Genomic DNA, 57281 nt, shown 5'->3' with positions numbered 1-57281 from the left:
TTATTGATGCCTACTTCAAACTTAAAAAGCAAGGAAATACAGAAGTAGAACAAAAAGAAGAAGATGCAAAAACAGGAAATACAGAATTAAACGGCGTAAAAAAAGATGATAATGAACAATAAAAAAGGTCTCGTCATGAGACCTTTTTTGTTTTTTCTATGAAAAAAGCCTATCTCACTGAGACAGACCGCGTAAAAAGTATAGTTCAATTAATTCAGCAATTTTTTCTTCTGAAAGCGGCTCATGCCGTTTTTCCCAATCATAGACGAGTGCAATGTACATTTTAAATAGTAAAAAAGCTGTGAGCTCCGGGTTGCACGGTTTGATTTCTTTTTTAGAAATCGCAATTTCGATTTTGTTTTTTATATAAGTCAAAATCTCTTCTTCTACTCGCACAAGCACTTCTTGCACTGCTGTAGTGCCTAACTGCTGTTCCTGTACCAGCTTCAGCATGAGCTGATGCTCAGTGCGGAATTCTAAGATTCGAAAAATGGCTGCTTGGGCATTTTCAAAAAAAGGACGGCTGCTGTCAATGACAGTTTCAGCTGCATCTGTCATTTCTCGAATCATTCGTGTCACAATTTCATCGAATAACTCTTCTTTGTTTTTAAAAAAAGTATAAATCGTTCCTTTTCCGACATTTGCAAGCTTCGCCACTTGCTCCATAGTCGTTGCTTTATATCCAAACAGCGCAAATGATTTTGACGCTGCATCAACAACTGATTGCTTTCGGTCTATCGCCACGTTATCCCCTTCTTTCTGACCAAATGAATATTTCAGTCAACAAGTACGGTTTTACTATAGCACAAGTTTCTTTTGCTTTTCAACCACAATCTCTTCTCTTAGTATAACCTTTCTCTACGGGTAGTAGACAAAAAAGCGGAGCATTGATTCACCGCTCCACTTCTACAGTTGCTGCACATATTTAACCGCTTTTTTAGCCACATCTTCTCCTTGCTCTACACATTCTGGTATACCTAGACCCTCGTACGAGCTTCCCGCTACATAAAGACCGGCAAGCTCTTTTTCAAGCTGTTCATTCATTGTATCTAGCATATCGTGATGTCCGACCGTATACTGAGGCATTGACTGCTTCCATCTCGTTACCGCGTAAAATTCAGGCTCCGCAGAAATCGTAATGAGCTTCTTCAAATCCTCCAGGACAATTTTAAAAATTTCATCGTCAGGCTGATCCACCACAGCTTCATCCCCGGTTCGTCCAACTAAACATCTTAGCAGCACTTTTCCTTCCGGAACCGCATGCGGCCACTTTTTATTTAGCCACGTGCATGCCGTAATCGTGTAATCGCTATTTCTGGAAACGGCGATGTTCATTGCATCTAGATTGTCTTGCAGCGCTTCTTGTGCAAAGGCTATCACAACAGTAGCTACTGAAGTGGAAGGCATATGCTTTAACGGTTCGAATATTTTATATTCCGAGAGCATAGACTGAGCAGCTGCATGAGGAGAAGTTACAATAACGCTGTCTGCTTTTATTACTTTCCCGCTATTTAAGGATAATTCATATGTGGTATCTTCTTTATAAATTTTCTCTACCTTTATTCCTTTTGTAATAATATCAGGATCTATTGCTTTTTCTACCCCATCTACTAGCGATTGAAGACCTTCTTTTAATGTTAAAAAGACGCTATTTTTTTTAAACTCCGAATCATCACCGTGCTGTGGGTGAATTTCTTTTAGCTTTTTCATTCCAACAATTAAGCTTCTGTACTTATGTTCAGCATGCAAAAACTGTGGAAATGTTGATCTTAAACTCAAACGATCAACGTCTCCTGCGTAAATTCCTGATAATAGAGGCTCAATTAAATTTTCAACAACTTCATCACCAAACCGTCTTCTAAAAAATACGCCTAGCGAACGGTCATCCTGATTTTTTGTCTTCGGTATAAAAAAATCAGCTGCTGCGCGCAGCTTGCCAACAGGCGAAAATAGCCCTGTTGTGATAAAAGGAGATAACTTGGTTGGTATCCCCATTACAGCACCATCAGGCAGCGCATGCGGTGTATCTTTTACCAGAATATAGGATTTTCCCTTTTCATTTCCGACTAGCTCCCGACCTAGCCCCACTTCTTTTGCCAGTTTTGTAGCAGCTAGCTTACGCGCTAAAAATGAATCAGGACCTTTTTCAAATAAATAACCGTCTCGTTTGACCGTTTGAATTTTCCCGCCAAGCCGATGCGTCGCTTCTATTAGTTGAAGATCAATAGGCAGCTGATGATCCTTTATTTTTTTTTGCAAATAATAGGCAGCTGAAAGACCTGTTATTCCTCCACCGATGATGACAACCTTTTTTCGTCTATCCGTCATGTTATCATCGCCTTTTCTGTAAAATTCAATATAAAGAGAAGCGATTATGGAAACCCATAGCTCGCTTCTTACTTTTCTTTATATTGATTATAAGTTACTTTTCGTCCCTGTTCAACGTACAAAGAATCTATATTGACTTAACGCGCAATTCGTTTTAACACAACTGTAGCTAACCCATCGATAAATTCAGGCTGTGCATTCGGCATTTCAGGACGGTAATAATCAGCCCCAATTTCATCTGTCACCACTTTGCATTCGTAGTCGTTATCATAAAGTACTTCTAAGTGGTCCGCGATAAATCCAACCGGGGTATAGACGAACGACGTATAGCCTTTTTCTTCATGCAGTTCTCTTGTTAAATCTTGGACATCAGGACCTATCCATGGCTCAGGCGTATTTCCAGCACTTTGCCAGCCAATTTCGTAATGTTCAATACCAGCTGCTTGTGCAATTAAATCCGCTGTTTCTTGAAGCTGATTTGGATATGGATCTCCTGCTGCAATAATTTTTTCTGGCAAGCTATGCGCAGAAACAATCAATACGGCTTTTTGGCGTTTCTCTTCGTCTATTAAATCAAACGTTTGTTTAACACGTGTAGCCCAGTACTGAATGAACTTTGGCTCACTGTACCAGCTTTCTACGGAATGAATGATTGGTCCTCCTAATTTTTCAGCTGTTTCTTTGGCGCGTCCATTATAAGATTTTACGCTAAACGTTGAAAAGTGAGGTGCAAGAACAATGCTGACCGCTTCTTTAATTCCGTCTTTATGCATGGCTTCTACTGCATCTTCAACAAACGGTTCAATATGCTTTAAGCCAAGATACGCTTTAAATTCAATTTCATCCTGTACTTCATTCAAGCGCTTTTCTAGACTTTCCATTTGCTGCTGCGTAATTTTTGCAAGAGGTGAAATGCCCCCAATTGCTTCGTAGCGGTTTTGTAAATCTTCCAAGGCTTCCGGTGAAGGTTTACGTCCGCGGCGGATATGTGTATAGTAACGTTCAATATCTTCTTCTTTATATGGTGTTCCATATGCCATTACAAGTAATCCCATTACTTTTTTACTCATGTGTTCGACACCTCTTTGTTAGATTCAATACTTGTCTTCATTTTGCCATGAATAAAAAGAAAAATTCAAAGTTTAGCGCTCCAAATTATTTGACAATTTATTGTCTATTTGCAGAATATTCATGAATAAAGGTTGTTAAACGCTTCAACGTTTCCGGCTGAACCTGTGGAAAGACGCCGTGCCCCAAGTTGAAGATGTAACCAGGACTGGCCATCCCTTTATCTAATATTTCTGTTACACGTTCTTCAATAACTTCCCATGGAGCTAACAAAATAGCAGGATCTAAGTTTCCTTGCAGTGTTTTTGTTAAGCCTAGTGCGCGTGCTTCATCCAGCTGTGTTCGCCAATCTAATCCCACTACATCCAGCGGCAGATCATGCCATTCTTTTGCCAAATGACTTGCTCCTACTCCAAACATAATGAGAGGTACATTTTTTTCGCGCAAAGAGGTAAAAATCCGCTCCATAACAGGCTTTATAAAATAACGATAATCCGCTACATTTAAAGCCCCCACCCATGAATCAAAGATTTGAATGGCTTTTGCTCCAGCGTCAATTTGCGCTTTTACATATGTAATCGTCATATCTGCTAACTTATCCATTAGCGCAAACCATGCTTTAGGTTCCGTGTACATAAATGCTTTTGTTTTATTATAGTTTTTTGAAGGTCCTCCTTCAATCATATAGCTTGCTACTGTGAAAGGAGCACCGGCAAAACCAATTAGAGGTACGTTTAACTGTTCTGTTGTTAACAGCTTAATCGTATCTAATACATACGGAACATCTTCTTCCGGGGTAATTTCTCCTAGCTTTTCTACATCGCTTAAAGATTGAATTGGATTAGAAATGACAGGACCAATTCCTGACTTGATTTCAACATCCACTCCAATTGAAGGAAGCGGTGACATTATATCTTTATATAAAATAGCTGCATCCACTCCGTACTGTTCAACGGGCAGGCGTGTTACGTATGCCCCAAGCTCCGGCTGATGAGTGATTTCAAATAGAGAGTACTTCTCTTTTAGCTTTCGGTATTCCGGCTGTGAACGCCCTGCTTGGCGCATATACCAAACCGGAACATGATCCGTTTTTTCCCCTCTACAGGCTTTTAAAAAAGTATCGTTAAACGTTCCTTGACTCATAATTTCCACCTTTCTCGATTGTCTTCCATCCGTATTTTCTTCGATTAGACAGACAATAATCAGCAAAGGAACATACCGGTTCCTCTACTGATTAAAGTTTCACGTTATATTCTCTACTTGTCACTATACCCATTTCTTTACGACTTGTATAGCCACCTGCTAAAAATGTCAAAAAATCGCCCTACTCTTCCTTTTTTATTGAAAAAGAGCAGGTGTTACTTCGTTGGATTTTTTTCCTTTTTGTTGTGTTTGGGAATTGTAAGGAACTACATAATAAGTAGGACTGTCGAGCAGATTCACACGCTCTTTTTCAAATGCTCCTTTTCCCTTCACTTTGCCAATCAATTCGGCTTTATCCCCTTTTTTCTCATAAACATAATAAACAGCTCTTTTATCAGGTGAAGGTGTCCACGATAAACTTACCGTTAGCAAACCAAATGGATGGAATGTTAATTCTTGTTTTAAATCTTTAACTTGCTCTAAACGTATTGGTTTTGGCAGATCTTTAACGCCTGCTGGCTTTTGAAATGCAGCTTCGTCGTAACCAGCTCTTGTTAGAATGTCTTTAAATAATAGAGTTGGATAAGAACTTCCTTTTGTTAAATAGTGCTGGTCATTTGTAGAATCATATCCCATCCACACGCTTCCTACAACATCTGGGGTATATCCAACAAACCAAGCATCTCTTGTGGCTCCTTTAACATTCGTATACGAAGTAGACCCTGTTTTTCCTGCTAACTCTCCTTTAAACTCTCCATTTTTTGCCGTTCCTTCTTTAACAACTCCTTGAAGCATTTTTGTCATATACCAAGCCGTCTGTTTTGAAAATGCTTTGTGAGTGTCGGGAACAGCTTTTGCAATCACTTTTCCATCTTGATCTTTTATCTCTTGAATAAAGTACGGTTGGATGTTTTCTCCATTTTCAGCAAATGCCCGGTACGCTCCTGCTAATTGAAGCGGTGTAATTCCTTCCTTTAATCCTCCAAGAGCAATCGCAAGCCCTTTATCTTCTAACGGAATTCCTAGCTTTGTGAGATACTGCTTGCTTGTTTCAACTCCTAGCTGATTCAATGTCCAGACGGCAGCTGCGTTTTTAGAATCTTTTAAGGCATCGTACATCGTTACCTTTTTAGCATATTGGCCGTCTACGTTTTTAGGTGTGTATCCCCCGTAGCTTCTAAGCTTGTCTTGCAGCAACGAATAAGGCTTGAATTGACCTTCTTCTAATGCAGGGCCATATACCGCAATAGGTTTCATCGTAGAACCTGGCTGTCTTTTGACATTTACGCGGTTGAGCGATTTTTGTACATAATCTCGTCCTCCCATAACAGATAAAACTCCTCCGCTTTTGTTATCGACTAATACAAAAGCACCTTGGGCACTGTTATCTGTACCTGGAAAATAACGATTTTCTTTCATCAGCTCGTAGGCGGCTTCTTGTACTTTTATATTCATCGGTACTTTGACCGTATAACCTCCGCGCAGAAGCTCATTGCCCGAAATGCTGTATTTCTTCTCTGCTTCTTGGATAACCATATCGATATAGGTTAAATACGCTGGATTTTTAGCCTGCTCCTTTATGTTCAGCCCCAGCGTTCTTCCTTGCGAACGGACATTTTTTTCAGCTGATAAATAACCTGCTTTTTGCATGGCATTTAACACAACATTTCTACGTTCTATACTTTTTTCTGGATGTAAAATAGGAGAATAGGAATTCGGTGCTTTTGGCAGTGCAGCGAGAAGTGCACCTTCTTCTACCGTTAATTCGGAGACATCTTTATTGAAGTAAAGCTTGGATGCAGCTTGGATTCCATAGGCTCCGTGTCCAAAGTATATTTGATTCAAATACATTTCAAGCAGTTTTTGCTTACTGTAACGCTGCTCCAGGTTAATAGCCACCACTACTTCTTTTGTTTTTCTAAGCAGCGTTTTATCATTCGATAAAAACACATTTTTAGCCAGCTGCTGTGTTAAAGTACTTCCTCCTTCAACACTTCCTCCAGCCAATATATCTCGGTATAATGCTCGGCCAATAGATTTAAAATCGATTCCGTGGTGTTCATAAAAACGAACATCTTCAATTGAAATAAATGCTTGTTGCACATGCTTTGGAATCTTGTCAATTGAAACCAAGTCCCGATTTTTCACATAGAGCTTTGTTAATTCGTCTCCATTTTCATCGACTAATCTCGTAGCCGAGTCCATGACGATTTTTTTCTCATCAATTACATAGTTTCCAAGAAACAAGATGATAATATATCCAATCAATCCTAATAGAAAAATTCCAACTAAGGCAGCAATTGCGTATAAGCCTTTTTTGTACATCGTGCCACCCCTTTTCTTCCGCTAAACTTTTGATAATATGGAAAACAACTTCATCAATGTTTTACTTTACCATCTTCATTAGAAGTTCACAATTTTTGAATTTTTGTGTGTAAAATTTTATAATTTTAGTATGATTTACAATTGTAAATTGTATGCAATTCCCAATTAGAAAGGAAGTATAATCCATGAAGATCTTTATTACTTACGGAACAGGCCCTTACCTTCAAAAGTTGATCGACGAACATCCGAGTGAACGTTTATTACTGCTTCACAAAGATGACGATCAATTTGCACTAGTCCACGAAACAGATGGAGATACAATTTTTAAAGAAGGACATGCTTATGAAGTATTAGATGCTTCTGGAGATCTTGCAGATAGCGGATTTGCTGTACTAAATAATATTTCAGTTACAGATGAAGGCCGTCCTTTGTTTGAACAGCGATTTAGCCAACGCGCTCGTTTAATTGAAAATGAAGCAGGCTTTTCAGCTATTCGTGTGCTTCGTCCACTGCAAAATGACACATACATTATCTTTACAGGATGGAAAGATGAAAGTTCATTTAGCGATTGGCAGTCTTCAAAAGCCTATAATGAAGCACACAAAAAACGCGGTACGTCAGAAGGCGTGGATCAGCAGCCATCGATTTTCTCTCGCCCTTCTTATGTGACCTCATACCACGTAGTTAAATAAGTAAACATCCTCCTAGTAGGCGAGTATCACAATAGGCACAAACGTCATATTGTATACTACATCACCTATTGGGAGGAATTTTTATGGGCATAGAGCTTGGAGCTCTTCATTGGATGTATGTCCTTTTTATCGCCTTCATTATCGGCTTTATGATTATGCGGCGAGATACGAGTATCCTTTGTATACTCGGGATTTTTTTACTTTCCTTAACGGCTACCTCTTCGTTAAGCCACTCCGTCAGCGCTGTTTTTTCCAGCTTCATTTATGCCATTACAGAACTGCTTCCTACCATTTTAATTATTTCAATTATTGTATCCATGAGCAAAGTCTTAATGGCTACAGGAATAAATGAATCGATGATTTCACCTTTTGCTCGCCTCATTAAAACACCTACTCTTGCCTATTGGGTTATTGGATTAGTTATGATGACCATCTCCTATTTTTTCTGGCCTTCTCCAGCCGTTGCTTTACTTGGAGCCGTGCTTTTACCAGTTGCCATCCGCGTAGGGCTTCCAGCTATAGGCGTAGCTGTAGCGATGAATTTATTCGGCCACGGCGTTGCGCTTTCAGGAGACTTTGTTATTCAAGCTGCCCCTAAGATAACCGCTGACGCAGCAGGTCTTCCGGTTCACGAGGTTGTTCAAGCAAGTGTCCCTCTTGTCATTGTGATGGGAGTCGTTACCACACTCTCTGCTTTTTACTTTCTAAAACAAGATATGAAGCACAATAAAATTCAGGCGCAACCGACAATTTTAACAAGCAGCTCTTCTAACCAATCCACACCTCTTTCTCCTTCATTACGCCGGGCTTTAGCCATTATAGTTCCTCTTTTCTTTGCTATAGACGTATGGGCAATGTTCGCCCTTCATTTACAGGGAGGAGATGCCACTGCTCTCGTTGGAGGTACAGCTCTATTTATTTTAGTAGTGGTGTCGCTTATTGCTCACAAAGGAAAAGGTCTCGAACAAACCACTTCCTACTTGATTGAAGGCTTGCAGTTTGGGTTTAAAGTATTCGGTCCCGTTATTCCGATTGCCGCTTTTTTCTATTTAGGAGATGCTGGATTCAAAACAATCATTGGTGACTTTCTTCCGAAAGGATCACATGGACTTGTCAATGACCTAGGTGTTGCGCTTGCTTCGACTGTACCGTTAACTGCACAGGTCGCTACTGTGACGATAACTGCGCTAGGAGCTATTACAGGGTTAGACGGTTCAGGCTTTTCAGGTATTTCACTCGTAGGCTCTGTCTCTCATTTATTTGCATCTGCTTTAGGATCGGGCGCTGCCACGCTAACTGCTTTGGGGCAAATTGCTGCGATTTGGGTTGGAGGGGGAACGTTGATTCCATGGGCGCTCATTCCAGCTGCTGCGATTTGTGGAGTCAGTCCGTTTGAACTCGCTAGACGCAATTTAAAACCTGTAGCGATTGGATTAGTTGTTACAACGATTGTCGCAATGTTCCTAGTTTAAACAAAAGCCCCCTTCTTTTGATGAAGGGGGTCATATGTATATATTTGTTACATACCTTTTGGAAACTCTTTTTCCGCTGACGGCCTTACATACGCATAAACAAGCGTATAGAAGAAAATGCCTACAATTAGCCACATAAGCCCTAAGCTGTAGCCAGCTAATACATCTGTTAAAAAGTGTTCTCTTAACAGAATACGGCTCACGCCGATTAACAAAACAATTAAAGTAATTGCCCGCTGATACCACTTGGCCACCTTTTGATTGTTTATATGCTTGATCAGAAAAAAGAAAATCAGACCGTAGATAAGAATTCCCATCATTGCATGGCCGCTTGGAAAACTGTAGCCTTCGATGCCTTCAAGAGGACGGGCTCGTTCTACCGCATCTTTAACTGCTTTATTAATAATATCGCCGCTTAAAATAAGTAAAAATGAGGATATCATGCCAATATAGTCTTTTTTAAAAAATAAAAAAACAATAAGTACAGCTAAAAGAACCATAATCATCACTTTTGAAGCTAAAAAAGACAGGCCGTGAAAAACAGATGACGCTGACTGAAGAATAGTGCTGTCATCTATAGCTGAAACAAGCCAGCGGTCTCCTTGAAAAGAATCTGTCGACACAGCAAACAACACTCCTAAAAAAACGAGACCCGCAATCCCAAACGCCCACATCAATTTTTTGTACAGAGATACAGTTTGTGAATCTACCATATCGTTACCTCCTATTATCTCACGAGAAAATTGGTAAAAAACTCATTCTTTGTCCCTATTTCTCATCTTATGTATCTATTATGTATATAAAATATTTCATGATTCAATTACTTTTTTCAATAACAACGCTTACATTCTTTTCTTTTTTATAGATAATGATATAATGATTAAAATGTCAAAAAATTCAAAACTTTATTCAACTTACACAGAAAGGATATGGTTATGTGAACTCCAAGCTACATACTTTACTTGAAGAAAAATTTGATGAAATGGTTCAAATTCGCCGATATCTGCATCAGTATCCAGAACCGTCTTTTAAAGAATTTCAAACTGCTGCCTACATTCGGTCTTTTTATGACAAGATCGGTATTTCTTACCGAGCAAATGTAGGAGGAAACGGCATTGTAGCAAGTATTCAAGGAGGAAAACCTGGTCCTACTGTAGCTTTGAGAGCCGACTTTGATGCCCTTCCTATTCAAGATGAAAAAGATGTACCCTATCAATCAACTGTTCCGGGCGTGATGCATGCATGTGGCCACGATGGTCATACGGCTACTCTTTTAGTCCTTGCTAAAGCGCTTTTTGAAATAAGAGATTCTCTCCCTGGTAAAATCGTCTTCATTCATCAGCACGCCGAAGAGTATGCTCCCGGAGGCGCCAAGTCCATGATTGAAGACGGATGCTTAGACGGTGTAGACGCGATATTCGGAACGCATTTATGGTCATTAACTCCCACTGGTGTGGTTCAATATCGAACGGGCCCTATTATGGCTGCTGCTGATCGCTTTGAAATTACGATCAAAGGAGCAGGCGGACACGGTGCACAGCCCCACAAAACAAAAGACTCAATCGTCATCGCCTCTCAGCTTGTTGTTAATTTACAGCAAATTGTAAGCAGACGTGTAAATCCAATTGATTCAGCGGTTGTAAGCATAGGTTCTTTTGTAGCGGAAAATGCATTTAATATTATCGCTGATTCTGCTCGACTAATTGGAACGGTAAGAACATTTAATGAAGATGTACGAAATGATGTCGAAAAAGAAATCGAACGAATTGTCCAAGGTACATGCTTAACAGCTGATGCTTCTTATGAGCTGAGTTATACGCGCGGCTATCCTTCCGTCGTAAACCACCCGGAAGAAACGGCCTTTCTTGCTTCTGCTGCTTCTCAAATCGATGAAGTTCATACAGTCGAAGAAACGGAGCCTCACATGACTGGAGAAGATTTCTCTTATTATTTGCAGCATATTAAAGGAACGTTCTTCTTTACAGGAGCTCAGCCAGAAGGTGTAGATGCTCCTTATCCTCATCATCATCCTAAATTTGATTTTAACGAAAAAGCAATGCTTATCGCAGCGAAAACGCTTGGTACGGCTGCTGTTGAGTATTTAAGAGAACAAGCTCATTCTAAAAACGCAATAAAAGCGAATTAATCATTCAGCAAGCATTCGTACAGATAAACAGACGATTGCTTGCTGTTTTATTTTAGGAAACTTTTTCTCACTTAAAACGTAGTATTTATATCGACTGAAAAGAGGTGACTTTTTTGAATACGTATGAAGAAAAAGTGTTACGAGAAGCTGAACATTGGAAATTTAGCATGTTGAAACGACCTTCTAAATTTCAGCGTACCGCAAAAGCCTTACAGCTTAAACTAAATGAAAAAATCCCTGCTAAAGTCCATAGAATTATAACTGAAAGTATAAAAAAAATGGTTGAAACCACGCTTGTTGGGTCCGATTTCACGACTAAAAAAAGAGATGTCAGCGGTCTTTCGTTTGAAGAAAAAGAGAAAAGAATTTTGGAGCTCATACCTAAGTACAAAAAAACAGCTGCTGTAGAAGGAGCTGGTACTGGTGCAGGTGGTCTCCTTTTAGGCGCAGCAGATTTCCCACTTCTTCTTTCCATAAAAATGAAGTGCTTATTTGACATTGCCGCGACGTATGGTTTTGATGTAAAAGAAAAAGAAGAACGCATTTATATGCTATATATTTTTCATCTTGCCTTTTGCAGCGACGACCATAGAACGAAGCTGCTCGAAGTAGTAGAAAGCTGGGAGGAAAAGAAAGAGGAACTTCTTGAGCTTGATTGGAAAGCTTTTCAACAAGAATATCGCGATTACATTGATGTTGTGAAAATGTTTCAGCTGATGCCGGGAATTGGAGCTGTTGTAGGTGCGTATGCGAATTATCAGCTTCTTGATCATCTCACAAAAGTAGCGATGAACGTCTATCGCTTTCGGATATTATCTTCGTCTCAAAAGTAGTCTAAAAACGTAAAAAAAGCTCCATTCGGAGCTTTTTTTACGTTAATTTTTTATTTACATATGCATTTACAAATAAGTGAATAAATATAGCACCTGCTGCCAAGGAAAGCAGTGCAGCAACTATATTAGAAAAAGCCACCACTATGGCGAGCACAAGAATTTGTACATACAGCGCTTTTTTCCATACGTCCAAAAATGCCCTTTTTCGTTCTTTAGCTTCGACTGGATAAAGAGAAAGCCATAAAATTTGCTTGTGCTGCTTCCAAAGCGGGAGTAATTGAAAACCCGTCATGTATACAACAAATAAAACAACCACTATATTGCCGTATTGAAACGGCGCAGCTACAATTAAAAATCCGCCAATGACAGTTAAGCGAACGAGCAAGCTTAAATAATCTCCTGATCGCAAAAATGTTCTGGTGTACAAGTAATGGTAAGTAGCATTTTGACGAAATGGAATACGTGTTACTAGCCAATCTAAATATCTACGGCGTTTGATTCGTTCTTTGACTTGTGGAACATCCGTAAATAAATTAGCTAATCGATAAAAATAGCCCATGCGCTTTTCTTCTAAGTCAATTAGCTTTTCCCATTTAATCGGCTTCCTTTTTGTAAGAGAGCGATAATAAACGGCTAGCGCAATCATAATTACCGCTACAATTCCTGTGAAAAATACGTATGCATGCGAAAATAAGAAATAAGTAAAAACTGCGTTTAAGAAAAACCTGACGATATAATCTGTCCACTTCGCCCACTTTTCTTCAAACCATACGGCCCACCAAGACATGCCTAAGTTTACAACTTTCAGAATGAGTAATAGCAGAAAAAACACAAAAATATTTGAGTAAGAATCATGCATTACTTTTACGTGAAGAGGCGCTGCTGCACCCGTTGCAAATAATAAAATATAAAGCTGAATCGTAAAGGTAAACCAAAAAGATTTTTTGAAATAAGGCTGCAGCTTCGTCTCCAAAGGAAGCAAAAAGACTAAATCAGGTCGTTTTAAAAACGTTTGAATTTGGCCCATTGTTAAAATCAATCCCATAAGGATCGCAATCACTACAGCCGAAGGAAACGCAGGTGTTAATGTACTCAACCACTGTTGATAATAGTAGGCCAAGCCGCCAATCGCAAAAATTAACACTAATTTAATGTGGTCATTTAAGATATATTTTGTATATCTTCTTACATCCACTAAATACTGCTGAAATCGTTGCTTCCATAATGCGTCAATCTTACTCATAGCCTTCTTCCTTCGTTAATTCAATATAAATTTCATCAAGAGTAGCATTGCGCATCTGAAATTCTTCTTGAAGATCTTTAAGCGTTCCTTGCGCTCTTACTTCTCCGTTATGTAAAATAACAAATTTATCACAGTAGCGCTCCGCGGTCGCCAAAATGTGTGTGGACATTAAAATGCCTGCACCTTGCTTTTTCATATCCGTCATCAAATCAAGTAAAGATTGAATACCAAGCGGGTCTAAACCTAAAAAAGGTTCATCAATAATATAAAGAGACGGCTGAACCAAAAAAGCGCACATAATCATAACCTTCTGCTTCATCCCTTTTGAAAAATGCGCGGGAAACCATTTTAACTTCCGGTCTAAACGAAATTCTTTTAAAAGCGGCTGCAGACGTGCTTCATATGCTTGAGGCTCAAGTCCATAAGCCATAGCTGTCATATCCAAATGTTCTTTTAATGTTAATTCATCGTAGAGCACAGGAGTTTCTGGAATAAACGTAAACTGACTTCGATAGCCTGTTGGGTCTTGTTGAAAGGTTTTATTATTAATGGATACACTTCCTTTTTTTGCTTCCATTAATCCAATGATATGTTTAATCGTTGTACTTTTTCCGGCTCCGTTTAAGCCGATTAACCCAACTAATTCACCTGCATTTACATCAAACGATACATCTTTTAAGACGGGAGTTTTCGTATATCCCCCTGTAATATTGTTAATTTGCAATAAAGAACCCATCACGATCTCCTTTTATTTGTTCTTTTTTGTCTACAAGCGCAAGCGCTATTTGCTCTATTGTACCAAATCTTTTTCGTCCTCACATCGTTTTCAATTCTTTTCGGTTAATTTTTCCAGAATATAATCGAAATATCGGGACATTCTATATAGGGAAGAAGGAAAACAAGTTATTGATTACAACTAATCATTACAAAGCTTCTTACATTTGGGATGAGGTGTCTACAGCAGGCATATTTCAGAAAACCTTATTGTAAATCGATGTATGTTTGATTCATAAGGGGATGGTAGTCATGAACGTAGTAAGAATATATATAATGGGTAGACAATAATGTTCATTTATTACTGTGTAAATGAGGTGTTTGTCAAAGACCAAGAACGATTTCGTTCACATTGTATATTTTTTTAGCTCAATGCTTAAATGAGGTGTTTGTTAAAGAGAATATACTTTTTCAAGTTACTGTTTCATTAGGCAATGTAATTACGTAAATGAGGTGTTCCTTAAAGATCATATGCTGCATTAAAAGCTATTTTTTCCTTCTTCACATGACGGGATGCATAATCGTTTGCATCCCGTTTTTGTGTATAAAATATGAGTGGCTATTTCTTGCCTGCTGATTGCATTTCTACTTTGTGGTAAAATAAACGTACATGTATACCCATACATTTATATTAGTAACGGAAGGTGAACATAATGAGCACACATGATGAAAACTGTATTTTTTGCAAAATTATTCGCGGTGAAATTCCAGGTGCAAAAGTATTTGAAAACGAACATGTATTAGCTTTTTTAGACATTAGTCAAGTAACAAAAGGTCATACGCTGGTGATTCCAAAAGTACATAAAAAAGACATTCACGAACTAACACCGGAAATTGCGCGCAATTTATTTGAAGTGGTTCCTCAAATCGCAAATGCAATTAAAGAAACATACAGCCCAATCGGCTTAAACATCTTAAATAATAATGGTGAAAAAGCTGGTCAATCCGTGTTTCATTATCATATGCACATTATTCCACGCTACGGGGAAGGCGATGGATTCGGTGCTGTATGGAAAGAGCATACAAGCGAATACACGCCTGAAAAACTTCAAGAAATCGCTGGCAATATTTCTTCTCGCCTTTCTTGAAACAAAAAAGCTTACACATGTAAGCTTTTTTTGTTTTATCTATTAATCAGTTTATGATTTAAAACTCAATACGTCTCTCGCTCATCATGAACCATTTTTTCCCTTAACTTCTAAATTCATACGCTCTTCAATCAATTTTGTTAATGCTCTTGATCCTTCAGGTACCAAGTGGACACCATCTGATGTAAAGTATTCAGGGTGCTTAGAAGCCTCAGAGTACCAATCTACAAGCGTGACGTGATCAAACTTTTCAGAAGCAGCTTTCAAGTTCTTGTTCACGGTGCTTTCCCAGGAACGAGGAACGCGCGTATTCACTAAGTAAACGTCCGCTTGTGAAAAAGCTTTTAACAGTTGTTCAAGTTCTTCATTGGTAAAATAACCGTTCGTTCCTAACTCAATAATCACTGCGCTGTTCGGATTATTAAATGCTTGATAACTAGGAGTTAGCTGCAGTGCTTCATTGAGCTGCCTTCCTACTTTTCCGTCAATCGTAATACTAAGCGGCATCTCTTTAAGATTAGGAGCAATATCCAGCATGACCGAATCTCCAATCGCAAGAACATCTCTGTAAGAATTCGGCTGCTGTTCTTCTTTTGCATCAGATTTTTCTTCTGCGGAGTTCTTTTCCGCGTTCTTTGTTTTTTCATCCTCCGCTTTGTTCTTGTCTTTGACAGAAGTTGAAGCATTTTCTTTATGATTCGTTTGAATTTTAACCTCTGTTTGTTTTGCTTCGGTCTCATCCTTTTGCTGCGTACTAATAGCAAAGCTTGTCATATCCGCTGTAAACAACGCCAAAAAGAAAATGAGACTGCCCAAAACCGCTTGTCTCGAACGAGAGAGATTACGCCATTTAAAAAGCTCTCTCGGATGGTAATGCCGGAAATAATAGCGAAAACCGCGTGTGCGAATAGGCACCTCGATGTAACGGTACGAAAGTTCAGCAATGATAAATGTAATTCCTACTTGTAACAGCGCATGCCAATAGACCGGGCGGCCAATCTCGGCTACAGGTGTTGTAAGAACAATAACCGGATAATGCCACAAATAGATACCGTATGATCTAGTACCAAGCCAGCGAAGCGGTTTAAACGACAAAGCTTTTCCTAAAAAGCTACTAGGGTGACTAATCGTTGCAACCAGCACAGCAGCGTTTAAACAAATCAGCAGCATGCCACCTTGATAAAGAAAAGATGCATGCGTATACTCATCAACGCTCCATACGCAGAGAATAAATACAAAGAAGCTTACCATACTTACTGCGTTTAATACTTGCTTGCCCACAGCTGGAAGATTTTTTGATGATAAACGATACATCGGCCAGACAAATGCAAGTAAACAACCGATTAAAAGGGCAAACAGCCGAGTATCGGTTCCATAATAAATGCGGCTAGGATCTCCTCCTGGCTCATATAAAAAAGACATCAGAATGGCTGAGGCCATTACTCCAGCTAAAATAAATAGAGAAAGAATTCCTCTCTTTTTAATAAATTTCAAACCCAACAATAAAACAAGTGGCCATACAATATAAAACTGCTCTTCAATAGCAAGTGACCATAAGTTCTTTAATGGTGACGGTGATCCAAAACTATCAAAATATGAAACTTTATGAAAAATAAACCACCAGTTACTCATATAAAAAATAGACGATAATGCATCGCCTCGTAGCGTTGTTAACAATGGTCGGTTAAATAAAATAACCCACGCTGCAGTTAATACGACCATCACATACACAGCTGGAAGAAGTCTTCTCGTACGGCTAATCCAAAAATGCTTCAAATTCTTTAAAGGATTTTCCCAAGATTGCACCAGTAAAATTGAGGTAATTAAATACCCAGATAATACAAAGAAAACGTCAACTCCTAAAAATCCTCCAGACGCCCATCCAAAGCCTAAGTGATAAGCAATCACAGCCATGACAGCAAAGGCCCGAAGTCCGTCCAAACTATATATATACCTATTTTTCTTTTCTTTTGCACTCATAAAAATGCCTCCAAGCAATATGTACAACAAATTTCTTTCTCAATAAATATTAAGAATATTACGTAATTGTTACATTTTTGTTACAAAAATCATTATATACAATATTATTACTTTCTTCAATATATCACTTACTGAAAATCAAAGAATAAGTAAAAAGAAACAAATTCACTATCTATCTTATTCATAAATTACTAATTTAGTAGTAGTCATATCGATTCTATCTGCATGCCACTAAACCCTACACGTTTCTTTCACCTTACCCGTTTTAAAAATAGAAAAACTTCACACAAATGGTGAAGTTTCTAAGGTGTCTTTAGCATATCGACGTGTGGGAGTCCTTCATCTGAATAAATATCGGACATAGGTCTAAAACCAAACGATTCATAAAATGTTTGAAGTCTGCTTTGAGCTTGAATTTTAATTGTCTTCTCGTGCAATTCATTCTCTAGAAAAGCAATTCCTCTTGCTACTAGTTCTCTTCCGAGACCTGTACCGCGCTGTGCTTGTTTTACAATAATACGTCCAAGAGAAGCTTCTTTATAGCTAATTCCTTTTGGTAAAACTCTAAGGTATGCGATAATTTTCTCATCTTCTTTTTTGAACAAATGATAAGCAAATTTGTCTTTTCCATCTACTTCTAAGTAAGCACACTTCTGTTCCACAACAAAAATAGAGGTGCGAAGCTGTAGAATTTCATAAAGCTCATCATTTGTCAGCTCTTGAAATGATTTTATGCACCAACTCATGATCTGCTCACCTTTTCTTATTGTTCTTTTTCAATTAAATTCAGCGTACGTTCAAGCCAATTGATATAGCTTGTCTCCCGGTCTTGAGCGCGAGATAGCACCAAGTAATGACCAAATTGAGGAGAAGAAACGGTAATGTGGTGATTAACTTCTTCTAAAAGATCATCCATTCGTTTCTTTAAAAAAGTCAGCTTCATTTTCCTGCTTGATAATTGGTTATCTATTTGTTGCTTTAACTCTTCTATTGACATGGATGAAGCAAAATAAGCTTTTAACATAAATTCATCTTTAGTTGTTTCAGGAATAGGATCAATCGTAGTGAGCCACTTGCTTAGCTCCACTCTTCCTTCTTCCGTTATCGAATACATCTTTTTTTCTAATTTTTTGCCTTGAATCACCGTTTCATAGCGAATAAATCCCTCTTCTGTTAATCGCTTTAGCTCGGGATAAATCTGGCTGTGTTTAGCGCTCCAAAAATTACCAACCTCTTCTTTAAAAAGTCTGGTAATGTCATACCCGCTGAGCTCCTCCTGATTTAAGAGCCCTAATATTGCATATTTTAATACTCTCATTCTGTTCCTCCACATTATTTCTTCCATCAGTATAGCATATAAACATTTCATTTACATGTTTGCCAAAACATGTTTACGTATACTTTTTATTTATCTTTTTTCTATTATTTTCTCTTTACAGATTAATTTAAATTTTTGAAAAGTTACCTCCACAACTAAGAGTTTTCATGATAGTATAATGATATTCTTTCTGACATCAGTCATTAGCCATTTTGTATGATGAGTGTTCGAACTAATTTGAGGAGGAATTAATGTGATTACGTTAAACAGAGCTTATAATTTTAATGCAGGTCCATCTGCGCTTCCCCTACCTGTCTTACAACTTGCTCAAGAGGAGCTAGTTAACTTCAAAAATACAGGTATGTCTGTGATGGAATTATCACATCGCAGCAAAGAGTTTGAAGATGTATTAACACATGCTAAAGAAACACTAACGGAATTGCTTAATATTCCAGATACACATGAAATTTTATTCCTGCAGGGCGGAGCAAGCCTGCAATTCTCTATGATTCCAATGAACTTTTTAGCTCCTGATCAAGTCGGGGCATATGTGCTAACGGGATCATGGTCGGAAAAAGCGTTAAAAGAAGCAAAGAAACTTGGAAAAACAGCAGTTGTTGCTTCTACTAAAGAAGAGAACTACCGCTCTATTCCAGCTTTAGATGATATAAAGCTTCCAAAAGAAGAGATTGGGTACTTGCATATCACGTCCAATAATACCATTTTTGGTACACAATGGGCTGACTACCCTTCTATTGAAGGAGTAGACTTAATTGCTGACATGTCAAGCGACATTCTTTGCCGTCAAATTGATGTATCTAAGTTCTCACTCATTTATGCTGGTGCTCAGAAAAACCTCGGACCATCTGGTGTAACAGTTGTCATTTTGAAGAAAGAATTGCTTAAACGTATCCCTGAAGGTTTACCAACAATGCTGAACTATGAGACTCACGTAAAGAGCAATTCTCTTTACAACACTCCTCCAACGTTTGGTATTTATATGCTTTCACTTGTTTTAGATTGGATTAAAGAACAAGGGGGCGTTAAAGCCATTGAAGCTCAAAATCATAAAAAAGCTAAGTTACTCTACGCAAGCATGGAACGTTCAAACGGTTTCTATACTCCTCACGCTACAGAGGAAAGCCGTTCAATTATGAATGTCACGTTTACTTTACCAAACGATGAGCTAACGGCTGAGTTTTTACAGCAAGCAAAAGAAAAAGGCTTTGTAGGATTAGCTGGACACCGTTCAATCGGCGGATGCCGCGCTTCTATTTACAATGCTGTGCCGCTTGAAGCGTGTGAAGCTCTTGCCGTCTTTATGGATGAATTTGCGCAGGCAAACGCGTAATTGGCAGAATTAGCTGATTCTTTTTTCACATAAATATGTTATAATCAGTATGTAAATATATGCAATGGGCATAGACGCACTATTGGTATATTTCGAGCTTAGCTTAGAAGAGGAGAGATGAGAAATGAATACAAAAGTTTTAGTTTCTTTAGCGTTATTAGTCGGAATTGGAGCGGTTCTCCACACGGTGGTACCTCCTATTTTATTTGGAATGAAGCCAGATATGATGTTAACAATGATGTTTTTAGCAATCCTGTTGTTTCCTAGCGTAAAAAATGTAGTACTAGTAAGCTTCACAACAGCTTTTATTTCTGCTTTAACGTCTAGTTTCCCGGGAGGACATATTGCAAACATAATTGATAAACCAATTACAGCATTTGTTTTCTTTGCATTATTTATGCTTGTGAAAAAAGCAACAGGCATCAAAACACCAGTTGCCGCTGCTTTAACAGCTGTTGGCACGCTCGTATCAGGAACCGTATTCTTGTCTGCTGCCGCGCTAATCGTCGGCTTACCGGGCGGAAACAGCGTCATGGCGCTTGTTGCTGCGGTTGTATTACCTGCAACAGTAGTGAATACAATCGTTATGGTCGTTATTTATCCAATTGTTCAATCCGTTCTAAAACGCACAAGCATCAAAGCAAAATTATCGTAACGTCAAGAGCCTGATTTAGTTAAGAATCAGGCTCTTTTTTTACACCAAAAGCTAAGGCCCGCCAAAGCGTGGCGGACCTTTAGATAAAACGGTTCATTTATAGTATGTTGCTGATCTTTTAGAGACAATCTAAAGTCCGGCTCTTAACTTGTTGTTTAAAAAGAAATGATACAGGATGCTTTTCACTTAAATTTCATTTGCAGCTCATACAATAGGTATGAAGACTTACTATGTAATAAAGGTTTAAGTTCCCCATCCTAGGTTACATAATAAAGTATAAGCGCCAATAAAAAACTCGCAAAAGCCACTGTCGCACATGTAAGAGACTTTTGTTTAAGCACATGTTTAGGTGGATATGATGCCGTTCTAGTCGTAAGGCTAAACCATTTAAAAGCAGCGAGAAAAAAACTCAGGCTAATCATCAAAAGAATGAATAAAGCTATCCCATGTTGATAACCTCCTTCTTTTGTATAAATCTATGCTATTTTTTTATGATTATGTCAGAAGGAAGTGTTAGCAATTACTTTACTACATAGGAGGAAATAAATAATGAGTAGAATGAAAAAACTAGCAGCTGGAGCAGCAATCGGAAGCACCGTAGCCGCTATTACAACGCTTCTTATTACTCCATATTCAGGACGAGAACTTAAACAGCGTGTCAGTTCTCGAAAAGACCGAGTTAACGCTTCACAACAAGAGCTCTCAACAAAAATAAAAGCTGTTTCTCAACAAGTACAAATGACCGCCAGAGAAGGAAATACTATAGTGAAAAATATCGCAAGTGACCTTTCTACTACCCTTGGTCAGTTTAAAGAAGAAATTGTCCCTCATAAGGAATCCATTCAGCATCATTTGAAAGAAATCCAAAATTCTTTGTCAAACCTAGAGGAACATGTACAGACAACTAAAAATCCCAATGAAAAAATTGACAAAAAAGAAGGTTAAAGCGCCTTCTTTTTTAATTTTTTAAAATTTTGTAAATTTACATCTTTATAATTTTTTATTTTATTGGCATAATAGAAGATAAATAAAAAAAGAGACTAAGTAGGTGGGAGAAGATGAAAAAGACTAGTGATCAGGATTACAGTTTGAAAGAAGCACTTCTATTTAGCCAACGTATTGCCCAATTAAGTAAAGCCCTTTGGAAAACCGTAGAGAAGGATTGGCAGCAATGGATTAAGCCTTATGACCTTAATATTAACGAGCATCATATTTTGTGGATTTCATATCATTTAAACGGGGCTTCCATTTCCGAAATTGCCAAGTTTGGAGTTATGCATGTTTCTACTGCATTTAACTTCTCCAAAAAACTAGAAGAACGAGGTTTACTTGAGTTTTCTAAAAAAGAAAGCGACAAGCGAAATACGTACATTCAGCTGACAGATAAAGGCGAGGCCATTTTACTGGATTTAATGGAACATTACGAACCTTCTAATAATTCAGTATTCAGCGGCGCACTTCCGTTGCGCGACTTGTACGGCAAATTCCCTGAGTTTATGGAACTAATGACCGTCATCCGCAAAATTTACGGTGAAGATTTTATGGATATCTTCGAGCGATCTTTCCATCATATCGAAGAAGAATTCACTGAAGAAGATGGCAAGCTTGTCAAGAAAGATAAAGAGAACCACCAGGAGACTATTTCAAACTCTTAATGGTTAGTCCCTTATCCATTGAATAATTTCAAAAAATTCATTCATCACATCTTGATAAGAAGGTTGATAACGAAGCGATTCGACCGTCTCTCTGGGAGTTAATTTATAATTCAGCATACCAACAAATTGTGTAAGAAGCGGAACAAAGTCTGTTAGGCCTTCCGCTTTTTGCTCAATATATTCGTTTTTTGTATCTTCACACAGAATTAAAATTTCCTCTACTTCCCTCTTTGTAAGCTGATTTCTTACCACTAAATCAATAAATGGTTTAGCTTCTTGTTCAGATGTCCCAGATAACAGTTTTATGTAATATTCTAAACGTGATACTCGAGATTCTAAAGTTTCCATCCGCTTCCCCTACTCCTTCAACGTTCATATATCTCTACTCCATATTGTACATGATTCATTCATGTTCTTCCAAATAATTCTTTCTTCGTCAATCACATTTCCTGTTTGAGTAGCACCGTATAAAGATTTTCATATACTGATTATGTACTCACTGCATATATTAATATAAATCCCTCTGTCCTTTTTAACAATCCTTTTGCACAATGGCTGATTGTTACTCATTTCTTATCCATTCACTTTGCTATTTCGTTTAAAACCTATTTCTCAACTTCTTAACTACCCTTTATAAAATAAAAACCGCATTTCTGTGTAAATACCTTTTGAAATTCTTTGCTCAACTGTATATATAACTATCTATTTTACCGCTTTTTTGGTAATGTTAATATAGATATTTGTAAATTCATACAAAGCTGTACTATATAAATGACTATAAGACTTTTTGTCTTCGTCACACTGATTTTGTTAGGGGGATTTTTATGTACATATTCTTTATTGTATTTGCACTATTCATTTTATTCTACATCAATGCACTAACAAATACATTGTGTATTCAAAAAGAAATTCCAGCTGAAAAACAGCCTAAAGTTTTTCGTACGATTAATGTATTAATTACCATTTTATTAGTTTCATCTTATATTGAAGTATCATTTACATAAAAAACGGTGAGATGTCTCACCGCTTTTTTATAGGCTTAGCAAAAACAGCTAGCGCCGATGATAACTAATAAGATGAATAATACGACTAATAGAGCAAATCCACTGCCGTATCCGCATCCGTAAGAACCCATATCTATCGCCCCTTTCCTTTTATATTCATCTGTTTCCTAGTGGTAACATGCACAACCAACAATGACTAATAAGATAAACAGTACAACTAATAGTGCAAAACCGCCTCCATATCCGCATCCGCTCATTTGAGCACCCCCTTTGTTTACTAATACTGCATCTTATGCATCAGCTCAAAAAACGTCTAGGCTTTTAGCCCAAACTCCATAATTTATTTCTCTTGCTTCTCGTTTGGAGATTACTCTGTGAGTTTGTCCACCATTTTGAAAACGCTTTATAAAAAAGCCATCATAAGCGTATAATCACTCCATGCTTAGTGGAAAATAAATGTAAATTTACGTGGTTTTAACTTCATTTGCTAACATCAGGAAATGTGATATAGTAAATCTTGAGTCAAGCTACATAAGTAAAAATGATGAGTAGGAGTGTTTACGTATGAAAAAAAGCTTAGTTGCACTAACAACGGCAGCCAGCCTCGTTGCTTTATCAGCATGCAGTGGGGGAAATGATGCTTCAAATGCAAACGATTCTTCAAAAGTAATTGTAGAAACAAAAGCAGGCAATATCACTCAAGGTGATTTGTATAAGCAAATGAAAGATACAATCGGACAAGACCAATTTAATACACTCGTACGAAGCGTTACCGAAGAAAAAGTATTGAGTAAAAAATATAAAGTAACGGATAAAGAGCTTGATCAGCAGCTGAACATTCTAAGAGAACAATACGGTGATCAGGTGGATTCAGTTATTAAGCAAAAAGGCGAAAAAGAAGTCAAAGATATGCTAAAAGTAGATATTCTCCGTGAAAAAGCTGCTACGGCAGGCATTAAAGTATCGGACAAAGAACTGAAAAAAGCTTATGATGAATATAAAGCTCAAAAACCTCAAATTCGCGCAAGTCATATTTTAGTAAAAGACGAAAAGACAGCAAACGAAGTAGAAGCGAAAATCAAAAAAGGCGAGGACTTTGCTAGTCTAGCAAAAGAATATTCAACGGATCAGCAGTCTGCAGCTAACGGCGGCGATTTAGGCTACTTCGGTGAAGGCCAAATGGTTAAAGAATTTGAAGAAGCGGCTTACAAGCTGAAAAAAGGTGAAGTAAGTAAACCAATCAAAACAGAGTACGGCTACCATATCATTAAACTAGTCGATAAAAAGAAAGTAGAATCGTTTGAGAAAAAGAAACCCGAACTTGAGCAGCAAATCAAACGTTCAAAAGTAGATCAAGCAGAAGCGAACAAGAAGATTCAAAAAGAGCTTGATAAAGCAAAAGTGGAAGTCAAAGATAAAAATGTAAAACCAATTTTCGAAGAAGGTGCGACAGATAGTCAATCTGGCGTAGAAACTCCTCAGCAGTAATGCTAAGAGCCTGTCACTCATGTGACAGGCTCTTTTATATAATCAGATAGAATCGCTGTTGCGTCTTTCTTTTTCCACTTGCATTCTTTCGATGAAGACTTGTCCCTCTTTTTCAATAAACGAATCATCCACTTGCTTATCATGTTGTGCAGCACGAATTGCCATAAATCCACTAAAGAAAATGCCTGCTACAACTAAATAAATCCAAATTGGTAGTGTCACCATATATTGATCCCCCATCACAGTTATTTACAACCACTATATGCGAAGGAAGAAAGACTTATACCTTTTTAATCAATCGTTGGTTTATAAAATGAACGATTATCAAGTGCAAAAATACGCTCTGTAAATTCACCAGGCTTCACTTTTGTTAATGCTCGGTCCAGCATATTCATTTTAGCGTCTACATTGTCAATCAAATGAAGCATCTCAGCCTCTTTAATTAACGGCTTTTTCGGACTTCCCCACTCTTCCTTACCGTGATGCGATAATACAAGGTGCTGAAGAAGCATGACCTCTTCTCCTTCAATCGCTAATTCTTCCGCCGCTTTTCCAATTTCATTCACCATAATCGAGATATGGCCAAGCAAGTTCCCTTCGACTGTGTATATCGTCGAAACAGGACCTGAAAGTTCAAATACTTTGCCAAGGTCATGAAGAATAACTCCAGCGTACAGCAAGTCGCGGTTTAAGCTTGGATAAAGGGTTGAAAATGACTCAGCCAGCTTCAGCATAGACACCACATGGTAGGCAAGCCCCGATACAAACTCATGGTGATTTTTAGTTGCTGCCGGATATTCTAAAAATTCCGTTTGATATTTTTTAAACAAATGGCGAGTAATGCGCTGGACATTTGAATTTTTCATTTCAAATATACTCTTTGTAATATGTTCCACCATTTCTTCTTGAGATAAAGGCGCCACTTCTAAAAAGTCAGATGTGCGCACTCCGTCTTGGGGCTGTGCAGGACGAATGTTGCGTATTTTCAGCTGGTTGCGCCCGCGGTAATTCATTACTTCTCCAGCAGCTCGCACAATCTTTTGAGCAGCATAATTTTCCTCGTCATCTGGAGATGCATCCCACAGCTTGGCTTCAATATCACCTGTTTTATCCTGTAGGATTACCGTTAAAAATGGTTTTCCATTGCTTGCAATTCCTCTCGTTGAGGATTTAATTAAAAAATAAAGATCAACTTGCTCTCCTACTTCGTATTGAGCAATTCCTTTTGTCATGCCCTTTTCCTCCTTACCACTTCATTCTATGTATTTGATAGCAAAGCTCTTATCGCTTCGTCCGCTTATTTACAGCTCTTTACATTTCATTTTACCATCGCTTGGCACCGAATGCACGGGTAGACGCTTTTTCATAAGAGATGAGATTATGACACAACAAAATCAATACAATCTAAAGACAAACAGATTGGATAAAGGAGCTAGTATGAATCGCTTGAGGCACCGCTGTTGATTTCCGTGCAAGACTTCTCTTTCCGGCAGCCGCTGAGCCTCCTCGTCGCTTCCGCTTTCTCCGCAGGAGTCTTCGTCTTGCTCTCCACTACACAGCTTGAAACAACTACATACATGCAAACTATGGTCACCATACCAATAAAAAAATCCGGACGAGTTGGATTCTCCATCAAGAATCTAGATTGTTCGTCCGGACCTCCCTTCAACTAATCTACTTTTGTCTCAGCCTCTCACTTCTTTATGTTTCTTTTTTCGTTAACTGCAGCGCCTTTTTAATATCTTTAAAAGAGGTAGATTGACCATACATAAGGACCCCTCCTTTATACACACGGGCACCAAATATAGCTAAAGCAGTAATCGTCACAACCAAAATCCCTATCGATACACTCACTTCCCACATAGGAACATTTAACATACCTACACGCAAAAACATAATCATAGGAGCAAAAAACGGGATAAAAGATGTGACCGTAATGATTGTGGTTTCAGGATCACCAAGTCCAAACATAGCAATTAAAAAAGCGGCCACAATCACAAGGGTCATGGGCGTAATCATTTGCTGTACATCTTCAATACGGCTCACAAGAGAACCTAAAAAAGCCGCGAGCGTAGCAAAAAGAAAGTACCCTAATATGAAAAAGACAAATGCATACACGAATGTAGTCAGCGGAACATCATTAAATCCGAGATAAGAAAAGATGCCGTTATGATTTGTTTCCACACTGGCTTTTAACGATGTGTAGCCCACGCTCAGTATCACTGCAAGCTGTGTTAAGCTGAGCAGTGCAATTCCAATGATTTTAGCAAACATTTGTGTAATAGGTGATACGCTCGATACAAGGATCTCCATAACGCGGGATGATTTTTCAGTAGCTACTTCCATCGCAATCATGCTCCCATACATGATAACGGCAAAATAAATAACAAACAGCAGAACATACACAAGACCTCTTGCTTGATTTAGCTCTTGTTCTGTTTTGGCATTTTCAACTAACGCTTCTTTTTTAAATGAAACAGGACTGTAAAGCTGATCAATTTGCTTTTCTTCTAAACCAATTTTCACTGTAGCCATAGCCACTTTTGTTTGCTGTACCGCCTGTTCTAAGGTAGATGAAAGATTTGATTCGGCCAAAGAGTTAGCTTTGTACACAGCTTGAGGCAGCTGCTTATCGTTTAAAGATAAAAGTAAATAGCTATCGAGCTGCCCGCTTTTTACCGCTTGCTTTGCCTTAGCCTCAGACGTAAATTCTTTTAAATGAATGTCTGAATCCATAGCATTTACATTTTGTTTGAACAACGTATATACGCTTTCCACTTCATAGATGACACCCACATTTGTGCCATTATCGTCTGAATTAAAAACGTCGATAATTTTCTCCATATTTGTAAGAGCAACTAGAATAAGAGCAGTAATAATCGTCGTAATAATAAAAGATTTTGTTTTTAATTTATTAAGATATGTATGAAAAACGATGACCCAAAATTTATTCATAGGAAGCACCTACCTTTTCAATGAAAATATCATTTAATGAAGGCTCTTCCACTGCAAATTTAGATACAAATGAAAAATGTTTAAGTTCTTGAAAAATGAGTTGCGATACGGATTCATGCTGAATTTGAACAATCATGCCTTCAACCGTTTTTTTCACCTTTACAACACCTTCAAGCTCCGTAATTCTCTCAAACGGACCTTTCCCATGTATAATGACGTTTTTCTTGCCAAATGAACGCTTGATCTCCGGCAGTCTTCCATATACAACAGGCGTACCATGATGCATAATACATAAATATTCACAAAGTTCTTCCACATGTTCCATTCGATGACTTGAAAAAACAATCGTCGTCCCGCGTTTTTTCAAATCAAGTACCGCTTCTTTTAGTACCTCTACGTTTACAGGATCCAATCCGCTAAAAGGTTCATCTAAAATAAGCAGCTCGGGACGATGAATAACGGAAGCGATAAATTGAATTTTTTGCTGATTTCCTTTGGATAGCTCTTCTACTTTTTTTGAAGCATATTGAGGAATATTAAATCGAGATAACCAGCGCTCCATTTCTTGCAGCACGTTAGCTTTTTTCATCCCGCGCAGCCGTCCTAGATAAACAAGCTGATCTTTGACTTTTAATTTCGGATATAATCCCCTTTCTTCTGGAAGGTAACCAACTAGATGGCTTCTACTGTAAGTTAAAGATTTATCATTCCATTGGATGTGACCTGAGGTTGGTTCAATGAGCCCTAAAATCATTCGAAACGTCGTTGTTTTGCCAGCACCGTTTGCACCTAAAAAACCAAACACTTCACCCTTTGGAATTTGCAAGGATAGTTCATTTACAGCTGTAAATTCACCGTACCTTTTTGAAACTTCACGGATAGAAAGAGACATTTAATTCCTCCTTTGTAAATAAACCTATGTTTATTGTATGGAAAAAAATGATATCTGTAAACCTTAGCAGGATTTAGAGGAATAAGACGAGAAATATGTTGAATACGCTTACAATTATACTATAAGAGGAGAGTAGATTTTATGAGTACTTATACATTAACCGCTTTTGAAAAGACTGGAGAAAAATTAATAGATGAAAGCTTCGAAGCAGCTTCTGAAACAGAAGCAAAGACAATCGGCACCAAAAAGTTAGAAGGGCTTGCCTACTTAGAAAAAACACATCGATGCGTTAGCTCTAGCGGAAAACTTGTATTATTTCATCGTTAATACAAAACGCCGGAAAGGTTTAACTTTCCGGCGTTTTATATTACTTTACAGCTTCTTTTAGTTCTTTACCAGCTTTAAATGCCGGTACTTTTGATGCTGGAATTTGCATTTCTTCACCCGTTTGAGGGTTACGGCCTGTACGAGCAGCACGCTCGCGTACTTCAAATGTACCGAAGCCGATTAACTGAATTTTTTCACCTTCACCTAGCGTTGATGAAATTGTTTCTAGTAATGCGTCAACTGCTTTAGATGCATCTGCTTTTGTTAACTCTGATTTTGTTGCCACTGCGTTTACTAAATCTGTTTTGTTCATTTCCAATCACCTCATTAGTTTCTACATTATCTTGTGTTACCACTGTTTTGCAACTTTTAAACATGCTCTATCAATATGATAGACAAAAATATTGGCTTTTAAACTAGTTCACTTAATTTTCGGAAATATCTTTTTCACTTTGATTAAAAACAGGCGCTCGCTTTTCCAGAAACGCACGTACACCTTCCTTATGATCCGAACTTTGGCTCATAGCAAACTGACTTCTTTTCTCAAGCGCAAGCACTTGCTTTAATTGTGAAATAGATGTCTCCACATAAATTCGCTTTGTTTCCTTCAAAGCACGTGAAGGTTTTTTTAGCCAATATGAGAGATAATCTTCTACACGCTTCGCCAAATCTCCTTCTTTTATTTCATCAATTATGCCAAATTGATGAGCTTCCTCTGCTTTTAATGTCTTTCCTTCCCAAATTAGCTGTTTCGCACGATGAGAACCGATGCGCTTTTCTAGTAAAAAGTGACCGCCTCCGTCTGGAATTAGAGCAATGCCGATAAAGTTCATCGCAATTTTCGTGTGTCTTTCTGCAATAATATAATCAGAAGCAAGCGCAATGCTGAGCCCTAGCCCTGCTGCCGCACCGTGCAGTACACTTATCGTCATTTGAGGCAGGCTGTATAAAGTCAGCACGGCTTCATTAATTAAATCCATCACCTGCTCAAAACGTTCTGATTGTGAAGGTGACATCATCATATTAATATCTCCCCCTGCTGAAAACACTTTTCCGTTTCCTTTTACTACTAAGAAGTCCACTTCACTTTCTTCGACAACTTTTAAACATTGAATAAACTGCTCTAGCACTTCTTCGTTTAATGCATTTAACGCATCCGGCCTGTTAAACGAAATTGTGGCGACACGCTCTTGCAAAACTAGTTCTACTACTTTTAATTCGACGGTCATATTTACTCACCCTTTCTGATAATGATTGAGGACTTGTTCACGAAGCGTACGTTTTAAAAACTTTCCGACCGTTGTCTTTGGGATTTCATCCATAAATAAAATGTCATCTGGAAGCCACCATTTTGCGAACTGCGGCGCTAAAAATTTGAGCAGCTCTTCTGACGAAACGACACCTTTATATGCATCTTTTAACACGACACAAGCAACTGGACGCTCTTGCCACACCTTATGAGGGACTGCTATGACACAGGCTTCGAAAACAGATTCATGGGCAATCAGCGCGTTTTCTAGATCAACCGATGAAATCCATTCTCCTCCGCTTTTAATTAAATCTTTTGTTCGGTCTACAATTTTGATCGTTCCCTCTTCGTCAACCGTCACAATATCTCCCGTATACAGCCAGCCGTCTTTAAACGTATCTTCTGTTCTTTTATCCTTGTAATATTCAGAAGCTACCCATGGCCCCTTTAGTAATAGCTCACCCATTTCCACTCCATCCCAAGCAACTTCTCCATTTTGACCTATTACTTTCATTTCAACGCCAGGAACTAAGAAACCTTGCTTCGCTTTTACGCTGAGCTGATACTCAGGGTCTTCGCTGTACTGATAGCTTTTTAAGCGGGAGACGGTTACAACAGGGCTTGTTTCCGTCATTCCGTATGCATGCATAAATTCAATTTGATATTTTTCCTGAAATTCTCGAATGACGCTTTTTGGGGCCGCTGATCCGCCGCATAAAATAGCCCGCAAACTATCAACTGCGTAAGGCTTTTTTTCTAACTCTTGTAAAAAATTTAACCAAACGGTAGGTACTGCTGCAGCAAGAGTTACTTTCTCTTGTTCAATGAGAGAGGCAATCGTCTCTGAGGTACAAAAAGCGCCCGGCAGCACGAGCTTTGTCCCAAACCAGACCGCAGCAAAAGGAATTCCCCATGCATTTACATGAAACATTGGAACGATAGGCATAGCGGTATCACCTTCTGATAATCCAGCACTATCAGCAAGTCCTAGCGCCATACAGTGTAAATAAATAGCGCGATGAGAATATACAACGCCCTTTGGCTCTCCTGTAGTAGCAGAGGTATAACAAAGGCCTACTGGTTCTTCTTCGCTTAAATCTTGAACAAAGGAATGCGATGCATCCCCTTGCTGAATCCAATTTTCGTAATGATACACTGGCAACTCTGTTTCTGGCAGCTCACCTTCATCTGACATAAGGATATAGGCTTCAACATGTGGAAGCCTTTGATGAATGCTTTCAAATAAAGGTAAAAAGCATTCATCAAGTAAAATGACTTTATCGTGTGCATGGTTAATGATGTATACAATTTGCTCAGAATCTAACCGGATATTAATTGTGTGAAGCACAGCGCCTATTCCCGGTACAGCAAAATAAGCCTCTAGATGTCTATGATGATTCCATGCAAACGTTCCGACTCTTTCTCCTCGCTTCACTCCAATTCGTTCTAGCATACTAGAGAGCTGCCGAGTCCGTTTTATTAACTGATTATAAGTTAAACGTTGAATCCCTTTTGAAGATTTAGAAACCACTTCTTTTTTACCAAACAGCTTTTCAGCTCTTTCCATCATAGATGGTACGGTTAACTGTACATTCATCATTAAGCGGCACCTCGCATCGTCATAATAAGAAAACGCTTACAACTTTCTTATATATTCAACAGATTCCGACATTTCCCTGCTGAAAATAAAAAAGATCACTAAAAAGTGACCTTTTTATTTCCTAAACAATTCATCTAAAATCTTGAGTTTCTCTTGCGTATAGTGCTCGAATCCATCGTTGTACGATTTTGGGTCTTTTGGATTCGCAAACCTTGTAATAATGCCTGTTTCTGGATGCACGAACTTACTGGATGCCCCGCACCCAAGGCCAATAATCGTCTGCTTTTCTTCCATGATCATAATATTGTACAGGCTCTCTTGACCAGGGAATGAATATCCAACGTTCTCTAAATTACCTAAAATATTTTTTTGGCGATATAAATAATAAGGTTCATATCCTTGTTCTTGAGTCCACTCAGTCGCTAAATCCATCATTTTACCAATTTCATAGCGATCTGCTACTTTGTATTTCCGTTTATTTTGAGTCATTTCAGACGCGCGTTTAAACGATAGCGTATGAACAGTTAAAGATTCAGGAAGCAATTTTTTAGATTCGTCTAGCGTATGCTGAAATTCTTCTACACCTTCATTTGGAAGCCCAATAATTAAGTCCATGTTAATGTTATTCATCCCCATTTTTCGAGAAAGATGAAATTTATCAATCGTTTCTTCAACTGTATGATGACGTCCAATAGCTTTTAAGGTTTCTTGAATATAAGACTGCGGATTTACACTAATCCGGTCAATATTCCATTTGTTCAAAACAGCTAGCTTTTCTTCCGTAATCGTATCGGGTCTTCCTGCTTCTACCGTAATTTCACGGATATTTTGTACATCAGGGAACGATTCATACATCTCTTCATACAGCATGTCCATTTCTTCAGCCGTAATGCTCGTTGGTGTGCCTCCGCCATAATAGACGGTTGTAATCTTGACGTCATTGTCTTTTAACCATTTCCCTACTTCACGCATCTCATAATGCAAGCCGCCTAAAAATGACGTAACAGATCCTTGACGTCCGTTAATCGCATAGGCTGGGAATGTACAGTATGCACACTTCGTCGGACAAAACGGAATGCCTATATAAATGCTTACCTCGTTCTTTAACTCATGTAAATCGGGAATAGCTGCTAGTTGACGATCCACAATATGCTGCATTAAATTAATTTTGTCATCAGTGATTAAATATTCTTCCTTTAGCTCACGATGTGCTTGTTCTTTACTTTTGCCTGACTGCAGTTTCATATGAAGCAACTTCGTTGGACGTATACCGGTTAAAATACCCCATTTTTGAACAATGTTTGTATACTCCTGTAACACAGATAAGTAGACGCGAAGCACCACATTTTTTATTTGCTTGAATTTTTCTTTTTCTGTTTCATACGGCGTAAACGATTTAGAAAGCTCTTCTGTAAACACCTTGTCCGTTGCAGCATCATGCAGCACTGCTTTCGCATAAATTTCTTCATGAACTTTTAGCTCTACTTCAACCTTCAGCTGAGCTTCGTTATCATCCTCAAAGGAGACGTTGCTTTCTTCAAAAAACAAATCTGAAATTCGGTGAAGCGGACGTAAAAAACGCTCATCTTCTATACCTTTTATATAAATGTTCAATATAATCACCTTTCAAATCAATTCTATCTAAGTAATCAGTTTACAAAACCTACGTATGTCCGGTCAAGGTGCTCAGCTCAAGGGAATACGCGGACAGGAAACAAACGGAAAAAGAGATTGAGCCATAATTACATTAATTCAACCTACAGACGAACAAATGGGATAAATAAGCTCATATGAATTGCTTGTTACACTTCTGTTGATTTACGCAGGAGTCTTCGCCTTGCCCTTCAATCAACAGTTAGAAACAGCTACATACGTGAAGCTGACGTTTATCCTACCAATGAAAAAAATCCGAACGAGTTGGATTCTTCGTTCGGATTCCCCTTCAACTAACATACTTTTATTTATTTTAAACGAAAGCTGTCAATTTGATGAAGATAACCAAGACGCTGCTGCTTTCTAAATAATTCTTTCACCATATAGGCTACACCATTTTCATTATTAGAACGAGTAACCCAATCCGCAAGCATTTTTAATTCCGTTGGTGAATTGCCCATGGCCACACCCATTCCCGCGTGTTCAATCGTTTCTACATCATCATAGCAATTTCCAATGGCTACTACGTCTTCCATCGGTATCCCTAGACGATTTGCTACATAACGAACGCCGGCAGCTTTTGTGGCTCCTTTTGGCGTAATATAGCATCTATTTTCATTTGGATACGAAAACCATTCAATATCCGGAACTGCACTGGCAATTGTTTGCTCAGCGTATTCTTTTTCTCTACGATCTGCAAAATACACTTCTATTTTTGGAGTAGAAACAGGTTCATCACGAAGCGTATCTCCTAATGAATCTACGAACTGCACGGGATAAAAGAGCGGTTCTCCCGTTTTTAACACGCTTTTAGCTACAATATTATTAGGAAGCTTTACACGATTTCCAATTGAAAACCTTTCATGCAAAATGCGGACATGACAATTAAAATTTTCAAAAAGCTGAATGAGATTAAATGTTTTTTCCTCGCTAATTCTCTTATCTAGTATCGGTTTGTCTATCGATGTTCCGATAAAGGCACCGCTATGAGTAATGAGCATTGCTGGATGAACTTTAAGTGATCGAGCAATTTTTTTAGCAGACGGAAAATGCCTGTTTGTTACTAACGTAACGTAAACCCCTTTATTTTTCACAAATTGAATTGCGTCTTTCGTTTCTTTTGTAACGCGCCCTTGGCTATTTAAAATGGTTCCATCAATATTCAACGCTAGCAATCGATAAGCCATATGAGAACCCCTTCTTTCATAGATGTCTAATCCGTTAGGATACGGTTATAAATGACCTTTTCATGATAGTCGGCATGTGTAGCCTTGTTACTAAGCTTATGAGCAGAACTGCACAATTAGAAGGAATTTCCGCATAAAAAAAGAGGAAAAGATTTCTCTTTTCCTCTTTTCTCTATCTCTTATTCAGCCGCACCGTAAAGTTCTTCAAGTGGCTTCATGATAATTTTGTTTAATTCACCAATTACCATGCTCATACGTTGCTCAGCTTCCATTAGCTTCGCGATATTTTGATCTTGTTGAACGATTGCAACTGTTTGTTGAGCTTGCTGAACTTCTTCTTCAGTGATCTCTTGGCCCATCATTTGCTTTTGTTGCAGCTCCATTTGCATTGTACGGAAACGCTCAAATAATTGTTTTGAACCTTGATCAGCGTTTACTGCTGCATATAAGTTTTTTAAGTTTGTGTAATCGTCGCTTTGACGAATTGCTTTTTCTAAATCATTTGCTACATCATGTAAGTTTACAGACACGTTAAGTTCCTCCTAATTCAGTTCTATAATTTCTTGACTTCCCTAACTATAACAAATTATTATATAAAATTCAGCTTAAGACCTTTATTTTCTCAGAAAACGATAAATTCTCTTCACAGATTGGGCTAATTCCTCATAGTATATATCAGCATTCGCCTACTAAAGGAAAGAAAAAGAGGATTCGTTTATGAATACTTTTACCATTTCTCTAAAACCACTAGAGAACCATATGAGCGACGACATTTACATTAGTTCTGCTCTGTTCTCACGTGTGAAATGCAAGCACGAGTTTACGTTAACAGTAGGCTCCATCACAAAAGAAGTCAAAGCCACTGTTTTTCAGCATCGAGAATGCTGCTTCATGATGTCGGAAGCTCTATTTGCAGACTTTCGCTTTCCGTATGAAACGCATCAGCTGAGAGGCATTTACGAAGAGAACACGTTTAGGATGGGACCCGTGATTAGCATCGTAACAGAAGTTCGAGAAGATGAAGAACCCTTTGGCTCCATTTCTGTATTTTGTAAGGAATTTGTTCAAGCTTGCAAGGAGTTAGGGTGTTTTTGCTATGTGAGCAAATTGAGCGACGTGAAGTCATTGTCCCCTAAAGGATATGTTTATCGCGGTGATCGATGGGTTTATTCAGACGTTCCCTTTCCGGGAATCGTACACAACCGGATTCATGCCAGGAAAACCGAGCAAAGCGCTGATTTTCAAACCTTTAAAACATTTTTGAAAGAGCATGACGTTCCTTTCTTTAACGCACGCTACTTAAATAAATGGACGGTTTTTCAACAGCTTAAAGATGTTGTACACTTGCTTCCATATTTGCCAAAAACGTATCAGCTTCGTTCACGTCAAGATCTTCTTGACGCTTTGGAACTTCATGACGATGTTTTTCTGAAGCCTGTTCATGGTAGCCAAGGAAAAAATATTTTTAAAATTTCAAAGAAAGAAAAGTATATTTTAGACTATACAACGTTTACACACACGTATGAAAAAGAATATGAATCTCTCTATGACTTATTTGAAACGCTTTATAGTCAATTAAAAAGGCAAGGGTTTCTCATCCAAGAAGGAATTTCACTGCAGACATACAAACAGTGCCCTTTTGATTTCCGCATTCTCTGTCATAAAAAAGACGACTTGACGTGGAAAATCACGTCCATTGTCACACGTGTATCAAAACCCGGCAATTTCGTCTCAAATCTTGCTCGTGGAGGGGATATTCATCCTCCTCAGCAAGTTTTAACTCAGCTCTATGATTCAAAAACGACGCGCCATATCCTTTCACTTTTAAAAGAGATTGCGATTGAAATTTGCACACAGCTTTCTCACCCGTCTGAACTTTATGCAGAATTTGGTATTGATTTAGCGATTGATCAAGAAGGAAAGCCTTGGATTATTGAAGTAAATGTCAAACCTTCCAAACAATTAGATTCAAGCGCTTTCTCTGTTCGTCCCTCAACAAAAGCACTGCTTGATTATTGTCTGCATGCAACGAATTTTCAATTTGCCAAGGAGGATTTACGATGATTTCATTAGGCTTTTTAACGATTCACCCACAGCAAGAAGTGGAGTATGTGACCGAAATTGCTAAACATGCTTCTGAGTTTTCAATTGAAATATACCGTTTTACTCCTTTTAACATTCATCCTAACACCGAAAATATTGAAGGCTTCCGCTACGATTTACAACAAAAGAAATGGATAGAAGATTCCTTTTTACTTCCTTCGTTTATTTACGATCGCTGCTTTTATCGAAAAGACTCGCTGTCTAATAAGGCTCGCCCTATTGTAAACTGGCTTAAACAGCGGGAAGATGTTACATTTTTAGGCCATGGATTGCCCAATAAGCTAGATGTCTATGAAGCCATTAAAAAAGATAGCTATTTATCTTCATATATTCCTCCTACCACTCCAATCGAAAGTGTAGAGCAGCTTGTTCAGCTGCTTCGAACAAACGATAGCCTAATGATTAAGCCTGCCAACGGCTCACAAGGTAAAGGAATTGTGAAATTAAGACAGCGTGGACGTGAAATTGAAGCTTCTTATCAACAAAATGACATTGTAAACACCATTCTATTTTCCTCTTTTCAGGAGTTTAAGAACTGGTTTACGAAAACGGCCCGTGATGTATTGTATATTGCTCAGCCCCATATTTCATTTTTCCCTTATGAGCGCACTCCTTTTGATATAAGACTGCTATTACAAAAAGGAAACGATGGTGCTTGGAAAGAAATTGGAAGAGGAATTAGACAAGGTGAACGAGACTCCATCGTAACAAATGTAAGTTCAGGAGCCTCTATTGTACCTTTTGAGAACTTGCTGCCTCGCATCCCTCGCGTTCACCGTCAATATGTAATGGATGAAATCAACACCATTTGTAAAACGATTCCGTCCGTGCTGGAAAATCATTTTCCTTCTCTTTTTGAATTAGGTATTGATTTATGTATCTCGAGAGACTTCAGCATCTGGATTCTAGATTTAAATTCGAAACCAGGAAGAAAAATCGTAATGGAGACAGCTCCTGAACAAAAAGAAGTCATGTATAAAAATGTCCTGTCTTACTGCATCTATTTAGCTAACACACTATCGTATCGTAAGGAGTAATGCTATGAAAAAAACTCTTACTCGCCTTGTTGTAGTAGAGCAGCTAGGATGCGATCTTTCTGTTCCTGCATCTCTTTACAAAGACTCCTTGAAACAAGCAGCTTTTGGAACAATGACAGCTCCATGCCTTATACAATCTTCAGAATGTGAAGAAATTCAGATTTCAGCTGAGCTAATGACAAAACTGCAAATTCCTTTCGCTCATATGATGCACCCTATTATTGTGAATGAGACCATTCACTTAGGACCTTTAATTGGTGTGTTATCAGCTGGTTTTACTGGTTCTCTGCTGCGGCCAATTGGAAAGCGTTCCCTTCACTTAGCTAAACTTCTTTCTACTGCAAGTATAACAGGGGGACTTCCTTTTATTTTTGGAACTCATCATATCAACTGGGAAACCGGGACCATAAACGGCTATTTTTACGAGGAAAGCGGCTGGACACAGCATGAAGTCCCGCTTCCTAACGTTGTATATAACCGTTTGCCAAATCGAAAAACAGAGGGGTTAGCTCCTTTTAAGTTCATTAAAGAAAAGGTGATGACTGATTACGGCATTCCATTTTTTAATCCTGATTTTTTCAACAAGTGGGAAATTCATGAGCTTTTAAAACTGAACGAGCAGACAGCCTATTTGTTACCTTACACGGTTGAAAGTCCTTCGTGTGAGCAAATAAAAAAACTTCTGCTTCTTCATCAAACCGTTTATTTAAAGCCGAAAAACGGAAGCTTAGGCCGCGGCATTTATACGCTAGCTTTTAAAGATTCCATGTACACGCTGACTTACAAAGGAGAAAAAGGTCTTCATGTTCAAGAAAAAGAAACCTTAGAGGAACTATTATCAGAATTTGAATATTTACTTACTAATCCTTCATACATTGCTCAGCAAGGTATTTCATTAATCAAAAAAGAAAAGCGCTGTGTAGACTTTCGCGTGCATACGAATAAAGACGGGAATAACCAATGGGTGCTTACTGCTCTAGCTGCTAAAGTAGCCGGTCCCAACAGCATCACTACGCATCTTGATTACGGCGGAGAAATTGAAGCTACAGCCAAAATATTCACTAACCCTTCTTACAAAAAAGAAATCGAAAATAAGCTAAAAGATGCCGCTATCTCAATTAGTCATATACTTGAACAGGAGTTGAACGGATTAATTGGAGAGCTTGGATTCGATTTTGGAGTGGATTATCAAGGAAACGTGTGGCTGTTTGAAGCTAACTCTAAGCCCGGTCGCTCTATTTTTTCACACCCTGCCTTACGAAAAGCGGATCAACAAACTAGAAAACTTTCTCTAGAATATGCGATTTACTTATCTGGATACTATCTAAATACACCTGAAGGCATCAGCATATGATTACAATTTACTATCACAAAGAAAAGCAGCAGTGGTTTCATAATAATCCTTCAGCATCTTACACATGGGGAGTTCAAGAAATTGAACTTCCCTTTACTCAAAGCATTTCTTCTACTCAAGCTTTTCTTCGTTTAAAAGGAGAAAAAGCAGGTCCTATTGTGGGAGTTTTAACGAACAAAGCTGTTTTGGAAAAACTGAATGTAAAACAGCGTCCTTTATTAGAACTCTTACATCATACCCTGCAAGAGAAAGGCGGGCTTCTTGCTTTATTCGCTGAAGAAACAATGTCTCATCACTTCTTTGAAGGGTATTGCTTTGACGGGGCAAAAAAGCAGTGGATCAAAACAACTTTGCCGCTGCCAAACGTTATATATAATCGTTATCCAGGAAGAAAATCAGAAACCAAAAAGCTGAAATCTTTACACAAAAAAATAAAAAGCAGGCACATCCCCCTTTTTAATTCCGCTTTTTTTTCAAAATGGAAAGTGTATCAGTTATTTTCAAAACATCCACTATTATCTTCTCACCTTCCTAAAACCTATCGTTTAACACCAGAAATTGATATTGCTAAGCTTCTGCAAAAACACTCTTCTCTTTATTTTAAGCCTATTAACAGCAGTAAAGGCGCTGGAATTTTCCGATTATCTTCCGATAAGCATACGATTATTTATCAAGATCATACACGCAAAGAAGAATTTTCTTCTTTACAAGCAATTGACCTTCCCAGGTCTGCTTATCTCATTCAAGAAGCAATTGAGACGCAGCCATTCAAAGACCGGCGCTATGACTTACGTATTTTAGCGCATCACAAAGATAGCCGGTATGTTATTAGCGGCGTCGGTATTCGACATAGTCCCTATCACTCCATTACAACACATACGTTAAACGGCGGAAGCATTTCACCTTCTCAAGATCTTGAAGATGAAGTAGATACTTCCTTTCTTTCGTCTTTTGTAAATACGTGCGGGCAAGTCCTTCAAAAGTCCTTCCCTCTCATTGAAGAATTTTCTCTTGATATGGCAAAGTCAGTCCAAGGTCATTATTATCTGTTTGAAGTGAATGCAAAACCGATGATTTTTGATGAAACAGACATTCAAACGCAAGGTGCTAAACACATATGCAACATATTTTACAAATTAACAAAATTTTTAGATTAAATGATTTTTCATCTCCTTTTCTCATGGTAAGCTTATAATAACTACTTGAGAAAGGAGATTTTCTTTATGGTTGCACATTTTCAGGTTAAACCACTGTATCAAAATAATCGAATGCCGGGCTGGCACATCTCGTTTTATATGAATCGGGTTTATTACGAGGCTGATTATTTAAAAGATGGACAAATTGTATGGAAAACTGCGCTTTCTAATCAAATAGATGAAACACAATTAATTGATTATATTCATGAGCTTATGCTTTTTCACGTTTATGAATAGTAAGCTTTCACCGAAGGGAACGAGCACAGATGAAACAGCTGCACACACTATTTGGGGATAAAATGATTAAGGCTAAAATCCCTTCTCAATTTGAACGATACAAATGGTTTTCATGTGATGAAGGCTTCATTGGAATTGAACACACGGCTTTGTCTCAAAAAGAGCAGGCATTACTTTCTGCTTTTTTAACGCCTTATGATGAGGAAGTTTCTTTCCTGACGCCAGAACAATTGTATTGGTCAAACCTGTTATTTAAAGCACCTGAAAAAGTCATTCACTCTCATCATACGCACCATTCTTTTCGCTTTACCCAGTTTTTAATTAAACGTTTGTTTGAACAAAAAATAGAGTTTGAAAATGCGCTTCACGCCTTGTATTCTACCTCGATTACTGTGTTGTGGATTGATAAACAATCAGGTATCGTTATCGAAACCTTTGATGATCCTAATGACTTAACTGAAAATTTATCAGATTCTATCGAGGTGCTATGTCATGATTTTGAAACTTCAATTCAGTTCTTTGAAGGACAAATTCACTTTTTTCCGTCTTCACCGCGATTAATTTTTGAGCGTGAAAAGAAATGGTTTTATCAAATTAAGCATACAGTCGAACAAAACCATGTTATCCATTTTACCGACGTTTTACCCCATTTGGTTCTGCAAGAGTCTTCAGAGGCAATCCAAAATCATATGATACATTTACTTGACTTAGTAAAAGATGATGGAGATCTTTTAGAAACGATTAAAGTTTATTTAGAATGTAATTTAAACGTATCTCTTGCTGCTAAGAATTTGTACATGCATCGCAACAGCTTGCAGTATAGAATTGAGAAATTTATTGATCGCACACACCTTGATATCAAACACTTCACAGGAGCTGTGTCTGCTTACTTAGCTATTCTTGCGTTAAAAAATTCGCAGGATAAAAAATAAAATGAAAGGGTTTTCGTAAATAGTGCACGAAAACTCTTTCTTTTTTTTGTGCATGTTTGCCATTTACCGTTTCATTAAAAAAAATTACACTAGAGTTAAGAAAACGGTTTCACAGAGTACATACAAGGGGGAAATGGAAATGGCTGAATTACGTTTAGAACATATTTATAAAATGTATGATAAAGATGTGACGGCGGTAAAAGATTTTAACCTTCACATTCAAGATAAAGAATTTATTGTATTTGTTGGGCCTTCAGGCTGCGGGAAATCGACAACGCTTCGTATGGTTGCAGGGCTAGAGGAAATTTCCAAAGGTGATTTTTATATTGACAGCAAGCGTGTAAATGACGTTGCTCCAAAAGATCGCGATATTGCAATGGTATTCCAAAACTACGCATTGTATCCGCATATGAGCGTATATGACAACATGGCTTTCGGCTTAAAACTTCGTAAATTACCAAAAGATGAAATCGAACGCCGCGTAAAAGATGCCGCTCGTATTTTAGGACTTGAGCAATACTTAGAGCGCAAGCCAAAAGCATTATCCGGCGGACAGCGTCAGCGTGTAGCTCTAGGTCGTGCAATCGTTCGTGATGCTAAGGTCTTCTTAATGGACGAACCTTTATCAAACTTAGACGCGAAATTACGTGTGCAAATGCGTTCTGAAATTGCGAAGCTTCACCAGCGTTTGGGTACAACAACAATTTACGTAACACATGACCAAACCGAAGCAATGACAATGGCTTCTCGTCTGGTTGTTATGAAAGATGGGATTATCCAGCAGGTTGGTACACCAAAAGAAGTATATGAAAAACCTGAAAATGTATTTGTAGGCGGGTTTATTGGTTCTCCTGCTATGAACTTCTTAACCGGAACGTTAAAAGACGGAAAGGTTCAAGTAGGCGATTCTCTTCTTGCAGTTCCGGAAGGTAAAATGAAAATACTTCGCGAGCAAGGATATTTAAATAAACAAATTATTTTAGGCATCCGTCCTGAAGATTTCCATGATGAGCCTGTATTTATTGAATCTTCACCCGGCACAAAAGTTACCATTAAAGTCGATGTATCCGAGTTAATGGGAGCTGAAACCATGCTTTATTCTAAACTTGGCGGACAAGATTTTGTAGCACGCGTAGATTCAAGAACAGATATTAAACCGCTTCAGTCTCTAGACTTAGCATTAGATATGAACAAAGCGCATTTCTTTGATGCAGAATCTGAACAGCGCATCCGTGCTGAACACGAATAAAAAAGACCCTTAGGGGTCTTTTTTTATTCCTGTATTTGCTTCAATTCCTCACTGTGACAAGTAGAGCAGTAAAAGAGATGAATACATTGGTGATTTGCTAAATCACTAGGATACCCATTTTCTACTTTTAACTGATCGATTTCCATGTAAGCACTGTAATCATCAAAATAATCGCTGACTTTTCCCATATCCCCTAGCACTTCTCCACATGCTTTGCACGTCATTTGTACATCACTAAACCCATTACATAAAGAACAAATCGACATCCGCACACCTCGCTTTACCTGATCAATATGTACCTATAATATGCACCGAATAAAACTCTCTTACTCTTTATCAAACTCCACACAAAAATTTCTATAAATTACCAATAAAATTCTATGTATATGTTTTTTTCCCTTTCGCCATAATACTAGTAACAACCGAGCACAACAGCTCGCAAACATTGAGTTACGCCGCGGTAGGCAAGCAGATCTAATCGATGCATCTGCTCGGCTGGTTCAACTCCAGCTAACTCAACCATTAAATCTATTTTATCTAACGAGGAGATGAATACACATGGCAAATTATCAAAACGCATCAAACAGAAATTCATCAAACAAGTTAGTAGCGCCTGGTGCTCAAGCTGCTATCGATCAAATGAAGTTCGAAATCGCTAGTGAGTTTGGTGTAAACTTAGGACCAGATGCAACAGCTCGTGCGAACGGATCTGTTGGTGGCGAAATCACAAAACGTTTAGTACAATTAGCTGAGCAAAACTTAGGCGGCAAGTACTAATATTAACTAATTTCATATTATGGCTTTAGCGCTCCAAGATCTCTTGGAGCGCTTTCTAATTTCTTTTAATCAGCTTCCTCATTCTTATTCGCAAATGATTTTACGGAAACTTTGCGAATGCGTCGATTTTCTACTTCCTTAATGGTAAACGATATCTCTTCATATGAGAAAAAGTCTCCTTTAGCAGGAATATGATCAAACTGCTCATATATCCATCCCCCTAAGGTATGGCACGTGCTGTCAGGAGAACTAACTGCTACATAGGTTAAAAATTCATCAATAGGGATGTCTGCGTTAAATTCGTACTCCTTTTCCCCTATCTGATGTACATACTTAACAGCTTCATCATGTTCATCCCAAATCTCTCCCACAATTTCTTCTAATATATCCTCTAAGGTCACAAGACCGGCCGTTCCACCAAACTCATCAACTACAATTGCCATGTGCACCTTACTTTTTTGAAGCTCTGGCAATAGTACAGATATTTTCATGGATTCTACTACAAAAATAGGTTGTCTCAACAAATCACGAATAAAAATCTCTTTTCTTTGGACTAAACAGGTTAAAAATTCTCTTTCTGATAAAATGCCAATAATGTTATCAATATGATCTTCGTATACAGGGACTCTCGAATATCTCTCTTCAAGAAACATTTGACAAACCGAATCAATATCGGCATTTACGTCAACTGCTGTGACATCTATTCTAGGTTTTAAAATTTGCCCCACCACAATGTCATTAAAATTGAGTGAACGATGAACTAGCTCTTTTTCAATATTATTAATCGTTCCTTCTTCTTCGCTTAAATCTACCATCACTTTAATTTCATCTTCTGTAATCGTTGGTGTAGGAGCAGACGCTAACAAGTGAGAAGCTCCTTTTCTCACCTGTAAAAATAAGAAGGAAATCGGGGTTAATAATTTAATAATAAGAAATAACAAGGAAGAAATCATCAGCGCAAAAGATTCGGCATGCTCTTTCGCTAACGATTTCGGCAAGACTTCACCAAAAATCAAAATGATGATGGTCATAACGATGATACTAATCACAAGTGCTAGGTTTCCTTTAAACACATCGAGGGCAATTTTAGCTGCCAAAGAGGACGCAGCAATGTTTACGACAACATTTCCTACTAAAATTGTCGATAGCGTCTGCTCAAAGTGTTCAGCAATATGCAGCGCTTTTTTACTTCCTCGATATTTTTTCTCAGCGTAATGTTTTAAACGAATTTTATTTACGCTTGAAAAGGCTGTCTCAGCAGATGAAAAGAAAGCTGATAACATAAGCAAAACGACTAATATCATCATTTGATTCAGAGGCAAGTCTCCCAAAAGACATTCACTCTCCTATTTTTTGATTTTTCTGTCTTTTTATCATATCAAATTTTTTTGATGTTGAATATTTTCTTCATCAACTTTGTATTACTTTATGCTACACATGCTTTTTATTATGAATAAGTATACAAATTGTATATTCTAAAGAATAGATACTATCTTTTATAGAGGGGTGCAACCAATGAAAATTTTACTATTAGGCTCAACAGGACGAGTTGGACAGTCTTTATTAAAAATGATGCTAAAAGATGAAAACGACGTTACGGTACTTGTTAGAGACCGCAATAAGCTAAAGATTAGTCATCCAAACCTACATATCTTACAAGGCGATGTCCTTGATCAAGAAAATATCAGCTTTGCCCTCAAGCACCAAGATATCGTAGTCAGCGCGTTAAATACAGATGGTGCAGAGACCATTTCAAAAAGTATTCCGCTTATTATAAACAGCATGAAGCATTACGGCGTTCATCGTATTCTTACTATCGGAACTGCAGGTATTTTACAGTCACGAACGGAACCGGAAAAGTATCGTTTTCAATCAAATGAATCGAAGCGTAAAACGACCAGAGCAGCAGAAGATCATTTAAAAGGATACTTACACTTGAAGGAAAGTGACCTAAACTGGACCGTTATATGCCCAACCTACTTGCCTGATGGTGAAGTAACAGGCACATACCGAGTGGAAAAAGATATTTTGCCAGCAGATGCCGTTAAAATTTCAACGGGAGATACCGCTCACTTTACCTACCATGAAATATGGGCTCAAAAATTCCCAAAATGCCGCGTTGGAATTGCTTATTGAAAAATCAGGAGAACTTTTCGTTTTCAAAACGAAAAGTTCTACATCCAAAAAATACCAATTATAGCTAATCCACCTAGAACAAAACCTCCTATTTGACCAACGAGAGCCGGTGTCAAAACAGGCTTTCCTTTTTCTTTCTCTAATGTGCTAATATCAAGCTTCATCTGATACATTTCTTCTTTTAAATCTTCAATCTGGCCGTGCAGCGCTTGAATCTGACGTTCTTGGTCACTCATCCACTATCTTCCCTTCCTTTTTTATTTTTATCATATGCGTAAAAAAGTTAAAGCTTTACTTTTCAGCATCACTTTTTCTAAATGTTAAAAACTCCTTTCCCCGGCTTTTAGGATAAAAAACACTTTCCTTCTCATAATAAAAAAGAATAGAGTCCTTAGTCACTGTTGAAAGGAGAACATGATGATAAAACTTGTGTTGATTAGGCATGGACAAAGCGTATGGAACCTTGAAAATAAATTTACAGGCTGGACGGATGTAGACCTTTCTAAAAATGGATTGCAAGAAGCGCGAGAAGCCGGAAAAGTGCTAAAGAAAAACGAATATGCTTTTGATATCGCCTATACTTCTGTTTTAAAACGATCCATTCGTACTCTATGGATTGTCTTACATCAAATGGACTTCATGTGGATTCCTGTATATAAATCTTGGAGACTGAATGAACGACACTACGGGGCTCTTCAAGGTTTGAACAAAGAAGAAACCGCAAAAAAATTTGGAGAAGAGCAGGTGCATTTGTGGAGAAGGTCGATGGACGAACGCCCTCCTGCTTTAGAGACAACAGATATTCGCTATGAAGCTTCCAACCCTAAGTATAAGGAATTAGCTAAGGGACAATTTCCTGTAACGGAAAACTTAGCCGATACAGAAAAGCGGGTTCTAGAATATTGGAACAAAACTATTGCTCCTTCTATTAAAGCTGGCAAAAGAGTCATTATTTCCGCTCACGGTAATACGATCAGAGCTCTGATGCAGTATTTGGATAACATTTCACCTGATGGCATTGCGAACTTGAATATTCCCACAAGCGTACCGCTTGTTTATGAGCTTGATGATAATTTAAAGCCCATTAGACATTATTATTTAGGCATCGATGGAGAGATTCCGACACATATTCCTTCTTCATAAAAAACGTGCCTAGATTGTAGGCACGTTTTTTTATATGTTTGAACGAAAGTATTTTCTATACGCCCAATGATTAGTAGGACCGTGTCCCGAACCAAGTTCAAGCGTATGCTTAATCGCATAGTGAACAAAATCCGAAGCGGTTTGAACTGCTTCAACTACGCTTTTGCCTTTCGCTAGTTCAGCCGTGACGCAAGCAGCAAACGTGCATCCCGTCCCGTGTGTATGCTTTGTATTCATCTTTTCATGCTTGATTTCAACATACGTATGACCATCATACACTAGATCAATCATATCTTGATGAGATTGGTCATGTCCGCCTTTAATTACCACGTGCTTTACACCTAGCTCATGCATCTGTTTTGCCGCTTCTTTTCTGTCTTCAATCGTGTGAATTTCTTTCCCCGTGATGACTTCCGCCTCCGGTATGTTCGGCGTAATGACTTCACAAAGAGGCAATAATTCTTTTAGAGCCTGTATAGCTTCTCTTTGAAGAAGAGATTGACCGCCTTTTGCAATCATAACGGGATCAACTACAACATTTTGCAGTCCGTGCTGTTTGATTTTACGAGCCACTGCGTAAATAATATCAGCACTGAACAACATACCTGTCTTCACTGCATTAGGAAATAAGTCAGTCGCAATTGAATCTAACTGCGTTTCAACTGCTTCTACTTCTAAAGGATAAACTCCTTGAACGCCAACTGTATTTTGTGCAGTCACAGCTGTAATAACAGACATGCCAAAAACATCACGCTCTTGAAATGTTTTTAAATCTGCTTGAATGCCTGCTCCTCCACCGCTGTCTGATCCAGCAATGGTTAATGCTTTTGGTACTGTCATGCTTGAAACCTCCATCTCTTTCTTACCCAATATACCGATGATAAAGTGACTTTGCTTCTACTATATCGTTTGTTCCATGGACAAAGACGCGCCCGTCTTGAAACATCACTAAACGGTAATCATCTACATAAAAAGAAAGCAGATACGGATTTTGTTCAATTTTATATCCTTTTTCTTTTAATCGTTCACCTAAAGACTGCAGCGGCTGCTTGGCTGATTTGCCCGGACGGATTTGTACCGTGTTTCTTCCGCATAGCACAGCTGTTTTCGTTTGATTTTCATATTGTAAAAAGGGATACGTTTGTTCACTGCCGCATGAGCGGCAAGCAGATTTGCGAAATACGTTCACATTGATGCTCGTATACTCATTTTTCCATACGTCAAACGAAACAAGTTCCCTCCTGAGCGCATTCCAGTCTCCAACTAATATTTTTAACACCTCTGTTACTTGATGAGCGACTACCATTTGTACAGCAGGACTAATAATCCCCACTGTATCACATGTTAACCCTCCAAGCGGTACAGATTCAAGCAAACAGGATAAACACGGTGTTTCACTTGGTATGATAGTATAACTAATTCCGTAACTTCCTACACATGCTCCGTAAATCCAAGGAATATCATATTTTTGTGATAAATCATTCATTACAAGGCGTGTGTCAAAATTATCGGTTGCATCAATCATAACATCTACCCCCTCAACAAGCTGTTCTAAAACTTGAGGGGTACCGTCCGCTACGTGGGCTTCTACTTTTACATCATGATTAATATCGTGAAGCCTTTTTTTAGCGGCAACTGCTTTTGGGATTCTTTTATCAGCATCTTTTTCACTATACAATTGCTGACGCTGAAGGTTGCTCCACTCTACATAATCGCGGTCAATGAGCGTTATTTTCTTTACTCCCGCTCGTGCAAGGGCCTCGGCGTTCCCTGTTCCAAGAGCACCTGCTCCTACAATCAGAACATGCTTTTCTTGAATTTGCTGCTGTCCGCCTTTTCCAATAGGTTGAAACAATTCTTGGCGGGAATAACGATTAATCAACCGATACTCATCCCTTCTGTTGGACTGCTTGCCGTTGCATATTGTTTCTTTTCAATACGTCCTGCTTCAAATGCTGCTCTTCCTGCCTCAATCGCTAGCTTCATAGCACGAGCCATTTTCACAGGATCTTTTGCTCCTGAAACAGCTGTATTTAATAACACACCATCTGCTCCTAGCTCCATAGCTTGAGCTGCGTCTGAAGCCGTTCCAATACCTGCATCTACAATTACTGGAACGGTTGATTGTTCAATGATAAAACGCATGTTCAACGGATTAATAATACCTTGACCTGAACCGATAGGCGACGCTCCTGGCATAATGGCATGTACGCCTAACTCCTCTAAACGACGCGCAAGTAAAACATCATCTGATGTGTAAGGTAAAACGGTAAAGCCCTCTTTTAACAGTTCTTCACTAGCTTTTAATGTTTCAACTGGATCAGGAAGCAGCGTCTTATCACATCCAATTACTTCTACTTTCACCATGTCACAAAGTCCAGAAGCCTTTGCTAATTTAGCAATACGTACGGCCTCTTCTGCATTTTTTGCTCCAGCAGTGTTAGGCAAAAGAGTGAAACGCTTCACATCAAGTGCTTCTAATAAATTAGGCTGATTTTGATCAAAAATATCCATTCGTCTAACAGCAAATGTTAAAATTTCTGTTTCCGACTCTTCTACCGCTTGACGCTGAGTCGTAAAGTCCGGAAATTTCCCTGTTCCTAATAATAAACGTGAATTAAATGTATACTGTCCAATTTTTAACATACTCTTCATCCTCCTCCAACAAATGAAACAACTTCTAATGTATCTCCATCTTTTAAGCATGCATCGCTATGTTCTTCTTTTTGCAAAATATTCTTGTTTAATTCAACAATTACAACTCGCTCATGCAGACTCTGAGCCTGCAGCAAGTGCTCGACCGTTTCAATTTCATCTCCGACAGTGACGGTCTTACCGTTAATAATTAGATTCAATGAACTCCCTCCATTGCTCTCGTTAGCTGAAATGATGTAAAGAATGAATGATTTGGCTTTTTCCCTAACAAAGCATCAGCCATAATTTTTCCAGTTGCAGCGCTTAATAAAATACCGTTTCGGTAGTGGCCAAAAGCCATGTGCAGATTCGCTATTTCAGGGTGCTCTCCTAAATAAGGCCAGCCATCATTCGTTTGTGGACGAAGACCAGCCCATGCTTTTTCAAATGTGGCTTCTTTAATGGCCGGCAGAAGCGCAGAAGCTTTATTCAGCAAAAATTGAATACCTTGTGCAGAAACGGTCTTAGTAAAATCATGCTGCAGCTTAGTTGCCCCGATTACGATTCTTCCACCAGTCTTAGGGACTAAGTAAAAACCTTCATCTAAAAAAATCGTTTTAGAAAGCAGGGGCTTATGACTTTGCAGAGCAATACACTCTCCTTTTACAGGAAACACCTCGCCTAAATGTTCAGAAGAAATAAAGCGTTTAGCCCATGAGCCTGCTGCAATCACTACTTTTTCTCCATAAAAAGAGCCTTTGGACGTCTGTACCCCTTTTACTGTTTCATTTTCCATAATAAGAGAGTGAACGTCACAGTATTCGAATACATCTGCTCCGTGATACAAGGCTCCATGAGCAAGAGCTTGTGTTAACTTAGCCGGAGCTAGCTGGCCGTCTCCCGGTATTGTAATGGCTCCGTATATGTCTGGAGAGAGCCCGGGTTCTAACAAACGCGCTTCTTTTACATCGATCCATCTTACATCTTTGTCCCACCGGTGGTGCTGAGCGGCTTTTTTCTTTAATACGTGTGCATCTTCTTCTGTTACAGCGACTTTTAATAAGCCTTTTTGAATGAGCTCTACGTCGATAGCCGTTTTTTCTTTTAGTTCCTTCACCAGTTCAGGAAACATGCTTCTGCTCTTAATAGCAAGGTCTAAAAGAGGACCTTCTTCATCAATTTCAGCTTGAGCACCTAAAATACCAGCGGCTGCACTTGAAGCTTCACAACCAACTTGATTGCGTTCAAGAATAGCTACTGACGCTCCTTGTTTTGACAAATGATAAGCGATAGAAGAGCTGATTATACCTCCTCCGATTAACAGTACATCATAATGCTGCTTCATTTTCTCCACCTCCAGATGTCCATATATGAGAATATTGTTTAATCGCTTTCAGGGGATCTTGCGCAAGCATGACACCAGACATCACGGCTATACCGTGTGCTCCTGTTTGAAGTACCTCTTTGGCATTTACAGGTGTAATTCCTCCAATGGCAATAACCGGTATCTGCACAGCGTCTACTACTTCTTTTAGTGCCGCTATCCCTCGACTTTTTAATTCTTTTTTTGAATGTGTTGAATAAATATGTCCGTATAAAATGTAGTGAGCACCATCTTTTTCAGCTTCTAAAGCCTCTTCCACAGAGTGAACTGACTTTCCAACAATAAGAGAAGGAAATGCGTCTATAACAAACGAAACGTCTAAACTATGATAGGCAAGCTGTACACCTTTTGCTTTTAAAGCATGCGCTACATCAACTCGGTCATTCACAATAATTTTAGAGCGACAAAATGGTAGGCTTTCTAGTAAACATTGAATCTGCTTTGCTGTTTTCTTTTTTTCTCTAATATGAATGGCGCCCGCAAAAGGCGCGATAGCCGTTAAAATTTTTTGAAGCTCTTCGATTGGCTGCTTATCTGTTGTAATGACATGAAATTTAGGAATATCCACATGATCGAAACCTTTCCATTCAGAATAAAGAGAAATTTCAATCACTTCATCTTGTGCAGAGGGCTTTATTACATACAAAAAACCACTCTACAACGTAGAGTGGTTAGCATGCATCGTTATGTAAACATGATCGCCACTTCCCTACGCTGGTCCAAACCAGATCAGGTTCAAAGGGTCCGAAATACATCCGTCTCAGCTTCAAAAAGCTCCCCTAGTGATTGCTATTTATTGATTTTGTTTTTGCACTTAAAATTATAACACAACTAGATGTAAATACAATATCTCTTTATGCTCTTACGGCTCTCTTCCTTTTATAGATGTATCTTTTAAGCTTCTTTACTAAGAGGCCCGGCGCACCGAATCATTCTGCTTTTTATATAGTTAGTAATCGGTATAGTCGTCAAATTCTTCTTTGTCTTTTTCCTTTTTCCGATCCCATATAAACAGCAGGAGTAACATAATAAAAGTTAGAATATAAAAACCGTAAAAAATAAATGCCGCCACAACATTTATAAATAAAAATAAAAAACCAATGATCTGACCTGCAACAGCTACAATCAACAAAATGTATTTCCAAACTTCTGCTTTTCTATCCATTCTCTACTTCTCCGTCTTTTTGTTTTTCCCTACTAGAAACGTTCTCTTTACTTATAATAAAAACGTTCCTGCCAGTAAACCGACTGTAAATAAACCAACTGTTCCAAATGCTGAAATCCCCACGTACGCCAACATTTTCCGATAAGATTTTTCCCGAATTAACTGTACGGTTTCCACACTAAACGTTGAAAAAGTGGTAAAGGCTCCAAAAAACCCAATGCCAATCATTAAAAATATTGAATCATCATAAGCATGACTCGGAACCTTTCCATAATAACTACCGTAAAAAAGACCAAGCCCAAACGCACCGAGCAAGTTTACAAACAGCATTGAGACTGGAAAAGGAGGGTTTGAAACTGTTTTTGTAACTTTTAAACCCAAAAGATAACGGCATATTCCTCCAGCTGCCCCGCCAAGTGCCAAGCTCACTATGCTCATTTACTTCACCTCATGTACTTTCACTAAATTTTTCCCTGCCGCTTCACCGCATAGATAGCCTGCTAAAGCAAGAAGGATTCCACCTACTAAAGAGACAATGACATAAATGGCTCCCCAAAATAAATGGTGCTGAGTGAGAGAAATGACGTCTCCTGCAAAGGTTGAATACGTTGTAAAACCGCCGCACACGCCAACTCCTAGTCCAAGCTTTATCCATTCTTTTGGCTTTTTCCACGCAAAAAATCCTGTTAATAGGCCTAGTATGAAGCTTCCTAATAGGTTTTCAATTACCGTTCCTATTGGATAGCCCGTATATAATAAGGAAAGATTTAGCAAATAACGCGCATATGTACCAGCGATAGCACCAAAGGCAATTGAGATTAAGTTTATGGCTTTCATCATATCGCTCCGTTTCATAAATTCTTCTTTAAGTGTACCATAAGGAATTTATTTCTACCTTAACATTTAACTATATGTTTATTGCACCAAAAGTCATGAAAAAATGAAAGAGAAAATCGTCGCATGAAACTTCCTTTTTACTCCTCAAATATCCCTTAAAAATCCACTTAATCCAAATTTTAAAATCTTTCTGTATCCTTATGACAAACCGTGTATAGAAGGTATATTTCCCTTATTTTAAGTCACATTAATCGTATAAGTTTTTTTTGTTGACTTTTGCTGTGTTCTTGTTTAGTATCACAGAGTATCATTTCCTATCAGAATACTAGGGGGTTTAGAAAATGAAGAAATTTGCTGCACTTTTGTCGCTACTATTAGCTTTCACAGTTGTGCTTGCCGCATGCGGTTCTAGCTCAAAAAATGAAGCAAACAATGGAGACAATAAATCTTCACAAGAGGATTTATATAATAAAGTGAAAAAAGATGGTGTATTAACAATTGGAACTGAAGGTACATACCCTCCGTTCACTTTTCATGATGACAAACAAAAGCTAACTGGGTTTGATGTAGAATTGGCTCAAGAAGTAGCTAAACGTCTTGGCGTAAAAGCTGAGTTCAAAGAGACACAGTGGGATGGCATGTTTGCTGGATTAGATGCTAAACGATTTGACATGATTGCTAATGAAGTTGGTATTCGTGAAGATCGTCAAAAGAAATACGATTTCTCTGACCCATACATCCAGTCAGGCGCTGTATTAATTGTTCGTAAAGACGAAAAAGATATCAAATCATTTAAAGATTTAAAAGGAAAAAAATCAGCGCAGTCATTAACAAGTAACTATAAAGACATGGCTCAATCTTATGGTGCAAACATTACGAGTGCTGAAGGTTTTGCTCAAGCAGTAGAACTAATGAGCGCAAACCGTGTTGATGCTACAATTAACGATAAATTATCGTTCCTTGACTATAAGAAAAAGCACCCTAACGCACCTATCAAAATCGCGGATGAAAAATCCGATGGTGCTGCAAGCGGCTTTATGTTTAGAAAAGACAGCGGTAAGTTAGTGGATGAAGTAAACAAAGCATTGAAAGATATGAAAAAAGACGGAACATACGCAAAAATTTCTAAGAAATGGTTTGGCGAAGATGTTTCTCCTAAATAATATTTTTCCTGATGGAGAGCGATTGAATCAATTGATTTCAATCGCTCAGTCATCTCTCTTACCAATGCTAAAGGGAGCTATTCAATATTCTATTCCACTAACATTAATCACGTTTGTACTCGGTATCATTTTAGCTGTCTTAACAGCCTTGGCTCGTTTATCATCTATAAAAGTTTTAAATATAATTGCGCGCATCTATGTATCGATTATTCGAGGTACACCGCTGCTTGTGCAATTATTTATTATTTTCTACGGCTTACCCAATTTAGATATAACAATTGACCCATTTATCTCTGCTATTATTGGATTTTCATTAAGTGTAGGTGCGTATGCATCTGAAATTATCCGAGCAGCGATTCAATCTATTCCTAAAGGACAGTGGGAAGCTGGCTACTCACTTGGTATGACCTATTCCCAAGCGTTAAGACGGATTATTTTACCGCAAGCAGCACGTGTATCGATTCCGCCATTATCTAACTCTTTTATTAGCCTTATTAAAGATACGTCACTTGCATCGCTTATTCTTGTTTCTGAGATGTTCCGTAAAGCTCAAGAAATTGCTTCGACTAACTATGAATTTTTACTTCTTTATAGTGAAGCAGCGCTCTTGTACTGGATTATGTGTACAATCTTATCCATTATCCAAGGACGCATTGAAATAAGACTAGATCGTTACGTATCTAAATAACCGTTTCGAGTAGCTAAAGGAGTTTTTCATATGATTAATATCAAAAATTTGCATAAATCATTCGGTGATTTGCAAGTATTAAAAGGGATTGATTTAGAAGTTGAACAGGGCAAGGTAATTGTATTAATTGGTCCTTCTGGATCGGGTAAAACTACTTTTTTACGTTGCTTAAATCTTTTAGAAATCCCAACAGACGGCACGATTGAACTTGATAAAAAAAGCATGAATTTCACCAAACCTGTTCGTAAAAAAGACATTACTTCATTTCGAAGCCTAACAGGTATGGTCTTTCAAAACTATAACTTATTTCCTCATAAAAGTGCGCTTGAAAATGTTATGGAAGGTCCTGTAATTGTAAAAGGCGTTTCTACTCAAGAGGCAGAAAAAAGAGGTAAAGAATTGTTAACACGCGTTGGCTTAGGCGATAAGCTCGACTTTTACCCTTTCCAGCTGTCTGGCGGACAACAACAGCGTGTTGGCATCGCCAGAGCAATGGCGATGGACCCAAAAGTTATGCTGTTTGATGAGCCTACTTCAGCTCTTGACCCTGAGCTTGTAGGAGACGTTCTTCAGGCCATGAAAGACCTGGCGAAAGAAGGAATGACGATGGTTGTGGTAACTCATGAAATGCGCTTTGCCCGCGAAGTAGCAGATGAAGTTATTTTTATGGATCAAGGTGTCATTATGGAAAGAGGTACACCGGATCAAATATTTTCAAATCCTCAACAAGAGCGAACACGTCAATTCTTGAATATGATTCATTAAAAAGGTTGCACATTTTCACGTGCAACCTTTTTCTTTATTTGGCTACTGCTTTTTTCATTAACTCTGTAATGTACGTAAAGAATGCTTCAGCTGTGACGTCATACACGACGTCTACAGGTCGCCCCTCTTCAGAAATTTCTGTTCTTCCTTGTCTTGGTGTTTCCGTATACACAATACTCGAAACGGTTTTTACCTTCACAAGTGTTGAATTCCCTGTAAATGCTGTTGTGAGTACATCCCACAAATAATAAGTCGAATTGGTTTCAACATGCACAAGCGGCGGGCAAGCCGCGTAGCACTGCCCTACAAAGTCTACTCCTTCATATCTGCGAAGTGAAGCCCACATTTGGCGAATAGCCGGCGTTAATGGAACTTGATTCGTGCTTTCTAAAGCAACCATCTCAATTTTAATGCTGCTTTCCCATACTGTTGCTACTGCTTCTGGATCCCAAAAAGCATTCCATTCCGCCGTTCCATCATGTTCAGGCTCCTGCACATTTCCTACTTCTTGAAATGTACCGCCCATCCACACTAACTTATCAATTTTCTCTTCTATTTCCGGCGCTTTTTCAAGTGCTCTTGCCAAATCAGTTAGCGGTCCTGTAAATAATAAAGTCGTTTTTCCGTCTGTGTGCTGCAATGTTTCAATTAAATGATCATGAGCAGGCAGCTGACTTATTTTTGTTTGCACTTTCCCTTTTTCATTTAAAATTGGCAGTGCATCTACATAAAACGTATGCATGCGCCATTCTTTTGGAAATGGGTTCATACCACGTGAAGTAGATTTGGCTACCTCGATATCATAACTTCCAAAACGATCAATAATTTTTTGGCTTGCGCTGATACCTGGCTCTAAGTATCCGTCAGCAGGAATGACAGATACCCCCGTTACCTTTACATCATCCATTTGCAGCAGTAAAAAAAGGGATACTAAATCATCAATCCCTGCATCATGGTTAAAATATATGTTTGTGCTCATGTCTCTTCTCCTCTTTTCTATGTATCGCTACGTAATAGCTATACCGCTATTTTATAATGAAATGGCCTCTTTGGTAATCAAAGTATTATGAACTTCTTTTACTATTTTCTATAATGGGTATAGAAATAAGGTAATCTATGTATAGGCATATACATCTCAGTATAGAAAGGAGAAATAAAATGAAGCAATCATTTTCAGCATTAGTAGTAGATAAAACAGGTGAAGAACAAGTGGAGGCGTCTGTCCAAGAACTGACGCTAAACGATTTGCCAGAAGGCGATGTACTTATTCGCGTTCATTATTCAGGGGTGAATTATAAAGATAGCTTAGCCAGCATCGCAAACGGCAATATTGTGACAAGCTATCCGTTTGTTCCAGGTATTGACCTAGCAGGAATCGTTGTATCTTCTGACAGCCCTGATTTTAAAGAAGGTGATCGTGTCATCGCAACAAGCTATGACATTGGCGTATCACACTTTGGAGGCTACAGTGAGTATGCGCGCTTACGCAGCGAATGGATTGTCCCTCTTCCTGAAAATTTGACGTTAAAAGAAGCAATGATTATCGGAACAGCTGGCTTTACAGCTGCTTTATCTGTGCATCGCTTAGAGGAAAACCATACTAGTCCATCTAACGGCTCTGTGCTTGTAACAGGGGCTACGGGAGGTGTAGGAAGCTTTGCGGTTGCCATTCTTTCAAAATTAGGCTACACAGTGGAAGCAAGTACAGGAAAAAGCTCGGAAGCAGCTTATTTGAAAGAGCTTGGCGCTTCCTCTATTGTAGCGCGTGAAGACGTTTATAACGGCAAATTAAAAGCATTAGGCAAGCAAAAATGGGCCGCTGCGGTGGATCCTGTGGGTGGAGAGCCCCTAGCTTCTGTCCTCAGTCAAATTCAGTACGGAGGCTCTGTAGCGGTCAGCGGGCTAACAGCTGGAGGCAAAGTGCCAACAACGGTCTTTCCCTTCATTTTGAGAGGGATTAATTTACTCGGCATCGATTCTGTTTACTGTCCAATGCCTACTCGAAAAGAGATTTGGAATAGACTCGCTAATGACTTTAAACCTGAAAGCTTCGAA

General features: G+C 38.4%; 64 protein-coding genes and 1 riboswitch (2 of these 65 running past the window's edge). Of the genes, 27 read left to right on the top strand and 37 right to left on the bottom strand.

Annotated elements, in window-relative coordinates; translation table 11 throughout:
* Positions 1-122, top strand: partial view of a peptidoglycan D,D-transpeptidase FtsI family protein gene (locus MKX72_RS03075; RefSeq protein WP_033580639.1) — the 3' end only. 2056 nt of this gene lie to the left of the window's left edge; only the last 122 of its 2178 coding nucleotides appear in the window; the start codon falls outside the window, past its left edge; its stop codon occupies positions 120-122.
* Positions 123-174: 52 nt separating this feature from the next.
* On the opposite strand, the gene MKX72_RS03070 is transcribed toward MKX72_RS03075, so the two are convergent.
* From MKX72_RS03070 to MKX72_RS03050, 5 genes are all read right to left on the bottom strand, one after another.
* Complete coding sequence (locus MKX72_RS03070; protein ID WP_028412542.1) at positions 175-744, bottom strand: TetR/AcrR family transcriptional regulator; 570 nt, start codon at positions 742-744, stop codon at positions 175-177.
* Positions 745-906: 162 nt separating this feature from the next.
* Entirely contained in the window at positions 907-2328 is a 1422-nt protein-coding gene (gene hemY, locus MKX72_RS03065; RefSeq protein ID WP_013055331.1) for a protoporphyrinogen oxidase, read from the bottom strand.
* A gap of 137 nt (positions 2329-2465) precedes the next feature.
* On the bottom strand, positions 2466-3398 hold the full coding sequence (gene hemH, locus MKX72_RS03060; RefSeq protein ID WP_028412544.1) for a ferrochelatase: 933 nt from the start codon (positions 3396-3398) through the stop codon (positions 2466-2468).
* A 97-nt stretch (positions 3399-3495) separates the two neighbouring features.
* Positions 3496-4539 (bottom strand): uroporphyrinogen decarboxylase, encoded by a 1044-nt coding sequence (gene hemE / locus MKX72_RS03055; RefSeq protein WP_013055329.1) that lies wholly within the window; start codon positions 4537-4539, stop codon positions 3496-3498.
* Between the two features lie 195 nt (positions 4540-4734).
* Positions 4735-6864, bottom strand: coding sequence for a transglycosylase domain-containing protein (locus tag MKX72_RS03050; RefSeq protein ID WP_098626113.1), 2130 nt, complete (start codon positions 6862-6864; stop codon positions 4735-4737).
* Positions 6865-7049: 185 nt separating this feature from the next.
* On the opposite strand from MKX72_RS03050, the gene MKX72_RS03045 reads away from it, so the two are divergent.
* Both MKX72_RS03045 and MKX72_RS03040 read left to right on the top strand, forming a co-directional pair.
* The gene (locus tag MKX72_RS03045) at positions 7050-7556 is read left to right on the top strand and encodes an antibiotic biosynthesis monooxygenase family protein (protein WP_013055327.1); all 507 of its coding nucleotides are present in this window, start codon (positions 7050-7052) and stop codon (positions 7554-7556) included.
* Between the two features lie 83 nt (positions 7557-7639).
* Positions 7640-9028 carry a hypothetical protein gene (locus MKX72_RS03040; protein WP_047751678.1) on the top strand — a complete coding sequence of 463 codons (1389 nt, stop codon included), beginning with the start codon at positions 7640-7642 and terminating at the stop codon, positions 9026-9028.
* A 47-nt stretch (positions 9029-9075) separates the two neighbouring features.
* On the opposite strand, the gene MKX72_RS03035 is transcribed toward MKX72_RS03040, so the two are convergent.
* A complete protein-coding gene (locus MKX72_RS03035; protein ID WP_155008658.1) occupies positions 9076-9741 on the bottom strand; it encodes a phosphatase PAP2 family protein in 666 nt (221 codons plus the stop codon).
* 224 nt (positions 9742-9965) lie between these two features.
* Here MKX72_RS03035 and MKX72_RS03030 point away from each other — a divergent pair, with 224 nt between their 5' ends.
* Complete coding sequence (locus tag MKX72_RS03030; protein ID WP_028412548.1) at positions 9966-11174, top strand: M20 family metallopeptidase; 1209 nt, start codon at positions 9966-9968, stop codon at positions 11172-11174.
* A gap of 113 nt (positions 11175-11287) precedes the next feature.
* Complete coding sequence (locus MKX72_RS03025) at positions 11288-12007, top strand: EcsC family protein (RefSeq protein ID WP_154992348.1); 720 nt, start codon at positions 11288-11290, stop codon at positions 12005-12007.
* 37 nt (positions 12008-12044) lie between these two features.
* Here MKX72_RS03025 and MKX72_RS03020 read toward each other — a convergent pair whose 3' ends face one another.
* Together MKX72_RS03020 and MKX72_RS03015 are read right to left on the bottom strand one after the other, a co-directional pair.
* Positions 12045-13250 (bottom strand): ABC transporter permease, encoded by a 1206-nt coding sequence (locus MKX72_RS03020; RefSeq protein ID WP_047751679.1) that lies wholly within the window; start codon positions 13248-13250, stop codon positions 12045-12047.
* Positions 13243-13986, bottom strand: coding sequence for an ABC transporter ATP-binding protein (locus MKX72_RS03015; protein ID WP_034267986.1), 744 nt, complete (start codon positions 13984-13986; stop codon positions 13243-13245). Before MKX72_RS03015 ends, MKX72_RS03020 begins: the two co-directional genes overlap by 8 nt.
* A 691-nt stretch (positions 13987-14677) precedes the next feature.
* Between MKX72_RS03015 and MKX72_RS03010 the strand changes: the two genes are divergently transcribed.
* The gene (locus tag MKX72_RS03010; protein WP_014461670.1) at positions 14678-15112 is read left to right on the top strand and encodes an HIT family protein; all 435 of its coding nucleotides are present in this window, start codon (positions 14678-14680) and stop codon (positions 15110-15112) included.
* Between the two features lie 84 nt (positions 15113-15196).
* On the opposite strand, the gene MKX72_RS03005 is transcribed toward MKX72_RS03010, so the two are convergent.
* The 3 genes from MKX72_RS03005 to MKX72_RS02995 form a co-directional block, all read right to left on the bottom strand.
* Complete coding sequence (locus tag MKX72_RS03005) at positions 15197-17092, bottom strand: acyltransferase family protein (protein WP_155008657.1); 1896 nt, start codon at positions 17090-17092, stop codon at positions 15197-15199.
* Between the two features lie 302 nt (positions 17093-17394).
* Positions 17395-17838: a GNAT family N-acetyltransferase gene (locus MKX72_RS03000; protein WP_033580645.1), complete on the bottom strand. Its 444-nt coding sequence runs from the start codon at positions 17836-17838 to the stop codon at positions 17395-17397.
* A 17-nt stretch (positions 17839-17855) separates the two neighbouring features.
* Positions 17856-18410, bottom strand: coding sequence for a PadR family transcriptional regulator (locus MKX72_RS02995; RefSeq protein WP_028412553.1), 555 nt, complete (start codon positions 18408-18410; stop codon positions 17856-17858).
* Between the two features lie 253 nt (positions 18411-18663).
* Between MKX72_RS02995 and serC the strand changes: the two genes are divergently transcribed.
* The 4 genes from serC (at position 18664) to MKX72_RS02975 (ending at position 22071) form a co-directional block, all read left to right on the top strand.
* Positions 18664-19761 (top strand): 3-phosphoserine/phosphohydroxythreonine transaminase, encoded by a 1098-nt coding sequence (gene serC / locus MKX72_RS02990; RefSeq protein WP_033580646.1) that lies wholly within the window; start codon positions 18664-18666, stop codon positions 19759-19761.
* A 124-nt stretch (positions 19762-19885) separates the two neighbouring features.
* On the top strand, positions 19886-20416 hold the full coding sequence (locus tag MKX72_RS02985) for a tryptophan transporter (RefSeq protein WP_033580647.1): 531 nt from the start codon (positions 19886-19888) through the stop codon (positions 20414-20416).
* 549 nt (positions 20417-20965) lie between these two features.
* Positions 20966-21361, top strand: coding sequence for a YtxH domain-containing protein (locus MKX72_RS02980; protein WP_028412556.1), 396 nt, complete (start codon positions 20966-20968; stop codon positions 21359-21361).
* A gap of 113 nt (positions 21362-21474) precedes the next feature.
* Positions 21475-22071 (top strand): HTH-type transcriptional regulator Hpr, encoded by a 597-nt coding sequence (locus MKX72_RS02975; RefSeq protein ID WP_014461677.1) that lies wholly within the window; start codon positions 21475-21477, stop codon positions 22069-22071.
* A gap of 3 nt (positions 22072-22074) precedes the next feature.
* Here MKX72_RS02975 and MKX72_RS02970 read toward each other — a convergent pair whose 3' ends face one another.
* Entirely contained in the window at positions 22075-22419 is a 345-nt protein-coding gene (locus tag MKX72_RS02970) for a DUF1878 family protein (protein ID WP_028412557.1), read from the bottom strand.
* Positions 22420-22895: 476 nt separating this feature from the next.
* Between MKX72_RS02970 and MKX72_RS02965 the strand changes: the two genes are divergently transcribed.
* Positions 22896-23075, top strand: a complete 180-nt coding sequence (locus MKX72_RS02965; RefSeq protein WP_013055312.1) for a hypothetical protein — start codon at positions 22896-22898, stop codon at positions 23073-23075.
* Positions 23076-23110: 35 nt separating this feature from the next.
* Here the strand turns inward: MKX72_RS02965 and MKX72_RS02960 are convergent, their stop codons facing one another.
* Both MKX72_RS02960 and MKX72_RS02955 read right to left on the bottom strand, forming a co-directional pair.
* Positions 23111-23206, bottom strand: coding sequence for a YjcZ family sporulation protein (locus tag MKX72_RS02960; RefSeq protein WP_016762974.1), 96 nt, complete (start codon positions 23204-23206; stop codon positions 23111-23113).
* A gap of 36 nt (positions 23207-23242) precedes the next feature.
* Positions 23243-23332 (bottom strand): YjcZ family sporulation protein, encoded by a 90-nt coding sequence (locus MKX72_RS02955; protein ID WP_074682953.1) that lies wholly within the window; start codon positions 23330-23332, stop codon positions 23243-23245.
* A 307-nt stretch (positions 23333-23639) separates the two neighbouring features.
* Here MKX72_RS02955 and MKX72_RS02950 point away from each other — a divergent pair, with 307 nt between their 5' ends.
* The gene (locus tag MKX72_RS02950) at positions 23640-24563 is read left to right on the top strand and encodes a peptidylprolyl isomerase (RefSeq protein WP_013055311.1); all 924 of its coding nucleotides are present in this window, start codon (positions 23640-23642) and stop codon (positions 24561-24563) included.
* A gap of 42 nt (positions 24564-24605) precedes the next feature.
* Here MKX72_RS02950 and MKX72_RS02945 read toward each other — a convergent pair whose 3' ends face one another.
* The 4 genes from MKX72_RS02945 to MKX72_RS02930 all read right to left on the bottom strand — a co-directional run bounded on the left by MKX72_RS02945 (position 24606) and on the right by MKX72_RS02930 (position 28410).
* Positions 24606-24788 (bottom strand): sporulation YhaL family protein, encoded by a 183-nt coding sequence (locus MKX72_RS02945; RefSeq protein WP_013055310.1) that lies wholly within the window; start codon positions 24786-24788, stop codon positions 24606-24608.
* A gap of 65 nt (positions 24789-24853) precedes the next feature.
* A complete protein-coding gene (gene yhaM, locus MKX72_RS02940) occupies positions 24854-25795 on the bottom strand; it encodes a 3'-5' exoribonuclease YhaM (RefSeq protein ID WP_013055309.1) in 942 nt (313 codons plus the stop codon).
* A gap of 469 nt (positions 25796-26264) precedes the next feature.
* Complete coding sequence (locus MKX72_RS02935) at positions 26265-27518, bottom strand: ABC transporter permease (protein ID WP_048020592.1); 1254 nt, start codon at positions 27516-27518, stop codon at positions 26265-26267.
* Positions 27511-28410 carry an ABC transporter ATP-binding protein gene (locus MKX72_RS02930; RefSeq protein WP_028412559.1) on the bottom strand — a complete coding sequence of 300 codons (900 nt, stop codon included), beginning with the start codon at positions 28408-28410 and terminating at the stop codon, positions 27511-27513. The genes MKX72_RS02935 and MKX72_RS02930 overlap by 8 nt, the downstream gene beginning before the upstream one ends.
* A gap of 141 nt (positions 28411-28551) precedes the next feature.
* Here MKX72_RS02930 and MKX72_RS02925 point away from each other — a divergent pair, with 141 nt between their 5' ends.
* Positions 28552-28737: a YhzD family protein gene (locus MKX72_RS02925; protein WP_034267998.1), complete on the top strand. Its 186-nt coding sequence runs from the start codon at positions 28552-28554 to the stop codon at positions 28735-28737.
* A 40-nt stretch (positions 28738-28777) separates the two neighbouring features.
* On the opposite strand, the gene MKX72_RS02920 is transcribed toward MKX72_RS02925, so the two are convergent.
* From MKX72_RS02920 to MKX72_RS02895, 6 genes are all read right to left on the bottom strand, one after another.
* Positions 28778-29050, bottom strand: coding sequence for an HU family DNA-binding protein (locus tag MKX72_RS02920; RefSeq protein ID WP_013055305.1), 273 nt, complete (start codon positions 29048-29050; stop codon positions 28778-28780).
* Between the two features lie 112 nt (positions 29051-29162).
* The gene (locus MKX72_RS02915; protein ID WP_028412561.1) at positions 29163-29966 is read right to left on the bottom strand and encodes an enoyl-CoA hydratase; all 804 of its coding nucleotides are present in this window, start codon (positions 29964-29966) and stop codon (positions 29163-29165) included.
* 6 nt (positions 29967-29972) lie between these two features.
* Positions 29973-31586 carry a long-chain fatty acid--CoA ligase gene (locus MKX72_RS02910; RefSeq protein WP_049162849.1) on the bottom strand — a complete coding sequence of 538 codons (1614 nt, stop codon included), beginning with the start codon at positions 31584-31586 and terminating at the stop codon, positions 29973-29975.
* Positions 31587-31700: 114 nt separating this feature from the next.
* Complete coding sequence (locus tag MKX72_RS02905; protein ID WP_182029536.1) at positions 31701-33203, bottom strand: coproporphyrinogen III oxidase; 1503 nt, start codon at positions 33201-33203, stop codon at positions 31701-31703.
* A 344-nt stretch (positions 33204-33547) separates the two neighbouring features.
* Positions 33548-34426: a Cof-type HAD-IIB family hydrolase gene (locus MKX72_RS02900; RefSeq protein WP_028412564.1), complete on the bottom strand. Its 879-nt coding sequence runs from the start codon at positions 34424-34426 to the stop codon at positions 33548-33550.
* A 179-nt stretch (positions 34427-34605) separates the two neighbouring features.
* Positions 34606-34956, bottom strand: coding sequence for a YlbF family regulator (locus tag MKX72_RS02895; RefSeq protein WP_013055299.1), 351 nt, complete (start codon positions 34954-34956; stop codon positions 34606-34608).
* A 187-nt stretch (positions 34957-35143) separates the two neighbouring features.
* Between MKX72_RS02895 and MKX72_RS02890 the strand changes: the two genes are divergently transcribed.
* The 7 genes from MKX72_RS02890 (at position 35144) to MKX72_RS02860 (ending at position 42534) form a co-directional block, all read left to right on the top strand.
* Positions 35144-36490 (top strand): YheC/YheD family endospore coat-associated protein, encoded by a 1347-nt coding sequence (locus tag MKX72_RS02890; RefSeq protein WP_098626135.1) that lies wholly within the window; start codon positions 35144-35146, stop codon positions 36488-36490.
* Positions 36487-37566, top strand: a complete 1080-nt coding sequence (locus MKX72_RS02885) for a YheC/YheD family endospore coat-associated protein (protein ID WP_049162846.1) — start codon at positions 36487-36489, stop codon at positions 37564-37566. The genes MKX72_RS02890 and MKX72_RS02885 overlap by 4 nt, the downstream gene beginning before the upstream one ends.
* Positions 37567-37570: 4 nt before the next feature.
* Entirely contained in the window at positions 37571-38920 is a 1350-nt protein-coding gene (locus MKX72_RS02880; protein WP_155008655.1) for a YheC/YheD family endospore coat-associated protein, read from the top strand.
* Positions 38917-40077, top strand: coding sequence for a YheC/YheD family endospore coat-associated protein (locus MKX72_RS02875; protein ID WP_028412568.1), 1161 nt, complete (start codon positions 38917-38919; stop codon positions 40075-40077). The genes MKX72_RS02880 and MKX72_RS02875 overlap by 4 nt, the downstream gene beginning before the upstream one ends.
* Before the next feature lie 66 nt (positions 40078-40143).
* Entirely contained in the window at positions 40144-40353 is a 210-nt protein-coding gene (locus tag MKX72_RS02870; RefSeq protein ID WP_028412569.1) for a YheE family protein, read from the top strand.
* Positions 40354-40382: 29 nt separating this feature from the next.
* Positions 40383-41285, top strand: a complete 903-nt coding sequence (locus MKX72_RS02865) for a PucR family transcriptional regulator (protein ID WP_033580652.1) — start codon at positions 40383-40385, stop codon at positions 41283-41285.
* Positions 41286-41424: 139 nt separating this feature from the next.
* A complete protein-coding gene (locus MKX72_RS02860; protein WP_025752961.1) occupies positions 41425-42534 on the top strand; it encodes an ABC transporter ATP-binding protein in 1110 nt (369 codons plus the stop codon).
* A 23-nt stretch (positions 42535-42557) separates the two neighbouring features.
* On the opposite strand, the gene MKX72_RS02855 is transcribed toward MKX72_RS02860, so the two are convergent.
* Positions 42558-42800 carry a hypothetical protein gene (locus tag MKX72_RS02855; RefSeq protein ID WP_034268022.1) on the bottom strand — a complete coding sequence of 81 codons (243 nt, stop codon included), beginning with the start codon at positions 42798-42800 and terminating at the stop codon, positions 42558-42560.
* A gap of 292 nt (positions 42801-43092) precedes the next feature.
* On the opposite strand from MKX72_RS02855, the gene MKX72_RS02850 reads away from it, so the two are divergent.
* The gene (locus MKX72_RS02850; protein ID WP_013055290.1) at positions 43093-43311 is read left to right on the top strand and encodes an alpha/beta-type small acid-soluble spore protein; all 219 of its coding nucleotides are present in this window, start codon (positions 43093-43095) and stop codon (positions 43309-43311) included.
* A 65-nt stretch (positions 43312-43376) separates the two neighbouring features.
* Here MKX72_RS02850 and MKX72_RS02845 read toward each other — a convergent pair whose 3' ends face one another.
* Positions 43377-44642, bottom strand: a complete 1266-nt coding sequence (locus MKX72_RS02845; protein WP_033580654.1) for a hemolysin family protein — start codon at positions 44640-44642, stop codon at positions 43377-43379.
* Positions 44643-44826: 184 nt separating this feature from the next.
* Between MKX72_RS02845 and MKX72_RS02840 the strand changes: the two genes are divergently transcribed.
* Complete coding sequence (locus MKX72_RS02840; RefSeq protein WP_028412573.1) at positions 44827-45447, top strand: NAD(P)-dependent oxidoreductase; 621 nt, start codon at positions 44827-44829, stop codon at positions 45445-45447.
* Between the two features lie 38 nt (positions 45448-45485).
* On the opposite strand, the gene MKX72_RS02835 is transcribed toward MKX72_RS02840, so the two are convergent.
* Positions 45486-45683, bottom strand: coding sequence for a hypothetical protein (locus MKX72_RS02835; RefSeq protein ID WP_016762958.1), 198 nt, complete (start codon positions 45681-45683; stop codon positions 45486-45488).
* Between the two features lie 181 nt (positions 45684-45864).
* Here MKX72_RS02835 and gpmA point away from each other — a divergent pair, with 181 nt between their 5' ends.
* Positions 45865-46590, top strand: a complete 726-nt coding sequence (gpmA, locus tag MKX72_RS02830; RefSeq protein WP_047751687.1) for a 2,3-diphosphoglycerate-dependent phosphoglycerate mutase — start codon at positions 45865-45867, stop codon at positions 46588-46590.
* A gap of 30 nt (positions 46591-46620) precedes the next feature.
* Here the strand turns inward: gpmA and thiD are convergent, their stop codons facing one another.
* The 9 genes from thiD to MKX72_RS02785 all read right to left on the bottom strand — a co-directional run bounded on the left by thiD (position 46621) and on the right by MKX72_RS02785 (position 52610).
* Positions 46621-47430, bottom strand: coding sequence for a bifunctional hydroxymethylpyrimidine kinase/phosphomethylpyrimidine kinase (gene thiD / locus MKX72_RS02825; protein WP_028412575.1), 810 nt, complete (start codon positions 47428-47430; stop codon positions 46621-46623).
* A gap of 22 nt (positions 47431-47452) precedes the next feature.
* Positions 47453-48472: a thiazole biosynthesis adenylyltransferase ThiF gene (locus tag MKX72_RS02820; protein WP_028412576.1), complete on the bottom strand. Its 1020-nt coding sequence runs from the start codon at positions 48470-48472 to the stop codon at positions 47453-47455.
* Entirely contained in the window at positions 48469-49236 is a 768-nt protein-coding gene (locus tag MKX72_RS02815) for a thiazole synthase (protein WP_013055283.1), read from the bottom strand. Before MKX72_RS02815 ends, MKX72_RS02820 begins: the two co-directional genes overlap by 4 nt.
* 5 nt (positions 49237-49241) lie before the next feature.
* Positions 49242-49445, bottom strand: a complete 204-nt coding sequence (gene thiS / locus MKX72_RS02810; RefSeq protein WP_028412577.1) for a sulfur carrier protein ThiS — start codon at positions 49443-49445, stop codon at positions 49242-49244.
* A complete protein-coding gene (thiO, locus tag MKX72_RS02805; protein ID WP_028412578.1) occupies positions 49442-50569 on the bottom strand; it encodes a glycine oxidase ThiO in 1128 nt (375 codons plus the stop codon). Before thiO ends, thiS begins: the two co-directional genes overlap by 4 nt.
* Positions 50553-51176 (bottom strand): thiamine phosphate synthase, encoded by a 624-nt coding sequence (locus tag MKX72_RS02800; RefSeq protein ID WP_028412579.1) that lies wholly within the window; start codon positions 51174-51176, stop codon positions 50553-50555. The genes thiO and MKX72_RS02800 overlap by 17 nt, the downstream gene beginning before the upstream one ends.
* Positions 51177-51297: 121 nt before the next feature.
* Positions 51298-51399, bottom strand: a riboswitch (TPP riboswitch).
* A 158-nt stretch (positions 51400-51557) separates the two neighbouring features.
* Positions 51558-51773 (bottom strand): hypothetical protein, encoded by a 216-nt coding sequence (locus tag MKX72_RS02795; protein ID WP_013055279.1) that lies wholly within the window; start codon positions 51771-51773, stop codon positions 51558-51560.
* Positions 51774-51824: 51 nt separating this feature from the next.
* A complete protein-coding gene (gene crcB / locus MKX72_RS02790; RefSeq protein ID WP_028412580.1) occupies positions 51825-52211 on the bottom strand; it encodes a fluoride efflux transporter CrcB in 387 nt (128 codons plus the stop codon).
* Entirely contained in the window at positions 52212-52610 is a 399-nt protein-coding gene (locus tag MKX72_RS02785) for a fluoride efflux transporter FluC (RefSeq protein WP_028412581.1), read from the bottom strand.
* Between the two features lie 341 nt (positions 52611-52951).
* On the opposite strand from MKX72_RS02785, the gene MKX72_RS02780 reads away from it, so the two are divergent.
* Genes MKX72_RS02780 through MKX72_RS02770 form a run of 3 tightly spaced genes read left to right on the top strand, consistent with a single transcriptional unit; the run spans position 52952 to position 55226 of the window.
* Complete coding sequence (locus MKX72_RS02780) at positions 52952-53773, top strand: amino acid ABC transporter substrate-binding protein (protein WP_013081647.1); 822 nt, start codon at positions 52952-52954, stop codon at positions 53771-53773.
* Positions 53757-54461, top strand: coding sequence for an amino acid ABC transporter permease (locus tag MKX72_RS02775; RefSeq protein WP_013055275.1), 705 nt, complete (start codon positions 53757-53759; stop codon positions 54459-54461). Before MKX72_RS02780 ends, MKX72_RS02775 begins: the two co-directional genes overlap by 17 nt.
* A gap of 30 nt (positions 54462-54491) precedes the next feature.
* Positions 54492-55226, top strand: a complete 735-nt coding sequence (locus MKX72_RS02770; protein ID WP_013081645.1) for an amino acid ABC transporter ATP-binding protein — start codon at positions 54492-54494, stop codon at positions 55224-55226.
* A gap of 34 nt (positions 55227-55260) precedes the next feature.
* On the opposite strand, the gene MKX72_RS02765 is transcribed toward MKX72_RS02770, so the two are convergent.
* Positions 55261-56205, bottom strand: coding sequence for a nucleoside hydrolase (locus MKX72_RS02765; protein ID WP_033580660.1), 945 nt, complete (start codon positions 56203-56205; stop codon positions 55261-55263).
* 179 nt (positions 56206-56384) lie between these two features.
* On the opposite strand from MKX72_RS02765, the gene MKX72_RS02760 reads away from it, so the two are divergent.
* A protein-coding gene (locus MKX72_RS02760) for an NADPH:quinone oxidoreductase family protein (protein WP_028412585.1) crosses the window boundary here: on the top strand, positions 56385-57281 show its 5' portion. 99 nt of this gene lie beyond the right edge of the window; the window shows 897 of its 996 coding nt (coding positions 1-897); the start codon lies at positions 56385-56387; its stop codon lies off the right edge, out of view.

Origin of the sequence: Priestia sp. FSL R5-0597 (assembly GCF_038006305.1) — a bacterium.
GTDB classification, from domain to species: Bacteria; Bacillota; Bacilli; order Bacillales; family Bacillaceae_H; genus Priestia; species Priestia zanthoxyli.
This window is presented reverse-complemented; position numbering and strand designations above follow the sequence as displayed.

Coding starts and splice junctions, on each gene's coding strand:
- hemY (WP_013055331.1), bottom strand. CDS start 2,328: ATGACGGATAGACGAAAAAAGGTTGTCATCATCGGTGGAGGAATAACA.
- hemH (WP_028412544.1), bottom strand. CDS start 3,398: ATGAGTAAAAAAGTAATGGGATTACTTGTAATGGCATATGGAACACCA.
- hemE (WP_013055329.1), bottom strand. CDS start 4,539: ATGAGTCAAGGAACGTTTAACGATACTTTTTTAAAAGCCTGTAGAGGG.
- MKX72_RS03050 (WP_098626113.1), bottom strand. CDS start 6,864: ATGTACAAAAAAGGCTTATACGCAATTGCTGCCTTAGTTGGAATTTTT.
- MKX72_RS03045 (WP_013055327.1), top strand. CDS start 7,050: ATGAAGATCTTTATTACTTACGGAACAGGCCCTTACCTTCAAAAGTTG.
- MKX72_RS03040 (WP_047751678.1), top strand. CDS start 7,640: ATGGGCATAGAGCTTGGAGCTCTTCATTGGATGTATGTCCTTTTTATC.
- MKX72_RS03035 (WP_155008658.1), bottom strand. CDS start 9,741: ATGGTAGATTCACAAACTGTATCTCTGTACAAAAAATTGATGTGGGCG.
- MKX72_RS03020 (WP_047751679.1), bottom strand. CDS start 13,250: ATGAGTAAGATTGACGCATTATGGAAGCAACGATTTCAGCAGTATTTA.
- MKX72_RS03015 (WP_034267986.1), bottom strand. CDS start 13,986: ATGGGTTCTTTATTGCAAATTAACAATATTACAGGGGGATATACGAAA.
- MKX72_RS03010 (WP_014461670.1), top strand. CDS start 14,678: ATGAGCACACATGATGAAAACTGTATTTTTTGCAAAATTATTCGCGGT.
- MKX72_RS03005 (WP_155008657.1), bottom strand. CDS start 17,092: ATGAGTGCAAAAGAAAAGAAAAATAGGTATATATATAGTTTGGACGGA.
- MKX72_RS03000 (WP_033580645.1), bottom strand. CDS start 17,838: ATGAGTTGGTGCATAAAATCATTTCAAGAGCTGACAAATGATGAGCTT.
- MKX72_RS02995 (WP_028412553.1), bottom strand. CDS start 18,410: ATGAGAGTATTAAAATATGCAATATTAGGGCTCTTAAATCAGGAGGAG.
- MKX72_RS02985 (WP_033580647.1), top strand. CDS start 19,886: ATGAATACAAAAGTTTTAGTTTCTTTAGCGTTATTAGTCGGAATTGGA.
- MKX72_RS02980 (WP_028412556.1), top strand. CDS start 20,966: ATGAGTAGAATGAAAAAACTAGCAGCTGGAGCAGCAATCGGAAGCACC.
- MKX72_RS02975 (WP_014461677.1), top strand. CDS start 21,475: ATGAAAAAGACTAGTGATCAGGATTACAGTTTGAAAGAAGCACTTCTA.
- MKX72_RS02970 (WP_028412557.1), bottom strand. CDS start 22,419: ATGGAAACTTTAGAATCTCGAGTATCACGTTTAGAATATTACATAAAA.
- MKX72_RS02965 (WP_013055312.1), top strand. CDS start 22,896: ATGTACATATTCTTTATTGTATTTGCACTATTCATTTTATTCTACATC.
- MKX72_RS02960 (WP_016762974.1), bottom strand. CDS start 23,206: ATGGGTTCTTACGGATGCGGATACGGCAGTGGATTTGCTCTATTAGTC.
- MKX72_RS02955 (WP_074682953.1), bottom strand. CDS start 23,332: ATGAGCGGATGCGGATATGGAGGCGGTTTTGCACTATTAGTTGTACTG.
- MKX72_RS02950 (WP_013055311.1), top strand. CDS start 23,640: ATGAAAAAAAGCTTAGTTGCACTAACAACGGCAGCCAGCCTCGTTGCT.
- MKX72_RS02945 (WP_013055310.1), bottom strand. CDS start 24,788: ATGGTGACACTACCAATTTGGATTTATTTAGTTGTAGCAGGCATTTTC.
- yhaM (WP_013055309.1), bottom strand. CDS start 25,795: ATGACAAAAGGAATTGCTCAATACGAAGTAGGAGAGCAAGTTGATCTT.
- MKX72_RS02935 (WP_048020592.1), bottom strand. CDS start 27,518: ATGAATAAATTTTGGGTCATCGTTTTTCATACATATCTTAATAAATTA.
- MKX72_RS02930 (WP_028412559.1), bottom strand. CDS start 28,410: ATGTCTCTTTCTATCCGTGAAGTTTCAAAAAGGTACGGTGAATTTACA.
- MKX72_RS02925 (WP_034267998.1), top strand. CDS start 28,552: ATGAGTACTTATACATTAACCGCTTTTGAAAAGACTGGAGAAAAATTA.
- MKX72_RS02920 (WP_013055305.1), bottom strand. CDS start 29,050: ATGAACAAAACAGATTTAGTAAACGCAGTGGCAACAAAATCAGAGTTA.
- MKX72_RS02915 (WP_028412561.1), bottom strand. CDS start 29,966: ATGACCGTCGAATTAAAAGTAGTAGAACTAGTTTTGCAAGAGCGTGTC.
- MKX72_RS02910 (WP_049162849.1), bottom strand. CDS start 31,586: ATGATGAATGTACAGTTAACCGTACCATCTATGATGGAAAGAGCTGAA.
- MKX72_RS02900 (WP_028412564.1), bottom strand. CDS start 34,426: ATGGCTTATCGATTGCTAGCGTTGAATATTGATGGAACCATTTTAAAT.
- MKX72_RS02890 (WP_098626135.1), top strand. CDS start 35,144: ATGAATACTTTTACCATTTCTCTAAAACCACTAGAGAACCATATGAGC.
- MKX72_RS02885 (WP_049162846.1), top strand. CDS start 36,487: ATGATTTCATTAGGCTTTTTAACGATTCACCCACAGCAAGAAGTGGAG.
- MKX72_RS02880 (WP_155008655.1), top strand. CDS start 37,571: ATGAAAAAAACTCTTACTCGCCTTGTTGTAGTAGAGCAGCTAGGATGC.
- MKX72_RS02875 (WP_028412568.1), top strand. CDS start 38,917: ATGATTACAATTTACTATCACAAAGAAAAGCAGCAGTGGTTTCATAAT.
- MKX72_RS02870 (WP_028412569.1), top strand. CDS start 40,144: ATGGTTGCACATTTTCAGGTTAAACCACTGTATCAAAATAATCGAATG.
- MKX72_RS02865 (WP_033580652.1), top strand. CDS start 40,383: ATGAAACAGCTGCACACACTATTTGGGGATAAAATGATTAAGGCTAAA.
- MKX72_RS02860 (WP_025752961.1), top strand. CDS start 41,425: ATGGCTGAATTACGTTTAGAACATATTTATAAAATGTATGATAAAGAT.
- MKX72_RS02855 (WP_034268022.1), bottom strand. CDS start 42,800: ATGTCGATTTGTTCTTTATGTAATGGGTTTAGTGATGTACAAATGACG.
- MKX72_RS02850 (WP_013055290.1), top strand. CDS start 43,093: ATGGCAAATTATCAAAACGCATCAAACAGAAATTCATCAAACAAGTTA.
- MKX72_RS02840 (WP_028412573.1), top strand. CDS start 44,827: ATGAAAATTTTACTATTAGGCTCAACAGGACGAGTTGGACAGTCTTTA.
- MKX72_RS02835 (WP_016762958.1), bottom strand. CDS start 45,683: ATGAGTGACCAAGAACGTCAGATTCAAGCGCTGCACGGCCAGATTGAA.
- gpmA (WP_047751687.1), top strand. CDS start 45,865: ATGATAAAACTTGTGTTGATTAGGCATGGACAAAGCGTATGGAACCTT.
- thiD (WP_028412575.1), bottom strand. CDS start 47,430: ATGACAGTACCAAAAGCATTAACCATTGCTGGATCAGACAGCGGTGGA.
- MKX72_RS02815 (WP_013055283.1), bottom strand. CDS start 49,236: ATGTTAAAAATTGGACAGTATACATTTAATTCACGTTTATTATTAGGA.
- thiO (WP_028412578.1), bottom strand. CDS start 50,569: ATGAAGCAGCATTATGATGTACTGTTAATCGGAGGAGGTATAATCAGC.
- MKX72_RS02795 (WP_013055279.1), bottom strand. CDS start 51,773: ATGGATAGAAAAGCAGAAGTTTGGAAATACATTTTGTTGATTGTAGCT.
- crcB (WP_028412580.1), bottom strand. CDS start 52,211: ATGAGCATAGTGAGCTTGGCACTTGGCGGGGCAGCTGGAGGAATATGC.
- MKX72_RS02785 (WP_028412581.1), bottom strand. CDS start 52,610: ATGAAAGCCATAAACTTAATCTCAATTGCCTTTGGTGCTATCGCTGGT.
- MKX72_RS02780 (WP_013081647.1), top strand. CDS start 52,952: ATGAAGAAATTTGCTGCACTTTTGTCGCTACTATTAGCTTTCACAGTT.
- MKX72_RS02775 (WP_013055275.1), top strand. CDS start 53,757: ATGTTTCTCCTAAATAATATTTTTCCTGATGGAGAGCGATTGAATCAA.
- MKX72_RS02770 (WP_013081645.1), top strand. CDS start 54,492: ATGATTAATATCAAAAATTTGCATAAATCATTCGGTGATTTGCAAGTA.
- MKX72_RS02765 (WP_033580660.1), bottom strand. CDS start 56,205: ATGAGCACAAACATATATTTTAACCATGATGCAGGGATTGATGATTTA.